The sequence below is a fragment of the Serratia sp. HNCC26DJ206 genome (assembly GCF_057180605.1).
The window spans coordinates 114,970-172,640 of the sequence record NZ_JBXUGP010000001.1; the positions used below are offsets into that span (position 1 = coordinate 114,970).

The 57,671-nt window shown below is 56.0% G+C and carries 52 protein-coding genes and 1 pseudogene (2 of these 53 only partly in view); 28 read left to right on the forward strand and 25 right to left on the reverse strand.

Annotated features, from left to right (window positions below):
- From AC2A1E_RS00510 to AC2A1E_RS00530, 5 genes are all read left to right on the forward strand, one after another.
- On the forward strand, positions 1-450 hold the end of the coding sequence (locus AC2A1E_RS00510; protein WP_484382075.1) for a nucleobase:cation symporter-2 family protein. 966 nt of this gene lie to the left of the window's left edge; the window shows 450 of its 1,416 coding nt (coding positions 967-1,416); the start codon falls outside the window, past its left edge; its stop codon occupies positions 448-450.
- Positions 451-477: 27 nt separating this feature from the next.
- Positions 478-1,794, forward strand: coding sequence for a guanine deaminase (gene guaD / locus AC2A1E_RS00515; RefSeq protein ID WP_484382076.1), 1,317 nt, complete (start codon positions 478-480; stop codon positions 1,792-1,794).
- 45 nt (positions 1,795-1,839) lie between these two features.
- Positions 1,840-3,204, forward strand: a complete 1,365-nt coding sequence (locus tag AC2A1E_RS00520; RefSeq protein WP_484382077.1) for an NCS2 family permease — start codon at positions 1,840-1,842, stop codon at positions 3,202-3,204.
- 584 nt (positions 3,205-3,788) lie between these two features.
- Positions 3,789-4,703: an Rpn family recombination-promoting nuclease/putative transposase gene (locus AC2A1E_RS00525; RefSeq protein ID WP_484382078.1), complete on the forward strand. Its 915-nt coding sequence runs from the start codon at positions 3,789-3,791 to the stop codon at positions 4,701-4,703.
- A gap of 213 nt (positions 4,704-4,916) precedes the next feature.
- Positions 4,917-5,855 (forward strand): Rpn family recombination-promoting nuclease/putative transposase, encoded by a 939-nt coding sequence (locus tag AC2A1E_RS00530; protein ID WP_484382079.1) that lies wholly within the window; start codon positions 4,917-4,919, stop codon positions 5,853-5,855.
- Positions 5,856-5,918: 63 nt separating this feature from the next.
- Here AC2A1E_RS00530 and xdhC read toward each other — a convergent pair whose 3' ends face one another.
- The 6 genes from xdhC to AC2A1E_RS00560 all read right to left on the reverse strand — a co-directional run bounded on the left by xdhC (position 5,919) and on the right by AC2A1E_RS00560 (position 13,685).
- On the reverse strand, positions 5,919-6,395 hold the full coding sequence (gene xdhC / locus AC2A1E_RS00535; RefSeq protein WP_484382080.1) for a xanthine dehydrogenase iron sulfur-binding subunit XdhC: 477 nt from the start codon (positions 6,393-6,395) through the stop codon (positions 5,919-5,921).
- Positions 6,389-7,270: a xanthine dehydrogenase FAD-binding subunit XdhB gene (gene xdhB / locus AC2A1E_RS00540; protein WP_484382081.1), complete on the reverse strand. Its 882-nt coding sequence runs from the start codon at positions 7,268-7,270 to the stop codon at positions 6,389-6,391. The genes xdhC and xdhB overlap by 7 nt, the downstream gene beginning before the upstream one ends.
- A gap of 12 nt (positions 7,271-7,282) precedes the next feature.
- The gene (gene xdhA, locus AC2A1E_RS00545; protein WP_484382082.1) at positions 7,283-9,568 is read right to left on the reverse strand and encodes a xanthine dehydrogenase molybdenum-binding subunit XdhA; all 2,286 of its coding nucleotides are present in this window, start codon (positions 9,566-9,568) and stop codon (positions 7,283-7,285) included.
- Positions 9,569-9,777: 209 nt separating this feature from the next.
- Positions 9,778-10,347: a nucleotidyltransferase family protein gene (locus AC2A1E_RS00550; RefSeq protein ID WP_484382083.1), complete on the reverse strand. Its 570-nt coding sequence runs from the start codon at positions 10,345-10,347 to the stop codon at positions 9,778-9,780.
- Between the two features lie 70 nt (positions 10,348-10,417).
- Positions 10,418-12,424 (reverse strand): heparinase II/III domain-containing protein, encoded by a 2,007-nt coding sequence (locus AC2A1E_RS00555; protein ID WP_484382084.1) that lies wholly within the window; start codon positions 12,422-12,424, stop codon positions 10,418-10,420.
- A gap of 25 nt (positions 12,425-12,449) precedes the next feature.
- The gene (locus tag AC2A1E_RS00560) at positions 12,450-13,685 is read right to left on the reverse strand and encodes an alginate lyase family protein (RefSeq protein ID WP_484382085.1); all 1,236 of its coding nucleotides are present in this window, start codon (positions 13,683-13,685) and stop codon (positions 12,450-12,452) included.
- Between the two features lie 525 nt (positions 13,686-14,210).
- Between AC2A1E_RS00560 and AC2A1E_RS00565 the strand changes: the two genes are divergently transcribed.
- The 6 genes from AC2A1E_RS00565 to AC2A1E_RS00590 all read left to right on the forward strand — a co-directional run bounded on the left by AC2A1E_RS00565 (position 14,211) and on the right by AC2A1E_RS00590 (position 20,291).
- Positions 14,211-15,503, forward strand: a complete 1,293-nt coding sequence (locus tag AC2A1E_RS00565) for an ABC transporter substrate-binding protein (protein WP_484382086.1) — start codon at positions 14,211-14,213, stop codon at positions 15,501-15,503.
- Between the two features lie 237 nt (positions 15,504-15,740).
- Positions 15,741-16,628 (forward strand): carbohydrate ABC transporter permease, encoded by an 888-nt coding sequence (locus tag AC2A1E_RS00570; RefSeq protein ID WP_484382087.1) that lies wholly within the window; start codon positions 15,741-15,743, stop codon positions 16,626-16,628.
- Positions 16,629-16,638: 10 nt separating this feature from the next.
- The gene (locus AC2A1E_RS00575; RefSeq protein ID WP_484382088.1) at positions 16,639-17,478 is read left to right on the forward strand and encodes a carbohydrate ABC transporter permease; all 840 of its coding nucleotides are present in this window, start codon (positions 16,639-16,641) and stop codon (positions 17,476-17,478) included.
- A 10-nt stretch (positions 17,479-17,488) separates the two neighbouring features.
- A complete protein-coding gene (locus tag AC2A1E_RS00580; protein WP_459398953.1) occupies positions 17,489-18,583 on the forward strand; it encodes an ABC transporter ATP-binding protein in 1,095 nt (364 codons plus the stop codon).
- Between the two features lie 13 nt (positions 18,584-18,596).
- Positions 18,597-19,730: an alginate lyase family protein gene (locus tag AC2A1E_RS00585; protein ID WP_484382089.1), complete on the forward strand. Its 1,134-nt coding sequence runs from the start codon at positions 18,597-18,599 to the stop codon at positions 19,728-19,730.
- A 135-nt stretch (positions 19,731-19,865) separates the two neighbouring features.
- Complete coding sequence (locus AC2A1E_RS00590; RefSeq protein ID WP_484382090.1) at positions 19,866-20,291, forward strand: GFA family protein; 426 nt, start codon at positions 19,866-19,868, stop codon at positions 20,289-20,291.
- Between the two features lie 115 nt (positions 20,292-20,406).
- Here the strand turns inward: AC2A1E_RS00590 and AC2A1E_RS00595 are convergent.
- The 8 genes and pseudogenes from AC2A1E_RS00595 to AC2A1E_RS00630 all read right to left on the reverse strand — a co-directional run.
- Positions 20,407-20,583, reverse strand: a pseudogene (locus AC2A1E_RS00595) (EamA/RhaT family transporter); the annotation flags it as partial.
- Between the two features lie 90 nt (positions 20,584-20,673).
- Positions 20,674-21,255: an adhesin gene (locus AC2A1E_RS00600; protein WP_484382091.1), complete on the reverse strand. Its 582-nt coding sequence runs from the start codon at positions 21,253-21,255 to the stop codon at positions 20,674-20,676.
- Positions 21,256-21,876: 621 nt separating this feature from the next.
- Complete coding sequence (locus AC2A1E_RS00605) at positions 21,877-24,468, reverse strand: fimbria/pilus outer membrane usher protein (RefSeq protein ID WP_484382092.1); 2,592 nt, start codon at positions 24,466-24,468, stop codon at positions 21,877-21,879.
- Positions 24,469-24,526: 58 nt separating this feature from the next.
- On the reverse strand, positions 24,527-25,288 hold the full coding sequence (locus tag AC2A1E_RS00610; protein ID WP_484382093.1) for a fimbrial biogenesis chaperone: 762 nt from the start codon (positions 25,286-25,288) through the stop codon (positions 24,527-24,529).
- 11 nt (positions 25,289-25,299) lie between these two features.
- Complete coding sequence (locus AC2A1E_RS00615) at positions 25,300-26,019, reverse strand: fimbrial biogenesis chaperone (RefSeq protein WP_484382094.1); 720 nt, start codon at positions 26,017-26,019, stop codon at positions 25,300-25,302.
- A gap of 7 nt (positions 26,020-26,026) precedes the next feature.
- The gene (locus AC2A1E_RS00620) at positions 26,027-26,593 is read right to left on the reverse strand and encodes a fimbrial protein (protein ID WP_484382095.1); all 567 of its coding nucleotides are present in this window, start codon (positions 26,591-26,593) and stop codon (positions 26,027-26,029) included.
- Positions 26,568-27,284, reverse strand: a complete 717-nt coding sequence (locus AC2A1E_RS00625) for a fimbrial biogenesis chaperone (RefSeq protein ID WP_484382096.1) — start codon at positions 27,282-27,284, stop codon at positions 26,568-26,570. Before AC2A1E_RS00625 ends, AC2A1E_RS00620 begins: the two co-directional genes overlap by 26 nt.
- A gap of 54 nt (positions 27,285-27,338) precedes the next feature.
- The gene (locus tag AC2A1E_RS00630) at positions 27,339-27,893 is read right to left on the reverse strand and encodes a fimbrial protein (protein ID WP_484382097.1); all 555 of its coding nucleotides are present in this window, start codon (positions 27,891-27,893) and stop codon (positions 27,339-27,341) included.
- A gap of 962 nt (positions 27,894-28,855) precedes the next feature.
- Here AC2A1E_RS00630 and AC2A1E_RS00635 point away from each other — a divergent pair.
- Positions 28,856-29,671, forward strand: a complete 816-nt coding sequence (locus AC2A1E_RS00635) for an FkbM family methyltransferase (protein WP_484382098.1) — start codon at positions 28,856-28,858, stop codon at positions 29,669-29,671.
- Between the two features lie 43 nt (positions 29,672-29,714).
- Here the strand turns inward: AC2A1E_RS00635 and ynfF are convergent, their stop codons facing one another.
- Positions 29,715-32,153 carry a selenate/tellurate reductase subunit YnfF gene (gene ynfF / locus AC2A1E_RS00640; protein WP_484382099.1) on the reverse strand — a complete coding sequence of 813 codons (2,439 nt, stop codon included), beginning with the start codon at positions 32,151-32,153 and terminating at the stop codon, positions 29,715-29,717.
- An 839-nt stretch (positions 32,154-32,992) separates the two neighbouring features.
- Between ynfF and hybO the strand changes: the two genes are divergently transcribed.
- The 16 genes from hybO to AC2A1E_RS00720 all read left to right on the forward strand — a co-directional run bounded on the left by hybO (position 32,993) and on the right by AC2A1E_RS00720 (position 49,569).
- Positions 32,993-34,126 (forward strand): hydrogenase 2 small subunit, encoded by a 1,134-nt coding sequence (hybO, locus tag AC2A1E_RS00645; RefSeq protein WP_484382100.1) that lies wholly within the window; start codon positions 32,993-32,995, stop codon positions 34,124-34,126.
- Between the two features lie 3 nt (positions 34,127-34,129).
- Positions 34,130-35,143 (forward strand): hydrogenase 2 operon protein HybA, encoded by a 1,014-nt coding sequence (hybA, locus tag AC2A1E_RS00650; protein WP_484382101.1) that lies wholly within the window; start codon positions 34,130-34,132, stop codon positions 35,141-35,143.
- The gene (hybB, locus tag AC2A1E_RS00655; RefSeq protein WP_484382102.1) at positions 35,130-36,329 is read left to right on the forward strand and encodes a Ni/Fe-hydrogenase cytochrome b subunit; all 1,200 of its coding nucleotides are present in this window, start codon (positions 35,130-35,132) and stop codon (positions 36,327-36,329) included. Before hybA ends, hybB begins: the two co-directional genes overlap by 14 nt.
- Complete coding sequence (gene hybC / locus AC2A1E_RS00660) at positions 36,307-38,001, forward strand: hydrogenase 2 large subunit (RefSeq protein WP_484382103.1); 1,695 nt, start codon at positions 36,307-36,309, stop codon at positions 37,999-38,001. The genes hybB and hybC overlap by 23 nt, the downstream gene beginning before the upstream one ends.
- Positions 38,001-38,501: a HyaD/HybD family hydrogenase maturation endopeptidase gene (locus AC2A1E_RS00665; RefSeq protein ID WP_484382104.1), complete on the forward strand. Its 501-nt coding sequence runs from the start codon at positions 38,001-38,003 to the stop codon at positions 38,499-38,501. Before hybC ends, AC2A1E_RS00665 begins: the two co-directional genes overlap by 1 nt.
- A complete protein-coding gene (hybE, locus tag AC2A1E_RS00670; protein ID WP_484382105.1) occupies positions 38,485-38,967 on the forward strand; it encodes a hydrogenase-2 assembly chaperone in 483 nt (160 codons plus the stop codon). Before AC2A1E_RS00665 ends, hybE begins: the two co-directional genes overlap by 17 nt.
- 3 nt (positions 38,968-38,970) lie before the next feature.
- Complete coding sequence (hypA, locus tag AC2A1E_RS00675; RefSeq protein ID WP_484382106.1) at positions 38,971-39,312, forward strand: hydrogenase maturation nickel metallochaperone HypA; 342 nt, start codon at positions 38,971-38,973, stop codon at positions 39,310-39,312.
- Positions 39,313-39,331: 19 nt separating this feature from the next.
- Positions 39,332-40,243 (forward strand): hydrogenase nickel incorporation protein HypB, encoded by a 912-nt coding sequence (gene hypB / locus AC2A1E_RS00680; protein ID WP_484382107.1) that lies wholly within the window; start codon positions 39,332-39,334, stop codon positions 40,241-40,243.
- Complete coding sequence (gene hybG, locus AC2A1E_RS00685) at positions 40,243-40,521, forward strand: hydrogenase maturation factor HybG (protein WP_337263748.1); 279 nt, start codon at positions 40,243-40,245, stop codon at positions 40,519-40,521. Before hypB ends, hybG begins: the two co-directional genes overlap by 1 nt.
- A complete protein-coding gene (gene hypD, locus AC2A1E_RS00690) occupies positions 40,508-41,623 on the forward strand; it encodes a hydrogenase formation protein HypD (RefSeq protein ID WP_484382108.1) in 1,116 nt (371 codons plus the stop codon). Before hybG ends, hypD begins: the two co-directional genes overlap by 14 nt.
- Complete coding sequence (gene hypE / locus AC2A1E_RS00695; RefSeq protein ID WP_484382109.1) at positions 41,623-42,651, forward strand: hydrogenase expression/formation protein HypE; 1,029 nt, start codon at positions 41,623-41,625, stop codon at positions 42,649-42,651. The genes hypD and hypE overlap by 1 nt, the downstream gene beginning before the upstream one ends.
- Positions 42,652-43,131: 480 nt before the next feature.
- Positions 43,132-45,429 (forward strand): carbamoyltransferase HypF, encoded by a 2,298-nt coding sequence (gene hypF, locus AC2A1E_RS00700; protein WP_484382110.1) that lies wholly within the window; start codon positions 43,132-43,134, stop codon positions 45,427-45,429.
- Positions 45,430-45,480: 51 nt separating this feature from the next.
- Entirely contained in the window at positions 45,481-46,071 is a 591-nt protein-coding gene (locus AC2A1E_RS00705; RefSeq protein WP_484382111.1) for a HupE/UreJ family protein, read from the forward strand.
- A gap of 152 nt (positions 46,072-46,223) precedes the next feature.
- Complete coding sequence (locus AC2A1E_RS00710) at positions 46,224-46,973, forward strand: PA3715 family protein (protein ID WP_484382112.1); 750 nt, start codon at positions 46,224-46,226, stop codon at positions 46,971-46,973.
- A 32-nt stretch (positions 46,974-47,005) separates the two neighbouring features.
- The gene (locus tag AC2A1E_RS00715) at positions 47,006-48,265 is read left to right on the forward strand and encodes a hypothetical protein (protein ID WP_484382113.1); all 1,260 of its coding nucleotides are present in this window, start codon (positions 47,006-47,008) and stop codon (positions 48,263-48,265) included.
- Complete coding sequence (locus AC2A1E_RS00720) at positions 48,265-49,569, forward strand: hypothetical protein (RefSeq protein ID WP_484382114.1); 1,305 nt, start codon at positions 48,265-48,267, stop codon at positions 49,567-49,569. The genes AC2A1E_RS00715 and AC2A1E_RS00720 overlap by 1 nt, the downstream gene beginning before the upstream one ends.
- 7 nt (positions 49,570-49,576) lie before the next feature.
- Here the strand turns inward: AC2A1E_RS00720 and AC2A1E_RS00725 are convergent, their stop codons facing one another.
- The 10 genes in view from AC2A1E_RS00725 to AC2A1E_RS00770 are tightly spaced (at most 19 nt apart) and all read right to left on the reverse strand, a layout consistent with a single transcriptional unit that may run on beyond the window.
- Positions 49,577-50,437, reverse strand: a complete 861-nt coding sequence (locus AC2A1E_RS00725) for a GHMP family kinase ATP-binding protein (protein ID WP_484382115.1) — start codon at positions 50,435-50,437, stop codon at positions 49,577-49,579.
- Positions 50,430-51,503 (reverse strand): threonine-phosphate decarboxylase CobD, encoded by a 1,074-nt coding sequence (gene cobD / locus AC2A1E_RS00730; RefSeq protein ID WP_484382116.1) that lies wholly within the window; start codon positions 51,501-51,503, stop codon positions 50,430-50,432. Before cobD ends, AC2A1E_RS00725 begins: the two co-directional genes overlap by 8 nt.
- Entirely contained in the window at positions 51,496-52,278 is a 783-nt protein-coding gene (cobA, locus tag AC2A1E_RS00735) for a uroporphyrinogen-III C-methyltransferase (RefSeq protein WP_484382117.1), read from the reverse strand. Before cobA ends, cobD begins: the two co-directional genes overlap by 8 nt.
- A gap of 19 nt (positions 52,279-52,297) precedes the next feature.
- Complete coding sequence (locus tag AC2A1E_RS00740; protein WP_484382118.1) at positions 52,298-53,506, reverse strand: acetate/propionate family kinase; 1,209 nt, start codon at positions 53,504-53,506, stop codon at positions 52,298-52,300.
- On the reverse strand, positions 53,499-53,948 hold the full coding sequence (locus AC2A1E_RS00745) for a EutP/PduV family microcompartment system protein (RefSeq protein ID WP_484382119.1): 450 nt from the start codon (positions 53,946-53,948) through the stop codon (positions 53,499-53,501). The genes AC2A1E_RS00740 and AC2A1E_RS00745 overlap by 8 nt, the downstream gene beginning before the upstream one ends.
- Positions 53,949-53,952: 4 nt before the next feature.
- On the reverse strand, positions 53,953-54,303 hold the full coding sequence (pduU, locus tag AC2A1E_RS00750; protein ID WP_459402814.1) for a propanediol utilization microcompartment protein PduU: 351 nt from the start codon (positions 54,301-54,303) through the stop codon (positions 53,953-53,955).
- The gene (locus AC2A1E_RS00755) at positions 54,303-54,860 is read right to left on the reverse strand and encodes a BMC domain-containing protein (RefSeq protein WP_484382120.1); all 558 of its coding nucleotides are present in this window, start codon (positions 54,858-54,860) and stop codon (positions 54,303-54,305) included. The genes pduU and AC2A1E_RS00755 overlap by 1 nt, the downstream gene beginning before the upstream one ends.
- A gap of 3 nt (positions 54,861-54,863) precedes the next feature.
- Positions 54,864-56,201: a 4Fe-4S dicluster domain-containing protein gene (locus AC2A1E_RS00760; RefSeq protein ID WP_484382121.1), complete on the reverse strand. Its 1,338-nt coding sequence runs from the start codon at positions 56,199-56,201 to the stop codon at positions 54,864-54,866.
- The gene (locus AC2A1E_RS00765) at positions 56,198-57,310 is read right to left on the reverse strand and encodes a 1-propanol dehydrogenase PduQ (protein WP_484382122.1); all 1,113 of its coding nucleotides are present in this window, start codon (positions 57,308-57,310) and stop codon (positions 56,198-56,200) included. The genes AC2A1E_RS00760 and AC2A1E_RS00765 overlap by 4 nt, the downstream gene beginning before the upstream one ends.
- Positions 57,311-57,320: 10 nt before the next feature.
- On the reverse strand, positions 57,321-57,671 hold the final stretch of the coding sequence (locus tag AC2A1E_RS00770) for an aldehyde dehydrogenase family protein (RefSeq protein WP_484382123.1). 1,041 nt of this gene lie beyond the right edge of the window; only the last 351 of its 1,392 coding nucleotides appear in the window; its start codon lies off the right edge, out of view; it ends in the stop codon at positions 57,321-57,323.

Here is a 57,671-nt window from a genome sequence, read left to right on the forward strand (position 1 = left end):
GCCCAGAATAACGGCGTGATTCAAATGACCGGCGTTGCTTCGCGCCACGTTGGCAAATTTATCGCGGTGATTCTGGTCGTTCTGGGGTTATTCCCGGTGATTGGCCGCTTCTTTACCACCATTCCGGCCCCGGTCTTGGGCGGCGCGATGACGCTGATGTTTTCCATGATCGCAATCGCTGGGATCCGCATCATTATTTCCAACGGATTAAACCGCCGAGAAACCATTATTGTCGCCACCTCTTTGGGGTTGGGCCTGGGTGTTTCTTACGATCCGGAAGTGTTCCGCGTACTACCCGCCTCAATTTACGTTCTGGTGGAAAACCCGATTTGTGCCGGTGGGCTGACGGCTATTTTCCTGAACTTGCTGATACCGCTGAATAATAACGAAGGCCGCCGCGTAGGCTCCGCCGAATTGGAAATCACCTCTGCGGAAAAAAATACGGATTAACGTCACCCGTTTATAAGGAATGTTGGTATGGAGTGTGAACCCTTAATCAAGGCTGTGCGTGGCAGCTTTTTGGATATTACCCGCACCGTGCAGTGCCCTGAAGAAATAGAAGGCCATCTGCGTTTTATCAAAGACGGTTTGTTGTTAATCCGTAATGGTCATGTGGACTGGTTTGGCACCTGGGCAGACGGGCATCACCGGATCCCCGCCAGCATCCGGGTGCGTGATTACAGTGGCAAAATGATCGTGCCGGGATTTGTCGATACCCATATTCATTATCCGCAATGTGAAATGGTGGGAGCCTATGGCGAACAGTTGCTGGACTGGCTGAACAAGCACACGTTCCCGGCAGAAAAACGCTACAACGACCTGGAATATGCCCGTGAAATGTCGGCCTTTTTCATCAAACAACTGCTGCGTAATGGCACCACCACCGCGCTGGTTTTTGGCACCGTGCATCCCGAATCGGTAGAGGCGCTGTTTGAGGCGGCGCATCACATCAATATGCGGTTGATCGCGGGCAAGGTGATGATGGATCGCAACGCACCGGACTATCTGTTGGACACCGCTGAAAGCAGCTATACCCAGAGCAAGGCGTTAATTGAGCGCTGGCACCGCAATGGCCGCCTGTTGTATGCCATCACTCCGCGCTTTGCGCCGACCTCGACGCCAGAACAACTGGCGATGGCCCAGCGCCTGCGGCAGGAGTACCCGGATACCTATCTGCACACCCACTTATCGGAAAATAAAGAAGAAATCGCCTGGGTGAAAGCCTTGTACCCGGAGCGTAAAAGCTATCTGGATGTTTACCATCATTACGGTTTGACCGGCAAAAACAGCGTGTTTGCCCACTGCATTCACCTGGAAGACGCCGAATGGGATTGCCTGCGCGATACCCATTCTTCCATTGCGTTTTGCCCGACCTCCAACCTGTATCTCGGCAGCGGCTTATTCAATCTGCAAAATGCCTGGCGGAAAAAAATCAAGGTGGGGATGGGCACTGACATCGGCGCGGGAACCACCTTCAATATGCTGCAAACGCTGAACGAAGCCTACAAGGTGATGCAGCTCCAGAACTATCGGCTGTCGGCCTATGAGGCGTTTTATCTGGCTACGCTGGGCGGTGCCGATGCGCTCGGGCTGGCAGAGACTATTGGTAATTTTAACGTCGGTAAAGAGGCCGATTTCGTAGTGCTGGAACCCACGGCCACGCCGCTGCAACAGCTGCGCTACGACAACTCAACAACCTTGATCGATAAGCTATTTGTCATGATGACGCTAGGGGATGACCGGTCGATTTATCGTACCTATGTGGATGGCCGGTTGGTGTATGAACGCACTTAAAGAAGCGTAGCTGATAACGAATGCAGACCTTCAGAGGGTATAGCAATGTCTAATCATTTTTCGCAGGTGACGTCAGAGAAAGCAACCCGTTCGATAGATGCCTATTTTAACATTACCGCGCGGGGCAGCAGTATACGGCAGGAGGTGCTGGCAGGGCTGACTACCTTTCTGGCGATGGTGTATTCGGTGATCGTGGTGCCCGGCATGTTGGGCAAGGCCGGTTTCCCGCCTGCGGCGGTGTTTGTGGCCACCTGCCTGGTGGCCGGTGTCGGCTCATTGGTGATGGGGCTGTGGGCCAATCTGCCAATGGCCATCGGTTGCGCCATTTCTTTGACGGCGTTTACCGCTTTCAGCCTGGTGCTGGGCCAGCATATCAGCGTTCCGGTAGCGTTGGGGGCGATCTTCCTGATGGGGCTGCTGTTTACCGCCATTTCGGTGACCGGCGTGCGTTCGTGGATTTTGCGTAACCTGCCGATGGGCATCGCCCATGGCACCGGGATTGGCATCGGTCTGTTCCTGCTGCTGATTGCCGCCAACGGTGTCGGTATGGTGATCAAAAACCCGCTGGAGGGGTTGCCAGTAGCGCTGGGATCATTTGCTTCTTTCCCGGTGATGATGTCGCTGCTTGGGCTGGCGGTGATCCTTGGTTTGGAGAAGCTGCGCGTGCCGGGTGGGATTTTATTGGTGATCGTCGGCATTTCCGTGGTCGGGCTGATCTTTGATCCGAATGTGAAATATCAGGGGCTATTTGCATTGCCGAGCCTGAGCGGGCCGGACGGCCAGTCGCTGATCTTCAGCCTGGATATCAAAGGTGCGCTGAGCCCGTTGGTGTTGCCGAGCGTGCTGGCGTTGGTGATGACGGCGGTGTTTGATGCCACCGGCACCATCCGCGCGGTAGCCGGGCAGGCCAATCTATTGGACGAAGATGGGCAGATCATCAACGGAGGCCGGGCGCTAACCGCTGACTCGATGAGCAGCATGTTCTCCGCGCTGGTCGGCGCCTCACCGGCGGCGGTTTACATTGAGTCCGCTGCGGGAACGGCGGCCGGGGGGAAAACCGGCATCACCGCAGCGGTGGTGGGCGTGTTGTTCTTGCTGATGCTGTTTTTGTCACCGCTATCTTACCTGGTGCCTGGCTACGCCACTGCGCCAGCGCTCATGTATGTTGGCCTGCTGATGCTGAGCAACGTTGCCAAGCTGGATTTCGATGACTTTGTGGATGCGATGTCCGGCTTGGTGTGCGCGGTGTTTATCGTGCTGACCTGTAATATTGTTACCGGCATTATGCTGGGTTTCAGCACGCTGGTGATTGGCCGCGTCTGCTCGAACGAGTGGCGTAAGTTGAATATCGGTACGGTGATTATCGCGGCGGCACTGGTGGCGTTTTATGCCGGGGGATGGGCGATTTGATTGAGTTTTTTCTCTGTGGTCGTTCTTGTTCACAACGGCTTGGTCTATGTATGCAAGGTGTTATGGGAATTGCCATAAACAGAGTGTCATTCTATGAAACGACAGTGATTGGCAATTGCAGGGCCCAAGGCGGGGCCCTGCACCCGCGCCCACGCTTAACATGACCTGCCCGCTACGCGGGTGCCTTCGCTGCGCTCCCATTGCCGGGCGGGTCGGCTCAATTCACGTCCATGTTCATATCGCCTCAACCGGCCCTCCATGGCCGGTTGCCCCTGGCAACGGTGTCTTGCTCAGCAGGCTATGATGCGCTCAACGTCAACCCCCGAATCTGTTATCACCGGGCAACCTTTACAATGATATTGATAACAACATCTCAAACCTCTTTTTGGTGAGGTGAGCACCGGTGTTGAAGCCATTGAAGTTCAGTCAGCAAATTAGCCAGGCATTTCCTCACCCTGTCACTGCGCTTGTTGCATTACTGCTCAAGAGACTTTGCGAGCCAGTACCGGAATCTTGGTGGTCACAATGTGAATATGTAACAGCCTGTCGTAAATTCAGGGCATGTTAAGTCCAGGATGACCGACATGAAAAAAACCACCACACCCTCTCTGCATGATGCGGTATTCAAACAGTTTCTTACCCACCCAGACACCGCCCGCGACTTTCTGGAATTGCATTTACCGCCAGCGCTGCGGCGATGTTGTGATCTCAACACGTTAAAGCTAGAGTCCGGCAGTTTTATCGAGCGCGATCTTCGTGCCTATTACTCTGATGTTCTCTACTCGCTGAAAGCGGGAGAAGGGGATGGCTATGTCTACGCCTTGATCGAGCATCAAAGCTCCCCCGACAGGCATATGGCATTCCGTTTGCTACGTTATGCCATTGCGGCAATGCAGCGCCATCTGGCGGCCGGTCACGACCAATTGCCGTTGGTTATTCCGATCCTGTTTTACCATGGGCGGGTCACGCCTTACCCTTATTCCATGAGTTGGCTGGAGGCGTTCAGTGACCCCGAGTTGGCCAGGCAGCTTTATGCTGGCCATTTTCCGCTGGTTGACGTTACCGTCATTCCAGATGATGACATCATGCAACATCGCCGCATGGCGATTCTGGAACTGCTACAAAAGCATGTACATCAACGTGACCTGGGCGAACTGCTGGAACAACTGGTCAGATTGTTGTTGGCCGGATACACTACCGACGATCAACTGGCATCGCTGATGAATTATGTGCTGCAAGTGGGAGACACGGCCGTACCAGGAGCCTTTATCCGTGAATTGGCAAAACGTGCACCACAGCATGAGGAGGTATTAATGACCATTGCACAGAAACTTGAACAACAAGGCATTGAGAAAGGCCGTATAGAGGGCCGGCAGGAGGGGGAGCGTGAAGCTACCTTGAAAATCGCCCGCTCCATGCTGGCTAACGGTCTTGATCGCACTCTGGTGATGGAACTGACCGGCCTTTCCACAGAAGATCTGGCGAAAATCCACCATTAACCGTAGTGGCAGCGTCAGCGGTATGAAACCGCGCAGACGCTGCTGATGAGTTCGGTCAGCAAATCAGCCAGGCATTTCCTCATCCAGTCACTGCGCTTGTTGCATTACTGCTCAAGAGACTTTGCGAGCCAGTACCGGAATCTTGGTGGTCACAATGTGAATATGTAACAGCCTGTCGTAAATTCAGGGCATGTTAAGTCCAGGATGACCGACATGAAAAAAACCACCACACCCTCTCTGCATGATGCGGTATTCAAACAGTTTCTTACCCACCCAGACACCGCCCGCGACTTTCTGGAATTGCATTTACCGCCAGCGCTGCGGCGATGTTGTGATCTCAACACGTTAAAGCTAGAGTCCGGCAGTTTTATCGAGCGCGATCTTCGTGCCTATTACTCTGACGTTCTCTACTCGCTGAAAGCGGGAGAAGGGGATGGCTATGTCTACGCCTTGATCGAGCATCAAAGCTCCCCCGACAGACATATGGCATTCCGTTTGCTACGTTATGCTATTGCGGCGATGCAGCGCCATCTGGCGGCCGGTCACGACCAACTGCCCCTGGTTATTCCGATCCTGTTTTACCATGGGCGGGTCACACCTTACCCTTATTCCATGAGTTGGCTGGAGGCGTTCAGTGACCCCGAGTTGGCCAGGCAGCTTTATGCTGGTCACTTCCCGCTGGTTGACGTTACCGTCATTCCAGATGATGACATCATGCAACACCGCCGCATGGCGATTTTGGAACTGCTACAAAAGCATGTACATCAACGTGACCTGGGCGAACTGCTGGAACAACTGGTCAGATTGTTGTTGGCCGGATACACTACCGACGATCAACTGGCATCACTGATGAATTATGTGCTGCAAGTGGGAGACACGGCCGTACCGGGAGCCTTTATCCGTGAATTGGCAAAACGTGCACCACAGCATGAGGAGGTATTAATGACCATTGCACAGAAACTCGAACAACAAGGCATTGAGAAAGGTCGGCAGGAAGGTCGTATTGAAGGCCGTATAGAGGGGCGGCAGGAGGGGGAGCGTGAAGCTACCTTGAAAATCGCCCGCTCCATGCTGGCTAACGGTCTTGATCGCACTCTGGTGATGGAACTGACCGGCCTTTCCGCAGAAGATTTGGTGAAAATCCACCATTAACCGTAGTGGCAGCGTCAGCGGTATGAAACTGCGCAGACGCTGCCGATGAGTTCAGTCAACAAATCAGCCAGGCATTTCTTCATCCAGTAACTGCGCCTGCTGAACCGCTTTCACGATCGCGGTGTAGCCGGTGCAGCGGCATAAATTCCCGGCTAGACCGCGGCGGATCTCCTGCTCGGTAAGGCGTTTGCCGCGAAAGCGTTCCACCATCGAAGTGCTCGTCATCACCAATCCCGGCGTACAAAACCCACATTGCACTGCCCCTGCATTCACATATGCCTGCTGCACGGCGGATAGTTCGCCATTTTTCACCTCACCTTCAGCAGTTCGAATCGTTTTGCCGTCGGCCCAAACCGCCAGATAAATACAGGTGTCGGTGGCGATATCATCGATCAGCACCGTACAGGCTCCGCACTCACCGACGCTGCACCCTTGCTTGACGCTGTTGAGCCCCTGTTGGCGCAGTAACTCCATCAGCGACCAGCGGGGATCCACCGTGAACTGATACCGGCGACCGTTGATCGTGCAGTTGATCACCATGATAACTCTCCTTCGGCGCGTTGAGCCGCCTGGGCCAGAACGCGTTCTGCCAATGTACGGATGATTTGCATGCGGAACTCTTTGCTGGCACGCCAGGACGAGCGCGGCAGCACGTCGTGCATCACCGCCTCACGCACGGCGGCGAGGGTTTGCGCATTAACCGGGCGGCCAATTGCGGCGGCTTCGGCATTGGGTGCGCGGATCGGCGTCGGGGCCGCAACGCCAAAGGCGATTTTCACCGCGCTGAAGTGACCATTTTCGACTTTGCAGGCGGCAGCGCAACCGATGGTGGCGATATCCATTGCGTCGCGCATGGCGTATTTGTAATAGCTGGCACCATAGTGTTGGTAATGCAGTGGCTGGAACAGAAACGCCACCACCACTTCACTGTGCTCCAGCGCCACCTTGCCGGGGCCGGTATGGAACCCGAGTAACGGCGTGCGGCGCAACCCTGTAACGGTAGCGATCTCCAAATCGGCCTCCATCACTACGCAAGGTGAAGCCGAGTCTGCACTGGTAGCTCCGTTGCAGATATTGCCGCCCAGCGTGGCTCGGTTGCGCACCTGCGGCCCGGCGATGGTCGCGGCGGCTTCGGCCAGCACGGGGACGTAACGCTGAACCAATGGGGAGTCGATAATCTGGCTGAAGGTAGTACCGCTGCCGACGCGTAGCGTGCCATCCGGCAGCAGGTTGATGCCGTTCAATTCTGCCAAATCATGAATATCCACCAGGTGGCTATATTTGTCGTTCATATGATGCAATTGGATTAACACATCGGTACCGCCAGCAATCAGCTTGGCCTGCGGATCGGCCGCCAATTGCCGCACAGCATCGCCTATGCTGACTGCCCGATAATAGTGCGCGATATCGTACATGCTGTTCTCCTGTTACTCGATCAGGCCCGCTTGCGCGAAATGCCGGTACAGCGTTTTTGGCGTTAGCGGTAGCTCATCTATCTTCACGCCGGTTGCCAGCCAGATGGCGTTACGAATCGCCGGGGCGGGTGAAATCAGCGGCGGTTCACCCAAGGCCTTATGCCCGTAGGCGGATTGCGGTTCATAGGTTTCAATAAATGCGCAGTCCAGATCGGGCAGATCGAGAATGGTCGGGAATTTGTAATCCAGCAGGTTAGGGTTGCGCACGATGCCGCTTTTCTCGTCAATAATCATCTCTTCGAACAGCGTCCAGCCAATCCCCATGCCCATTCCGCCATGCACCTGGCCCTCGGCCAGCAATGGGTTAAGGATCTGGCCGGAGTCATGCAGATTGATAATCTTGTTGATAGTGACTTTGCACAGCGGGATATCGACGGTGAGATCGACAAAGGTGCAGCCAAAAGCCGGTGGGTTGCTGCGGGTCTTACAGGAAACTTCGGCCATCAGTTGCCCGCCGATCTCCTGATCGTAATGAGCGCTCATGGAAACCTGTTGCACCGAGAACAGCACCTTTTCCGGCTGAGCTTTAAACACTACTTCGCCATTAACGACATCCAGTGCCCACTCGGGCTGGCCGCACATAGTGGCCGCATGCCGGATGATTTTGGCGCGCAGTTCACTAGCGGCTTGGCGAATGGCCGGGGCGGTAACGTAACTTTGCCGCGAAGCGAAGGCACCGGGATCGTAGGCGGTGATATCGGTGTCTTGCGTGGAGATAACATAAATGGACGAGAAGGGCACGCCGACGGTTTCTGCTGCCATTTGGGCGAACACCGTATCGGAGCCTTGGCCAATTTCCGTGGCACCAATCTGCATATTGATAGTGCCATCCTGATTCATCAGCAGGCGGGCGCTGGCGATCTCCACGCCCACCGGATAAGTGTTGGAAGCATAGCTCAGGCAAGCCACGCCAACGCCGCGGCGGATCGGCCCGGTTTGATTCAGGCAGGCGGCGCGGCGTGCATCCCATTCAAACAGTTCGCGGCCTTTCAGCAGGCATTCAATAATACCGGCGCTGTGGATTGGTTTATGATTCAGCGGATTGGTATCCCCTTGGCGGGCAACGTTTTTAATCCGCAACTCGAGAGGATCCATGCCTAACTGGGCGGCAGCCTCGTCGATCATGCACTCCAGGGCAAAGGTCACCTGTGGAGCGCCATAGCCGCGCATCGCCCCGGCGTTGGGTAGGTTGGAGTAATAGGTAGTGGCCTGGTAACCGAGGGCGATGCGCGGGTATAAATAAGCGATTTTATTGGCCCCGGCGGCGGCGATCGAATGGCCATGGGAAGCGTAAGCCCCGGTGTTGGACAGCACATCCAGGCTGTAGGCTTGTAGGATGCCATCGCGGCTCACGCCCAGCTTGCCGTTGACCGCAAACGAATGCCGGGTGCGGGAGGCTAAAAAGCACTCCTCGCGGCTTAGTTCGACTTTGACCGGTATGCCGCCGAGTTTCCAGGTCAGAAACGCGCACATCGGTTCTTCCAGCACATCCTGCTTGTTGCCAAAACCGCCGCCGATATAAGGTTTAATCACCCGGATGGCTGACCACGGCATGCTCAGCGCCTGGCCGACCACGCGGCGTACAATATGGGGGATTTGGGTGCTGGAGACGATCACTATCCGCTTCATCTGATCCATATAGGCGTAAGAGATCACCCCTTCCAGGTGGCAATGCTGCACCACCTGCGTTCGGTAATGACCAGCAACCAATACCTCTGCCGCAGCCAATACCGCATCAGGATCGCCACCTTTTAGCGCGTGCTGCTTCAGCAGGTTGCTGGTGCCACTGTGCAGCAACGGAGCATCGGCCGCCAGCGCAGTTGCGGCGGTGGTCATCACCGGCAGTTCCTGATATTCAACCTCGACCAGCAGGGCGGCTTTTTCTGCCGTCAGCGGATCGCAGGCGACCACAATTGCCACGCCATCACCGTGGTGGCGCACATGGCCGGTCAGCAGTTGCTTATCCGCAACGTCGAGCTTATTGGCATCCAGCGACCAGGCATGGCCTGCGGTCGGGAAGCACTGCTGCGGTACATCCTGATAGGTGAAGATGGCTTCTACGCCCGGCAATTGCAGAGCTTTCTGGGTATCAATACGTGTAACCAGGCCGTGTGCGATCGGGCTGCGGACATACTTGGCATAGCGCATGCCGGGCATGCTGAGATCGTCAGTGTAGCGGGCCCGACCGGTGACTTTAGCTTCTGCATCAACGCGTTTAAGCGACACTCCTAAAGCCATATTGGCCCCCTGATGATAGAAAAAATCGCTAGAGGGGTAACAGCAACTTACAGGCCATAATCGGTTGATTCGCGGGGATAATGTAAATTTCGTGAGTTGATACTGGTTTTTGGCAGAATCAGGGCGGTTCTGATGGGCAAAGGAGCAGGCTATACGGCGATAATTTATCAATCTGATAAGGGGATTATCAGGTTGATAACCGCATCAACTTACGAGCTAGGCGGTAACTGTGACGGCAGATCGATATCCTGCACGATGCCAGGCTGATCGATAGGCAGCAGGTAAACCGGTTCGCGGCTGAGGAGTTCACGGGCACCGCGATCGCCATTCAGGCAGCACAATGCGCTGCGCCAGGCGGCGGAAAAACCCACCGGATGGCCCGGCCGCTGTTGGCAGACAGGACGAACGATGCTGTGCTGCTGCAACGCGCTCGCCACTTGCAGAAATACCGCTGGCGTGACGAAGGGCATATCCGCCAGATGAATCAGCCAGCCATCCCAATCTGAGGTTGCGGCAACTCCCGCAGCGATAGATTCCCCCAGCCCACCGCTCGCCAGCAGCGTGACCGGCACCTGATGCGCGGCACAGGCGTGCTGTACCGGCAGGTTTTCTGGCCGGGTCACCACCTGCACCGGCAGGCCGGACGCCAGCGCCTGCCGCAGCGTCAGTTCAAACACCGTGCTGCCATGCAGAGCAGCGTTGAGTTTATTCCCAGTGCCACCGGCCTGGGTGAAGCGTTCACCTCGCCCGGCGGCGGCGATCACAATGCCCGTTGTCATGTTATTGATCCCCTTGCATACAATTTTGATTGTTACAGAGATACCGGCGTTATGTATAGCCAAAACAATCTTACCGTGTGTGCATCTGCGGTAGTTGTTCGGCATCGTCATTCACTTCGACGACCAGGGTGAACTCACCGCGCCGTATCTGAATGCGTAGGCCGCTGCCATCCCGCTTCACCTGCATGTCGGTTATCGGCTGTTTATTATCAAAATCCCACACGCAAATAAACTCTGCCCGTGGCTGATGGCTGCGCAGCGTCAGATAGCTTAAATCGGCCACTGCCGGGTTAGCGGGGGCAGCGCCTTGCCACAGCATGGCATCTCCATGCAGCCACAGTGCTTGCCCCTCACGCGAAACCGCAAAATGGCGTGGCTGGCTATTGATCAGCGGCGTCACCCGCGCATCGTGCATCACCGCCAGCGGCCCATGCTGGCTGAAAGTGGCCGCATTGCCGGTGGCGTCCAGCGCTTTACCCGGCAGATGCAGCGTCCAGTCCAACTGCTGCTGATGCGGGTTTTCTATGCTGCTGATATCGATTAACGCCCCCTCCAGCCACAGCAGGCGGCGGCGAAAACGGATATCGCGATAGGCCTGGCTATCCCATTCCACCCGGGTATGGCTGTCCAGCATCGGTGGGGCTTTTTGCCAGTCCACTTCCGCATCCAGCCAGCAAAACGCCGCATCTTGGTGATAATGGAGCACCTGCGGCACCGCCGGAGGTTGATTGGTTTGATTCACCGTCAGCGTGTTATGGGTGGCGCTGTTTTTGTAGTAGGCATAGTGCATTCGCGCGCCATAGCCGGTGGTGCCGAGATCGGGCAAGATCTCTTTACCCTGATTGAACAGAATCAGGCTCAGCCGATCGTAATGGTCATGCTCGCCGCCGTAGGGCGTGTGCTTCACCAGCAGCGCCCGGCGCTTGGCGGGGTTACGCCAGATGGTGATCCCGCAGCTCGGCGCATGCAGATGTTGCTGCGGGATCACCTCCAACGGTTGAGAAGGCAGATCGGTGCCGTACAGCAATGCATCGATATTGGCGCGTGGCGTATCACGATACATCGCCTGTAGCGCCGCCGCGTAAGCGTTATCCCGGTAGCAAGACCAGGCAAACTCGTAGACATCGCTGTGATCGAGCCTTTCCTGGCCATAAATACAGTCGTTAATACGCGGGAAGTTGCCGTCCGGCATCAGCAGTTGCAGCGGGAAGCTGAGCATTTTGCGGTAGAAAGGGGTATCCAGCAGGCTCCAGCGGCTGCCCTTGGCCAGCTTTTCAAACGCCAGAAAACCCTGTAGCGCGTAGAAGTGGTAGTGGATCGAACCTTCAAACCATAACCCTTCGTCAAACAGCCCATGTTCAAGCTGATAGCGCAGGCCATAGGGTTGATTGACGGCAAACTCCAGCAACGCTTCATCTTGCAGAATAAACCCCAGCACGCCGATAGCGCTGCCGATCTTCACTTCATGGTTGTGCAACTGCGGCGTGCGGTGGGCCATCAGAAACTCCGCTCCGCAGCGCAGCAGGCGGTTTGTGATGTCGTCGCGCTGCTGCGGCGTTAGCGCTTCGGCGATGTAGTCATAACCCAGCGCAAAATCGAGCAGGCAGTTGGCTTCGCACAGGGTTTGCGCGTTCATTTTGCCCGGCCCGTTGTAAGGAATATTGCCGTGTACCTGGTAATCGGGGTAGAACGTCGCGTAGGCGGTCAGGATTGCCGTGACTTTATCCCGATATTGCGCTTCGCCGGTCAGTTGCCACAGCAACCCCAACTGATGGCAGGCTTTGGCATTCAGGCCGTTCATCTCGCGCCACCAGGCGCCGTTATAGGGTTCACCGCTAAACAGGTGGTCATCCACCGGGCAGCGATGGCGGGTGGCGCAATCGCGTTCCCACACCAACCGCACGCCGTGATCCGGGCAAAAATAGTACAGATTCCAGGTGGCCACGGCGGTTTCCGGTACTTGAACCGGGCTATTGAGCACCACGGCGTTTTGCGCTTTCACGTGCTCAATCACCTGCGGCTGCTGGGCTGCTCGCTTCCTCAAGAGAATAAGTTGTTGCGTGGTGAACTGCTTCATCGCTGTTAATCCCTATTCCCGAGCATCAGTGTTTTAATGGGGTGATAAGCGTCGTGATTTCATCAGGATAAGTCGCCATCAGCCATTGGGCCTTTTCGCTGAACTGTTTGTCATCGGGCCAGGCGCGGGCAGCACTCACCATATTGACCAAGGCTTTTTTGCTATCCATTTTGTCGATGTCTTTCCACGGCCATGGCGTATCGCTGTTAACAAATCCGGCAATGTAGCCGTAGCCTTTACGCAGGCTATGATCGTCCAGGGCGAAATTCCACACGTCGACGCCAGCCACTTCGCCTAAGCGCCCCAGTTTGTTGTAGGCTTCCAGATGGAAGTTGCTGTAATGCCACGGACGAGTGCGCTCAAGTTCCGCCATCTGGCGGCCTTCGAGATCAAAATGGGAAGCAATACGCCGCAGTTGGGTGATTTGCAGGCGTTTTTTCGCCTCGGGAAGATTGCCGCTGAACAGGGCAAATGACGCGGCCTGTAAGTCGAAATAGGTACCGTGGTTGTTATGCCAGTTGTCCTCTTCAAAACCGTTCTGGCTGGTGGTCATCCACTGGTAGAAATCGCCGTACCACTGTTTGATTTTCTGGTAATCGTCCTCACTGAGCACCTTGGCCGGACGCAGCAGTTCGACCGCGTCGATCACGTCAACTAAGGCCCGGCTGTCGATCAACCCGATACCGCGCCCGTCGTTAATCCCAGGGATCGCCTGGGCATATTGCAGGTTCGGGTTCATGCGGGTTTGTGGGTTGATAAACCAGTTGACGAGCTGATCGCGCGCTTTTTCGGCGTAGGCCGGCTTTTGGCTGAACTGCCAGGCGAGCGCCAGCGTCCAGACGTCATCACTCATGCTGTTCAGGCGTTTTTTATCGGTGGCATCGCTGTTGGCGGCGGGGTTGGTTTCGCCGTCTTTGCGCACATAAGGCAGTCCGTCTTTCTTGCTCGGATCCGGCCACCAATAGGGCGGAAAGCTGTAGTAGTCATGCTTGTCGCCGCTGGCGGCGGTCAGGCTTTTATCCATGACCGAATACGCTGGTTTGCCAAGAGCTTTATCTGCTTTGACGATGAGTGCGTTATAGGCACCGACAAACGCTGGATTTTGCGCTGCCAGTTGTTGCTGGCTGTACTGTAAATCGTCCAGCTTGAGGATCAGCGGATGGGCATCTGCGGCGTGGGTGGCGTTAACGTGCAGCACAGCAGCAACGGCCAGTGCCAGCCAAGATCCGCGGGACAATAAAGCCATTTTTATTGGTCGCATAATTTTCTCCATTTACCAGAGGATATTTTTATTAATTTCTGGGCGATAAATACCCGCTAACCATGAGGTTAGAAAATATTAATTAATGCTTTTTTGACGTTATTTATTCCCGAATGAAATGAAAGTGAAATAATGTTTCATAGTGGTGATGGCGCAGTGTAAGAGATCGGGTGGCTTTTTTTGTGATGAACTTCAAATTTAATGCTGAGATTAAAAATAGCCCTAAAAAATGAGCTATCCATCACGGTAAATAAGGTTTATCAACATTCTTTTATTTTTTAACAGAAAGTGTGATTTTTATAATACATTGATTTTAAATAAATAATTAAATTTGTCACTTTTTTAGTCACTTCTTGATGTGATCAATGGCAAGTTTTTCAATTTTGAAACATGATTTCTATTTTATGGCATTGTGTTTCAAAATGGCATTCTATTTAATGGCTCAGTACTTCTTTAAAATATAATTAATCTGGTTCACTCCATTTTCGTGATAATCAAACCTCTTACAAAAGGATGTGAATAAAAATGTCTGCGACAAAAATTAAATCCTTATTATTGTTATCCGTACTCGGCTTGGGCACTGCTCAAGCTTATGCCGAAGAAACGCTCAATATCTGGATCCGGGCCAGCAACGACTCAAAAAACATCTACAAGAAAGAAGCGGAAACCTTTGAGAAAAAAACCGGCATAAAAATTGAGTACTTCAACGCCACCACCGACTTTGAACAGCGCTTGGCGCGAGCTGCGGCGGGGAATGCCTTGCCGGATCTGATTTTTAACGATGCGGTAGCGATTGGGCAGTTTATCCAACTTGGCATCGCCGATGAGATCGAACCAAAAAGCATTGCCGGGCACGACAATATTTATCCGCTCGCTTGGCAAAGCACCCGTTATACCGACGGCAAATACTACGGAGTACCGACCTCCGCTCAGACCTTTGCGCTGTTTGTGCGTAAAGACTGGCGCGAGAAACTGGGAATGCCGCAGCCCAAAACCTGGGAAGATGTGGCAAAACTGGCAAAAGCCTTCACCACGCAAGATCCCGATGGCAACGGTAAAGCCGATACCTACGGCTTCATTCTGCCCGCTTCCACCACCCGCGGTTACGCCAGTTGGTTTATGAGTGCGTTTCTCTGGCAGGCCGGTGGCGATTTCATTCGTGAATCAACGCCGGGCAAGTTTAAAGCCGCGCTGAGTGAACCGGCAGCGGTGGAAACATTGCAGTTTATGCGCGGCATGCTGTGCGACAAAGTGGTGCAGCCAGGGGCGATTAACGCCACCACGGCAGACGTGATCCCGTCTTTCCGCTCCAGCCAGAGCGGCATGTTCTTCAGCGGGCCTTATCATATTGCGCTGTTTGATAAAGATCCGGGCAAAGACACCTTCGAAGTGGTCACCTTACAAGGGCCGAAAAACCAGGCCACGCTGGCAGAAGGCACCACGGTGTTCCTGATGAAGAGCAGCCAAAAGAAAGAGGCGGCCCGCAAGTTCATCGAGTTTATGATCTCCCAGGAAGGGCAAGAGATCGGCATGGGTAAAGGCAGCAGCAATATCCCGGTGGTGCGTTTGCCGGTGAACAAGCTGGTGGATACCCAGGCAGTTTACAGCGATCCGCGCTGGGCCACCTTCGCCACTCTGTATGCCGAACAGGGCCGCTATGTGCCGCAGGTGCCAAACTGGACGCCAATCCGCCAGATCACCGCCGAAGGCTTTAACCGTATTCTGGCGGACTGCAACGGTGATATTGCCGCTGAATTGCAAGCCACCAACGGCAAAGTCAACGCCGAACTGGAAAAGCAGAGCGTGCTGGCGAAGTAATGCCCTAAACGGCGCCCAGAGGGGTAATGTTTGTCAGTTAAGGCTAACCAGTTCCCTCTCCTTCGGGGAGAGGGTTAGGGTGAGGGGAAGATCACTGTACTACAAGCCCCTCACCCCGGCCCTCTCCCACAGGGAGAGGGGGCTGCACCTTTAGCATCTGCTGCATGATTATGCGGTTTCTTGCTTAACTAACCTGCATTACGCCCAGTGCGGTGCCTTGTTAACTCCTTGAGAGCGATGATAACCATGCTGACTTCCCGCCAGAAACGGAATCTAGTGCCGTGGATCTTCCTGGCCCCGGCCCTGATCATTTTCACCTGGTTTAAATTTATCCCGATGCTGCAAGGCTTGGTGATGAGCTTTTACAAGGTGAACTTTAATCAAGCGAACGAGTGGGTAGGGTTTGCCAACTTTGCCCGCGCCTTTGCAGATACCGACCTGCATTCGGCGGTGTTCAATACCTTCCTGTATGTGATCGTGACCATGGTGGTCGCGGCGGTATTGGCCTTTTTCCTGGCAATGCTGCTGGAAGGCCCGGCGCGCCACCTGCGTTTTATCCGCACCGCCATTTTTCTGCCCGCGGTGACCAGCGCGGCGATCGTCGCCGAAATGTGGCGCATTTTGTTCAACCCGACGCCAAACGGCGTGATCAACCAGGTGCTGAGCTGGTTCGGCATTGCCGATCAGGGCTTCCTGGCGAGTTCCGATCAGGCACTGTGGGTGATCATGCTGCTGCACATCTGGAAAGCGGTGCCTTACAACATGGTGATTTTTATCGCCGGGTTGGCCGGGATCAGCCGTGACCTGTATGACGCGGCCAACGTTGACGGGGCCAGTTGGTGGAACCGCCTGCGCTATGTGACGCTGCCCGGTATGATCCCGGCGCTTTCCGTGGTGCTGATGCTGTCTTTCATCCGGGGTTTCCGCGTGTTTGCCGAGGTGTATGCCACCACCGGCGGCGGGCCTTCCAATTCCACCGAAATGATCATGACGCACATCTACAAGCTCGGTTTTGAGCAGTTTGACTACGGTTATGCTTCGGCGGTGTCGTTCCTGCTGTTTGCCTTCACCGTGCTGCTGACCCTGTGCCATCTCACGCTGAAAAAGCACATCACCCGCTATTAAGGAGCCCATTATGCTGAGTAAACGTTGGGATGCCATTGGCCGCTGGATGATCTATGCGCTGTTGTTGGTGGTGTTCGTTGGCCCGTTCTGGGGCATTGTCGCCACCGCGTTCAGCGCCGCGCCGGTCAAACCGGGTGAACTGTTGCCGTGGCCGAACGCCTTCTCGCTGCAAAACTTTATCTTTGCCTGGCAAGAGATCGGCGTTTGGCAATATCTGCTGAACTCGATGGTGGTGGTCTTTTTCGGCACCATTTTGCAGGTTTCCGTTAGCGCACTGGCAGCCTATGCGCTGGCCCGCAAAAAGTTTATCGGCGTATCCTTGGTCAGCCTGGTGATCCTCTCCACCATGATGCTGCCGGAAGAGGTGATCGCCATCCCGCTGTATATGATCATCAATTGGCGGCTGCCGGTGATCGATGCCTCGCTGTATAACAGCTACCTCGGGATGATTATGCCGGTGGTGGGGTGGGCCTTCTCTATTTTCGTGTTGAGCGAATTTATGGCTGCCATCCCGAAAGAGCTGGAGGAGGCGGCGCGCATCGACGGCGCCAACGAATGGCAGATTTTCTTCCACGTGATCCTGCCGCTGGTGAAACCGGCGTTAGGCACCGTGGTCACCTTCGGCTTTATCATGATTTGGGACCAGTATCTGTTGCCGCTGATTGTGGTGAATCAGGACAGCCTGAACACCATCCCGGTGATCCTCAGCACCCTGCGCACCGACGAAAGCATCACCCCGAACATCTTTATTGCCATCACGTTATTGGCGATGCTGCCCAGCATCATCGTTTATCTCGGCCTGCAAAAACATTTCAACCGCGGGATTATGTCCGGCGCAGTGAAAGGATAAGGAGCGACACATGGGATCCGTTGTATTGAGCAATGTCTGTAAATCGTATGGCGATACGCATGTCATTAAAGATGTCTCTCTGACCATCCCAGACGGTGAGTTCTGCGTACTGGTCGGCCCTAGCGGCTGCGGCAAATCGACGCTGCTGCGCATGATTGCCGGGCTGGAGGAGATCACCGGCGGGCAGGTGGCGATCAATGAAAAAGATGTCACCGACGTAGAACCTAAACTGCGCGACATTGCGATGGTGTTCCAGAGTTATGCGCTCTACCCGCAAATGTCGGTGCGGGAAAATATGGGCTTTGCGCTGAAGATGGCCAAGCTGCCGAAAGCGGAAATCAACCGCAAGGTGGATGCGGCGGCAGAGCTGCTCGGGCTTGGCGTGCTGCTCGATCGCCTGCCGAAAGATCTTTCCGGTGGCCAGCGTCAGCGGGTGGCGATGGGAAGAGCGATAGTACGTAACCCACAGGTATTTTTGTTCGACGAACCGCTTTCTAACCTGGATGCCAAACTGCGTACCCAGGTGCGCGGCGAAATTCGCGAGCTGCATCGCCGCCTGAAAACCACTTCAGTCTATGTGACCCACGATCAGATCGAGGCCATGACCATGGGGCAGATGATTGTGGTGCTGCGCGACGGGCGGATTGAACAGGTCGGCAGCCCGCTGGAGCTGTACGATCGCCCGGCTAATCTGTTCGTTGCCGGGTTTATCGGTTCGCCGGAAATCAACCAGTTGAAAGGGGAAATTGTGATACAGGGCGATGAAACCCTGCTGCGCTTGGCGGATGATTCGCGGCTGCGCCTGCCGGTTGGCCTACAGGTGCGGGCGGGGCAGCAAGTGGTTTACGCCATTCGCCCGGAACAGGTCAATGTGGTGAATGAAAACGAGCAAAGTGGCGCGCTGCAAGCCACCATTACCGCGATCGAAAATACCGGTTCGGATATGCAACTGTTCTGCAATACCGGCGGCGGAGCCTTTACCTCGGTGTTCAAACAGCGCCTTGAGGTGCAGGAAGGGGAAACGGTGTGGTTGCAGCCCAAACTGGCGGGTATTCATATTTTTGATGCCGAGAGTGGGCAACGCGTACCTTACCATGCAGCATAAGAGCGAGGGACGGATGAAGTTATATACGCTGGATGTCGCTTGCCTGGAAAATGCCCGGCACCGGTTACAGCAGCCTTTTTCACCGTTGCAGGTAGCGCTGACCCGGTTGGTCAGCGAAGCAGAAACGCTACGCCGCCAGCCGCTGGAAACGGTCGTCAATAAGAAGCTGCGGCCGGTGAGTGGCGATCCCCATGACTATTACAGCCTGGGAACCTACTGGTGGCCGAACCCGCGGCGGCCCAACGGCTTGCCCTATATCCGGCGCGACGGACATACCAATCCGCAGTGCCAGAATAATGATACCGATACCACGCGGGTGATCCGCATGTGCGAGCGCTGTCTGACGCTCGGGCTGGCCTGGTATTTCACCGATCAGCGCAAATATGCGCTGGCGGCGGCCGAACAGATCCGCTGCTGGTTTCTCCATGCCGATACTTTGATGAACCCGCACCTGAACTATGGTCAGGCGATACCGGGCATTGTCTCCGGGCGCGGCACCGGGCTGATCGACACTCGCCTGATGTGGATGGTGATCGACACCATTGGCCTGATAACTTCTGCGAACGTGCTGGATACCGACGATATTATCGGGCTGCACCAGTGGTTCCGTGATTTTAACCACTGGATGTATCACAGCGAGGTCGGCCACTCTGAATACGTATGGCACAACAACCACGGCACCTGGTACGACGCGCAGCGTGCGGTGAACGCGCTGTTTTATGGCGATAAAGGACTGGTGGCACGGATCATCCAGCAGGGTATCACCCAGCGCATGGCGGCGCAGATCGATCAGGATGGCAAACAGACCATGGAGTTGGAGCGCCCGGTGCCGTTCCACTACTCTTTGTTTAACCTGGAGGCGCATCTGCTGCTCAACCGCTATGCGGAACACGTCGAGTTTGATCGCTGGAACGAGATGCGCGATGGCAGAAGCGTCAAGTTAGGGATCGACTATCTGGTGCCATTTATCGCCGAACCGGACTTATGGCCGTACAGCGATTTGCAGGGGATCGTCTGGGACAGCGCGCTGCGCCTGCTGCTGCAAGCCATGCGCGGTTATCCCAATGAAGCACGCTATAAAACCGTGCTGGCAGGGTTGCCGGAAGAGACGCGCAGCCTGCGGGAGCAATTGATGTGGTGTGGTTAGTGGGGGATTCATTTTTCACCCTACTTTACTACTGTCAGAATCTGACAGTAAGGCAATGCAGAATACTGTGTGGCGGTTAATACACCTGCAACGGGAAGTATGACAGGTATAAATAAAACACATGGGAGGAAGGTTATGACAGAACGTACTGGTGGATGTGCTTGCGGGGCAATCAGGTTCAGGGTCACAGCGCCATTTGTGGGGGTGGGGGTATGTCATTGTACCGATTGTCAGAAAGCATCGGGTGGAACCCCGAATTACGTTGCACTTGCGCCTAAGGTTTCTTTTGAAATCATTCGAGGGGAAGCCAAAGTTTATTGCAGCAAAGGGGATAGTGGTAATGATGTGAGGCGTGCTTTTTGCCCTGAATGTGGCACGCCGTTATGGAGTAAGCTCACTCAGGCACCGCTTGTCGCGGTTAAACTCGGTGCTTTGGACGACAATGCGGATCTGAAGCCAGACTTGCATCTGTATGTGGCGTCTGCTGCGCCTTGGCACCTGATGCACGAAGGGGTGCCGACGTTCCCTAAAATGCCGCCGCCGCTAGCATTAGGTGAATAACGCGTTTTTATCCCTAAATAATTAGATTGACGGTGGACAACGGTTCGAATTATCGAGTGGTCTTCGAATAAACAGCGCCAGCGCCGTATTTCGCGCTGGCGCTCAACTCTGGCGATCAGGAAAACTTTTTCGCTCCAAAGACGCATACCAATACACCGGCCATAACGGCGATCATCGAAAGCTGAACGCTTTCATGTAATACCAACCCTGCCAGCGCGAGGCCAAAAAAGGGTTGCAGCAACTGCAACTGGCCAACTGCAGCAATGCCGCGGTACCAGAAAATAAAACCGATCCGTGGTTTAGAGAGATATGCGTGATACTGCAAGTTGCAGAATGAGAAAGGCGCTGCATGGCGGCAGCGCCTGAGTATTGACGTGTGGGTTTAGTTAAACGTGACCAGCATATCCGTTGAGGCATCAACAGGCCCCAGCGGCAGGCTGGCACCCCCTGAGCACAAACGCCAGGTAACCTGATTATTAATCACTTTTGTCGATTCGCTGCTGGCGATATTGCCCACTTTAAGCTGGGTATTATCAAACGGAATACCGGTGGTGCCGTTGCAATCACCGCTGCCAGTAACGCCATTGTTGATTTCCCCGGTGATATAGCCGCCACCCTGTGTCAGCGCCAACCGGGTTGGGGTGGCTGAATACAGGCCGCTGCCAGCACGGAACTGGACGTTGATATTGGCGTCAATCCGGTCCGAATCCTGCGAACAGGACACCATCATTGGATAAGTCAGGCGTGCCAGCTCACTCCCCGCTTGGCTATTACGCTGCACGCCACCAAAGTTGATATTGGTGGTGGTAGCCACGGTGCAGATCAGAGTAGAGATACGCAGAGTGATCGCGCTGGGTAAAATCTGTTGAGAACGATCTGCGGCAGCAGAGCCTGCTTGAAGACTTGCGGCATACATGGCTGGAATGGTGACTTGCTGGCTGCTTTGTCTGCCATTAGCCACCATTGCCCAAGAGCCTGTGATTTGCACAGTTCGTAGAGAGTTGACGGGATAAAAATTAGCCACATTGTCCGGCCGTGGAGGCAAACACCACTGCCTGGATCCAGAGGTAGAATTTATCGTTGGATTCGTGATGAAAGCCCCTGAACTGGTTCTCCCTTCTGTGCGGGGTAATCCTATCGTACCGGTTAGCGTTTCCCGAGTGCTGGAAGGGGCAACAAGGTAGCTCGCGCTTACGGTCGCCCTGGGGATCAGCCCGACCCCTGGAGCGATCGGGAATGCCATATAACCCCCAATTTCTTCAAGTTTCGCAACATCCATGCAGACGTTTGGGCTGTTAGATATTGCGCCCATGCCATATATATTGTTCAACCTGGCATTACCGATAGTACCTGACATATTTGCACTAAAGGGGTATCCCTCCCAAACAATGCCGCTTCCTTTGCCGATAGTGATGATATCGATGGCTTTGGACGAGGGGACAGACACCAATAATAATGTCAACGCCGTCAATAGGCGCAGAGTACCTCGGTGATGATTGCTCTTCTGAATTAATGGCAGTGTTTGCAGGTTTTTCATATTTGTCATATTCCTTTTTTTATCGTGATTCTGGCAGCCTTCGGGGGGTTATTGCCCCTGGCAGGCTACGGTCAGCATATGTATCGGATTATTGGCTGATGGCGCCGCAGCGTTTTTCAGGTTGAAAGAGGTTTGGCATTGTTGGTTTGCCTCTTTACCCCATGTCACCTTGAGTTTTCCTTGTTCCGGCAGGCCGCTCAGGTATACCTGGCCCGCTTCGCCGACAATGCCGGTATTCGGTTTGTTGGCCGCCGTGTTTTCTACGGCCACCAGCGCCCCGAACGGCACCGGGATGTTGCCAGCCAACTGCAGCGTCATCAGCACCTGATAACCTACCTGTGTGGCAAAGTTGGCCATTACTACTGCGCCCTTGGTTGGATACACGTTCAGGCTCGATTGCGTCACATCGACATCGTCCGGCAAGGTGGCCGGGTTCAGGCCGACGCTGTTGAGCTGATAACTCGACAGGTAGGGCACTACCGCATAGCCGCGGCTGTCGGTACGGATGTCGCCGTTCATCACGCTGGTGCCTTTGGCCCCCGGAGCGCTGACGACAGCAACGGAATTACCCAGCATCTGGCTGAATGTCACCCCTTCTGGATGCACAACGATCCCGCCGTTGCCGCTCATGTTCAGCGAGCGATCCCGGCTGTTGTAGCTATAGCCCATGCCGGCTGAGCCTTTGCTGCCTTGATAGCCGGTATTCAGCGTGCTGCTATTATTGCCTTGCCCGTTGGACCAGCCCTGCATCACGCTATAGGAGAGGCGGCTATCGAGCGCGCTGCCATTAATCCCGGTCTGCTGCTGGACCTGCCCATGATTGTCGTGGGTCATCTGGTAACTGGCATAGGCGTTACGCACGGCAGGTGATGCGGTGAACATATTCAATGGCACCTGCATGTTCAGCGACAGCTGCCGGTTCTCTGGCCAACTGCCATCCCCCTTCAACCGGTCAATGCTGTAGGCCAGGCCGTAGCTCACGCCACGGTAGCTGCCGTTGTAACCCGCCGACACCGTATTCAGCACTTTGTCATTGCCCCAGAAATCGTTACGAGAGGCGGACAAATACAGTGAGCCCCATGAATCCAGTTGTTGACTGAGTCGCACCTGGAAATTGGAGCGCTGACGTTCCAAGGCCCACGGCACCTGGCCGTCACTGAGTTGGAAACCCTGGTTGTTGAAGTCAGAGAAACTGTAATAGTTGCGGGTCGAGTAGCGGTAAGCGGTCAGATCCACGGCTGTACCGGTACTCAGCATACTTTTGGCATAACGCAGCCGGTAAGAATACCCTTGCTGATAATCGTCCTGTCCGTGCAACTTGGTGTTAGAGGCCGTGATGTCTGCCGACAATGCGCCAAAGTTGCCCAGGGAGAAGCCGCTGCCAGCCACGACGGAGGTGTAATCCTTGGCCAGCAGTGTGCCGCCATACAGGGTGATATCATGGGGCAGGCCGTAGATGGCGGTGCCCAGGACGAACTCCGCCTGTTGCGAGTCGAGGGTTATCCCTCCGTTATAACGGCCTGCCGTCACTTCATACTTCAGGCTGCCTTGCCGCCGCATCACCGGGAGCGACGAGAAGGCCAGCGTCTGGGTGCGGACGGTGCCATCGGATTCGTTAATGGTGAGGAGCAAGTCACCCGCTTGGCCGGTCTGGAACAGGTCATTGATACGGAATGGCCCTGGAGCCACATAGGTCTGATAGACGACGTTACCGTTCTGGCTCACCGTGACGCGTGCGTTGGTTTGCGCAATACCGCTGATGATCGGCGCAAAGCCACGCAGGCTGGTGGGCAGCATGTCGTCATTGGAATTAAGCTTGACCCCACGAAACGGGATGCTGTCAAACACGTCGCTTTCGGTGTTGTTTTCCCCCAGCAGAATTTCCGAGCGCCAAGGCTGGATATCGCGCTGCAGGTAAGTGCTGCTAAATTGCGTGCTCTGAGTCGTCGGCCCCGCCACGTTGCTCTGGCTATTGGTATTGCGTGAATAGGTCATGTTGCTGCGCAGGCGCCAGGCTTGCCAGTTGGCACCACCTTGCACGTTGGCAAACAGGTTGGTTTGGGTGTTGCTTCCCATACCTTCCTGTTCACTTTGCCAGTTGCGCCCGCCATTCAGGTTATAGTTGAATAACAGCGCAGGCACGCCATGCTCCCATAAGGCGGGATCAACCGATCCTTGCGCGTTGGGCTGCATCGCCACCTGCGGGATGCTGATGTCCAGGCGGAGTTGGGCTAAGTCAAACTGGATTTTTGCCTCAGGAATCAATGCCGCAAGATCATCGACAGGTTTTTCTGATGCTAACCCGGCAAAGGTCGGCAAAACCTGCGTGTTCACCCCCAGCTTGTGCAGGAAGTCTGGCGTGAGTTGTGGCTGAATATCACCATGGGCATTCGCTTCGAATACCAGGGTGTGTTGCCCCTGGTCTATCTGGTTGATAAACAAAGAGACGGTATAGGTGCCTGGCGGTGTTTTCCCCGATGTGCCAAAAGTGCTCAGATCCACAGCCGCAGCGTTAGTCCCCCCTAAGGAAAGTAGCCCTGGGTCAAAATAGTCTTGGGCCACGGCGGGGCTACCACTTACCAAGAGTGTCGCTCCTGCCAGCACGGGCAACAAGGTGAGATCAGTATGTCGTGTTGTCATTAATTATCGCGTCCATAACGAAAGTCAGGGTATTGTTCGTACGTCACTGCAAAAAAACTCATAGAGGGCGTTGTTCGACTGGGGTATTCCAACCGTCTTCATCAATCAGTTGCCACGTCACGTCGCCAGAGGCCGTGCTTGGCAGGGTGTAACGCTGTTGGCCCTTGGGGGGAACCATCAGGCGTAATTGCGCTTTGTCCAGCGCTGCTGTTCCTACCTTCAGGTGTGAGAATGTCAGCCAATAGGGGGTAGGGTTTTCAGCAACCAACTGGTTACCGTCACGACGGAACTTCAGCTTGGGGGCCATGTCGGCAACGGCGCGCTTAGCCAACCCTTCCGGGCGGTAAAACACCTTCATATTGTTGGTGACCGTCAATACCATTTGCTTATCTTCCGTGCGCTGCTCCGGTGCCGCTTGAGCGGGGATGGCCTTCATCGAGATAAAGAAGACGGATTCACGATCGGCCGGTAACGCCTCGCCATTACGGCGAATACGCAGCGTCAGATCGCTATTGGCTTCGAGGCGCGCAAGCGGTGGGGTGACAATAAACGGCATAGCCGGATGCTGTCCCTCGGCCACATTGCCGGTGGCGGTGTCGACAGGCTGGATCCAGGACTGCATCAGATAGGGGTAAGGGTTGCTGTTGCTAGCCGTCAGGGTGACCCCTTTCTTATCGCTCTCAAGATAAATCACGCGCAGCACCTGAAAGGAGATCCCTTGAGGCGTAGCAGAAGCAGCCTGGGCGTGTGCCGTGCCAGTAGCGATCGAGAGCAAGCACAAGGCCCAGCCGATAAAATGCCAACGAAGTAAAGCGTTCATTATGATGTTTCCTATAGCGAGGAGAGGGTCTGTTGGCACGGGGTGGATAAGCCACCATAATCAGTCACGGTCTGCCATTCGGCCTGTGTAACTTGCCCTTGAGCTGTGTAATTCTGTGTACTCATCGGAGCCAGCATTGATGGCTGGACGTCGAGATTGACCGGCTTACCGTTGAATTTCAGGTGACCCAACGTCTGGAAGTAGGGCGTCGGGTTCTCGATACGCACGCCGTTAACACCGGGGCTGAACCGCAGGCTGCAAGTGGTACTGGCCGGTGTCATTTTGAGATCGGCCGGGCGATAAAACAGCTTGATAACAAAACGCACCCCCATGGACACCCGTGCTGAGGGGATCTCTTTGCTGGAAGCGGGTATGGCGATCACGGTAAGGTAAAACAGCGACTCGCGATCGGCGGGCAGGGAAGCGCCCTGCGGAATAATCCGCAGCAATTGCTGGTTGTCGGGTTGCAGTGAAAACATCGGCGGCGTCACGATAAAAGGCGCGGCAGTGCTATCGTCAGGTGCCTGTTGTACCCGGCTTTGGATCAGATAGTTTTGCTTGGAGGTGTTCTTCACCGCCAAGGTCTGCGCTTTATCGGTGGATGAAAAGATCACCCGCGTCTGGTTCAGGCTGATCCCCCCGGCAGGATTCTGTGCTGCCAGAGTGGGGGCTGAGATCAACAGACATAAGCCGGTAATCGCGACCGGACGATAGAGATCAATCAGGAACATATCAGCCTCAGCGATAGGCCAGGTTAAACAGAATGCGTGCCGTCAAGGTGCCCGGCGTGACAGGGTCGCTGGTGCAGGCCAGGCTGCCGCAGGTGATCCCGGCATAAAACCTGATGCTCTGATCGGGGGGATTTACCCCTGCTGGTGCCAGCGGGATATTGTCTCCATTTTTGACTTCTGTACTGCTATAAGCCGGTGGGACATCCGTTTTCACCAGCATGACGCCAACACCGGACGCGCTGGAGTCGCTGCTACGGAATAACCATTTACCATCGCGTGTGATCCCGTCACCGCTGATGTCAACAACCGGAGCCAGGCTGGCATCGGTTCCGCTGCAATCCTGCACGCGGAGGGTAAAGGGCTGTGCGGCCTGCAAGGTTGCAGGTGCAAACTGTGACAGATGAACAGAATCCAGCGCCAGCGTACTTTTATCCAGGCTGAAAGTGCATGTTCCTGGGTTGAGTATAGCGGAAAAATTGAGCGTTACTGCCTGAGCAGGCTGGCCGATCAGGGCCGACAGCGCCCAGGTTGCTAGCAGAAGAGTTCTCTTATGGCAGGTTATGATTGAACGCACTGATTCCTCCTTCATCGTTAATGGTTTTCCACTGCACCGCGCCTTGTGTCTTGCTGGTCGCGTAGGTATGGCTACTGAACGGTGCCAGCATCAAGGCCGCAGGCGTATCCAGCTTGAGTGCCTGCCCACCGATGCTGATCTCGGCAAAGCTGACAAAATACGGTGAGTTATTACTGACCTGAATTCCCCCTTTAGCGCGGGAAAACTGCAGATTCTGCTGGGCTGCCAGGGATGAAGAAGGCAGATTGTTTGGGCGGTAGAACATTTTTATGATATTCCCAACGCCAAATTGCGCCGCGCCATGTACCCCAGACTGTTGATTATTCGCTTGGGGAGCCGTGCTGGCTGGAATAGCACTGGCATGAAAATAGAACACTGACTCACGATCGGTCGGCAAGGCTGCCCCTTGCGCTACAATGCGAACCTGATTGACGCTGTTGGGTTCTAGGCGAAACAGAGGTGGCCGGGTCTGAAACGGCGCGGGCTGAGTGCCGTCCTGTGAACCGCTGATTCTGGTCTGCACCAGGTAGGGTTGTGTGGCCATGGTATTACGCACTGTTACACTGATACTGTCAGCGCTCTGAGGATAAATCAGGCGGGTTGCGTTGATACCAAAGCCACCCGTTTGGGCCACGGCAAGCAGGGGAAACCACGCAAACAATATTGAGAACAATGAGAAGATACGGGACATATAACGATTCCTAAGTGCGAGAATGAGGGGGCATGAACTGCCCCCTGGGATAAATCAGTTGTAGGCAAAGCTGAACAGGATCGGGGCGTTGATAGCACCGATATTCACCCCGGTAGTGGTGGTGGAGGCCATACCTGCCTGCATGCTCAGAGTTTTGCCATTGAAATCGCTCTGCGCTGGAGTGGTGCCAGCTGTTGCCACCAACAGTTTGTCTCCGCTCTTGAGATAAGTCCCTGCTGGAGCAGAAGCCAGGCGCAGCATCACACCGGTGTTGGTACCCGTGCTGTTAAAGATATTCGGGTTACCACCCAGAGTTTGACCAGTCACTACCAAGCTAGCGGTATCGCCGCTAGCCCGAGGGGTCTGGCAGTTGTTGACACCGACGGTGAATGCCTTCTGGCTTGCCACGATTGGCGTTGCTACCGCAGTAAATTCGGCTGGCGTATGGTTACCCAGATCCAGGTTGTTGGTGGACAGGCTGACGTCACAGGTTGCAGCAACAACGGTACCTGTGATAGTGATTTGGGCGTTAGATGCAGCTTGAGCACCGCCAGCGGTAGCCAAAAGCAACAGAGCAACTGGGGTCATGGTTGATAAAATCTTACGCATCATATTTCCTTATAGAGATAATCATATTCCGGATATCCGGATGGGTTATGTGGCATATATCTATGCGCCACAGGGAACATGGTTTTATGTAAATAATAAATATTTACAATTAGTGTGGATATAGAGAAGAGTCGAGTGAGAACGTTAAACAATGAGTGATGGTTCTATCTTACGCAGGACTACATTGCGAATTTTAAGGTCACTATCTTGCTACGTATCTTTTTGTTTCATTCTTCTGAAATCAATCTCTGGAATAAATTCCTGAAAAATGATCTCTGGTGTGCGTATATCCTGATTTACTTTTATGGTGAATAATAAAACACCGTTTTATTAAGAAGGTTATCACTTTCTTAATGCGGCGGATTGTAAAGTGAGTTTTTGGATATAGGGAGATGATATTTTGTTTTATGTGATGCCTAGATTCTTATTTTCTCAATAAAATTAAGGACAATACATGACGCAGGTATCATTTTTTACCTCTAAATAGTTATGTTTTTGATGGGTGGAATATGTTTTTAACCGACTGGTGACAAGGTCCGTCTCAGGGAGAGAATACCGATGAACTGATAAAAGTCGCCACTAATTGAAGGGGTATTTAGCACGCCATATCGCGACAGAGAAATAAACCGCGTTGGCTCTCAATAGCAGGCGTTCAGGAAACCTGGATCAAACTCAAGCGCTGCTACACGCGTTGCGGGCAAAGAACCATTGAAAATCAGCATGGCTAAGAAACCATTAACGCAGCCCTGACTCGAGTTCTGGAGGCTCAGAGTAGTGATATTGGCAACAACAAAGCATTCAGGGTAAATGACGTCAATAGAGTTCCTCAAGTGAGGTTCCGAGTCGAGCACTTATCATCGGCTGACTCAGAGGCTCCACTATTTACTCTATAAAGTGGTATATTTAAATTTAATGCTTTTTTTCTACTAGCTCACAACATAATGGCATAGAGGTAATTGCTCATGAGTACAACACAAAGTCAAAAAATATCAGACTCAACGATTTCATTATACCGAGTAGGCGATGTGAACTTTATGCTGACTTCTGGGCCTGACATGATCAATACCCAGCTTCGTAAAGGAGAGGTGTGGGAACCCGCTACATTACAAATATCGCAGGTGTTAATTGAGGGCATTGAAGAACCCGTTATTGTTGATATTGGTGCCAATATCGGTGCTTATGCTGTCCCTATGGGAAAGAACATCCAGCCTCAAAACGGTAAGTTATATGCCTTTGAGCCACAGCGTCAGGTGTTCTATCAGCTCTGTGCCAGTTTGCTCAGTAACAATCTTAGTAATTGTTATGCCTACCCTATGGCAATAGGGGATATTGACGGCGAGATTGACGTCCCGGTTCTTGATATTTTAACTGAGCAAAATTTGGGGGCTTTATCGCTGGATGCAGATATTCGTGCACAGCAAAACCTTCTCAGTTCAACCATTAAAGAAACTGAACGGGTAAAAATATCGACTCTTGACACGCTATCGTTACCCAAAGCACATCTAGTTAAAATTGATGTGGAAGGATTAGAACTTGAAGTTTTAAAAGGCGGGCGTCGATGGTTAGAGCATTCTGGTCACCCAGCAATTCTGTTTGAGGTTTGGGGTGACTATATGAAAGGAATGATAGGGAAGCGTAACCGGCTAATGAATTTAGTAAAAAAAGCGTTAGGTTACGAGGTGGTATTATTTGGCGAGCTGTGTATTGCGCAACATCCCAGCAATAAACGCCTGGAAATTAGCCATACAAAAGAAGGTCTGCAATTACGTCGGCTATAAGCTAAAACAGGGGCCGAACCATCCAGCTCGGCCCCCAATCCCCTTACAATTTAGCGATTTCGACCAGATTGGTATGCTGCGGATTGCCCTTAGCCAGCGGTGAAGGGCGCTGATTGGTGAGGATATTCACGCTGCCGCCGTGATCGATCTTATCACCAAACATATCAGCCACCAGCCAGGCTCCTTGGCCCATGGCGGTGACGCCGGGCATAATCCGCGGGGTGACCTTGGCCTGGATCCGCGTTTCGCCCCGGCTGTTGAATACCCTGACTCTGTCGCCATGCTTAATACCGCGCGCTTGCGCATCCAGCGGGTTGATCCACACCTCCTGTGGGCAGGCTTGTTGCAGCACGTCAATATTACCGTAGCTGGAGTGGGTTCTGGCTTTGTAATGGTAGCCGAACAGTTGCAGCGGGAACTGGCTGCGGGCCGGATCTTCCCAGCCTTCAAAACCGGCGGCATACACCGGCAGCGGGTGGATCACGTCTTCAGCCGCCAACTCCCAGGTAGCGGCAATCTCCGCCAGTCGTTCGGAGTAGATTTCAATCTTGCCCGACGGCGTTTTCAGCGGATTGGCCTGCGGATCTTCGCGGAACTCGCGGAACGCCACCACATGTTCCTGTGGGCATTTGCGCTTATAAATCCCCACCGTTTTCAGCTGTTCGTAACTCGGCATGTCCGGGTTGCGTTCACGGGTTTTCTCGCAGAGATATTGGATCCACTCCTGCTGGTTGCGGCCTTCGGTGAACATGGCTTCGGCATCTTTCCCCAAGCGTTTAGCCACTTCCGACAGGATCTCGTAAATCGGGCGGCGTTCAAACTTGCGTGAAGTGGCAGGCTGGCCGAGGATCACATAGCCCATATTCCCGGCCGACTCATGGGGGATCAGATCTTCCTGCTCGGTTGGCATCAGGTCGGGTAGCAGAATGTCGCAATACTTGGCGGAGGAGGTCATAAAATGCTCGATGCCGACGATCATTTCGCACTTGCTGTCATCCTGTAGGATTTGGTGTGTACGGCTGATATCGCCATGCTGGTTGATCAGCGTATTGCTGGCGTAACACCAGATGAACTTGATCGGCACATCCAGCTTGTCTTTGCCGCGAATACCGTCGCGTTTGGCGGTCATTTGCGGGCCGCGTTCGATGGCATCGGTCCAGGTGTAAACAGAAATCTTGGTTTGTACCGGGTTGGTCAACATGTCAAACCACTCCACGCCAAGATCAAAAGAGCCTTCACGGCAGCCGGTGTTACCGCCGTTAATCCCGACGTTGCCGGTCAGGATCGGTAACATGGCGATCGCGCGCGCGGTTTGCTCCCCGTTGGCATGGCGCTGCGGCCCCCAGCCCTGGCAGATATACGCCGGTTTGGTCATGCCGATTTCACGCGCCAGTTGGATAATGCGCGCTGCCGGGATGCCGGTAATACGCGCGGCCCAGGCGGGGGTTTTAGCAATGCCATCCGTGCCCTGGCCAAGAATATAGGCTTTGTAATGGCCGTTTTTCGGTGCGCTGCTGGGCAGGGTTTTCTCATCATAGCCAATGCAGTATTTATCGAGGAATGCCTGGTCCACCAGGTTTTCGCTAATCAGCACATGGGCGATGCCGGAGACTAAAGCAGCATCGGTGCCTGGGCGGATCGGGATCCACTCGTCTTCCCGGCCTGCGGCGGTATCGGTATAGCGCGGGTCGACCACGATCATGCGCGCGTTGGAACGCTCTCTGGCCTGTTCCAGATAGTAGGTGACCCCTGCGCCGCTCATGCGGGTTTCCGCCGGGTTGTTGCCGAACAGCACTACCAGCTTGCTGTTGGCGATATCATCCGGGCTATTACCCTGTTGCGCCCCATACAGATAGGGCATGGCGGCGGTGATTTGCGCGGTGCTGTAGCTGCCGTAGCGGCTGAGGAAACCGCCGCAGGAGTTCATCAACCGGTAAGGCACGTTGGAGTTGGTGATATTGCCGCCGTCTACCCCGGTGCCGTACAGCACGTGTACCGCTTCATTACCGTATTCATCCAGCGTGTGCTTAAGCTTGCCGCTGATGGTATCCAGCGCCTCATCCCAGCTGATGCGAACGAATTTGCCTTCGCCGCGCTTCCCGACGCGCTTCATCGGGTATTTCAGGCGATCCGGGTGATTCATGCGGCGGCGGATCGAACGCCCGCGCAGGCAGGCGCGCAGTTGATGGTCGCCGTACTCATCGTTGCCGGTATTGTCGGTTTCTACCCAATACACCTCATCATCACGCACGTGCAGGCGCAGTGCGCAGCGGCTGCCGCAGTTAACGGTGCAAGAACTCCAGACCACTTTGTCTGCCTGGGGCTCGCTGTTGGGCAGGTTCTCGGCGGCGGCGGTTTTACGGAACGGTAAAACCAGCCCCGATGTGGCCGCCAGTAAGCAACCGGCAGCGGTGCCGGTTTTGAGCAGTTTTCGTCGGCTGATGGGGTTATTGAGAAGATCCGGATTCTGAATATCGTTCATAAATGCTTCCCTCTTAAAGCCTGCTTTAATCAAGCTGTTTTATTTGCCCGCGAGTGTTGGGCTTAGGGCAATCCTGGATTGATGCATTAATCTTATTTACGTAAGGGAGGTGAGTATTTTTTGCGGAATAATAAAGTTTGCTGGTGAATTTTGGGTGATTCAATGACTTCATCAGCGAGCATTATTTATCCTGATTTTCGGTGCTTCACCTTACTTTCCCCAACGTGATAACAAAATATCATTACCTATTTATAAGTATACCTTGATGCCATTATCAATGTTTGTTTGAAGTCAAACTTTAAGCGCTGAAAGCTATATTATTAAAGATGATGGGATTTAGATAAAAAATTAGTTTTTTCATCATATTAGGCAATGAATTTTGGTTGGTATTTTGCAGGAGGAAATGCCTGTTGTAGCCAAATATGCGTACACTAACCACCGAGGGCCAACAGAAAATAACCCAGTGATTTCACGCCTCTCTATAGAAAAGGGAAAGTCCAATAAAAAGTGAGAGTTTATGGTAATTTCCGGCTGACAACTTTGATAAGCTTATTGAGGCTATTACATCAGGTGATAGTTAACTATTTATAATTGTTGCAACCGGAGGAAATGTATTAAATCAATAATGAGATTTATTCTTGTTTATTTTAGGTTATTACTGACAACGGTGAAGATATGCAAGTTAAATATTTTTTGCTGAAGCGATTTTTCTCATGTTATGAAAATATTAATGGTTAACCCATTAAAGGTTGATGGAGATCAACACCGCTTACCCTGCATATAACAAAAAATTAACCGCCCGTTCATTTATCGGCGTTTTATACAGGGGACAAATAATAATGCTAAGGGAGAGTCAGTCATTTTTCCAAGATGGCGTTAATCGCCGTGATTTTATGAAACTTTGTGCGGCTCTGGCCGCCACCATGGGACTCAACAACAAGGCCGCTGCCGAGATAGCACAATCAGTAGGGGCACCACAGCGGCCACCGGTGATCTGGATCGGTGCTCAGGAATGTACCGGCTGTACGGAATCATTACTGCGTGCGACTCACCCAACGATCGAAAACCTGCTGCTCAGCGTGATCTCCATGGAGTATCACGAAGTACTCTCCGCCGCCTTTGGTGAGCAGGCGGAAGAGAACAAGCATCGCGCTATCGAGCAATATAAAGGCCAATATGTGTTGGTGGTTGATGGTTCGATCCCGATGAAAGATGGCGGCATCTACTGCATGGTGGCGGGCCAACCGATCGTCGAGCATATCCGCAAAGCGGCAGAACATGCTGCGGCGGTGATCGCCATCGGCTCCTGCGCGGCCTGGGGGGGCGTTGCTGCCAGCGGTGCCAACCCGACCGGTGCGGTCAGCCTACAGGACGTTCTGCCGGGCAAAACCGTGATCAATATTCCCGGCTGCCCGCCCAACCCGCATAACTTTCTGGCAACGGTCGCACACATCATCACCTACCAACGGCCACCGGCGCTGGACGCAAAAAACCGCCCCGAGTTTGCCTATGGCCGCCTGATCCACGAGAACTGCGAACGCCGCCCGCACTTTGACGCCGGGCGTTTTGCCAAAGAGTTCGGTGACGACGGGCACCGCCAAGGCTGGTGCCTCTATCATCTTGGCTGCAAAGGGCCGGAAACCTACGGCAACTGTTCAACGCTGGAGTTTTGCGACGTCGGCGGCGGCATCTGGCCGGTGGGCATCGGTCACCCTTGCTACGGCTGCAATGAACAGGGGATCGGTTTTACCAAAGGCATTGCTCAACTGGCGAACGTTGAAAATCCTACCCCGCGCTACGCCAAACCGGCGGTGCAGAATGCCGAAGGCGGTCATGTCAGCGCCTCGGCGATCGGCCTGCTGGGGGGCGTGGTCGGGCTGGTGGCAGGTGTCAGCCTGATGACGGTGCGAGAACTGGGGCGGCAGCAAAAGCAGCAGCGCAAAGATGACGATCAACCGCCGCGCAAGGAGTAAGCCGTGAACCGACGTAACTTTCTAAAACTGGCCTCCTGTAGCGCGATAATGGTGGGAGGCGTACCTCCGGCGGTGGCCGGTGCTGAGAATAAGCCACCGATCCCAGATTCGCTGGGAATGCTGTATGACTCAACCCTGTGTGTCGGCTGCCAGGCCTGCGTGAGCAAATGCCAGCAGATCAACCATACCGATTTCCAGGCGCATGGCGAAACTTATGCCTATGCGGGCAATGAGGCCACCTGGTCGAACAACGACAAGCTCAGCCCCTATACCAACAACATTATCCAGGTGTGGAGCAGCGGCAGTGGCCAGCATAAAGACCAGTTGGAAGATGGCTATGCCTATATCAAAAAGCAGTGCATGCACTGTGTTGATCCCAACTGCGTTTCGGTGTGCCCGGTGCAGGCGCTGACCAAACACCCGAAAACCGGCATTGTGCATTACAACCCCAATGTTTGTACCGGCTGCCGCTATTGCATGGTCGGCTGCCCGTTCAACGTGCCGAAATACGACTACGACAACCCGTTCGGCCAAATCCACAAGTGTGAACTGTGCAACCAGAAAGGCGTTGAGCGACTGGATCAGGGCGGGCTACCCGGCTGTGTAGAAGTATGCCCGACCGGCGCGGTGATCTTCGGCACCCGCGAGCAGCTGTTGGCTGAGGCGAAACAGCGTCTGGCGCGCAAACCGGGTGAAAGCTACCGCTTTCCACGGCAGACCGTGCAGGCCGATGACCACTATGAACACGCGATCCCACATTACCAGCCACATCTGTATGGCGAAGAAGAAGGGGGAGGGACGCAGGTGCTGGTGCTGACCGGGGTGCCGTTTGAGAAGCTGGGCCTGCCGCCGCTGGAGCATTTATCGACCGGCGCGCGCTCCGAGCATGTGCAGCATTCGCTGTACAGCGGCATGGTGCTGCCGCTGGCTGCTCTGACTGGCATCACGTTGCTGGCGCACCGCAACACGCGCAAAGAGCGTCAGGATGAGAAGGAAGACGAACATGACGACGCATAAAACGCGCGCGCTTGGCGGGCGGCTGGTGAGTTGGCCGGTGATGCTGCTGGCCCCTTTTGTGGTGCTCTGTACCTTGCTGATCCTGAAACGCCTGGTGTTCGGGCTAGGGTCGGTGACCGATCTGAACGGCGGCTACCCGTGGGGGATCTGGATTGCCTTCGATCTGCTGGTGGGCACCGGTCTGGCCTGCGGCGGTTGGGCGCTGGCCTGGGCGGTGTATGTGTTTAACCGGGGCGAATACCATCCGCTGGTGCGCCCGGCGCTGTTGGCCAGCCTGTTCGGCTATACGCTGGGGGGGCTGTCGATCACCATCGACGTCGGCCGCTACTGGAACCTGCCTTACTTTTACATTCCCGGCCATTTCAACACCTCTTCCGTGCTGTTTGAAACCGCGGTCTGTATGACGATCTACATCGGCGTGGTGGCGCTGGAATTTGCTCCGGCGCTGTTTGAACGCCTGGGCTGGAAGGTGTCGCTCAAATGGCTGAATAAGGCCATGTTCCTGATTATCGCGCTGGGCGCACTGCTACCCGCGATGCACCAGTCGTCGATGGGGTCGTTGATGATTGCCGCAGGCATCAAGGTGCATCCGCTGTGGCAAAGTTACGAAATGCTGCCGCTGTTCTCCTTGCTGACCGCCGGGATATTGGGGTTCTCGATTGTCATCTTCGAAGGTTCGCTGGTGCAGGCGGGGCTGTTGGGCAAAGGGGCGCGGGAAACGCCGCTGTTTACCCGCATGACCTACATCATTGATGCCATTTTGCTGCTGTTCATTGTGCTGCGCTTTGGCGAACTGATTTACCGCCATAAGACTGGCTACCTGTGGCATCTCGACCGGTTTGCCCTGTTTTTCTGGCTGGAAATCGGTCTGATGCTGTTGCCGCTGCTGCTGTTCCGCTGGAAACGGAATCGCCGAGATTCACGCCTGCTGTTTATCGGTGCGCTGAGCATGATCTGTGGGGCGGCCCTGTGGCGGCTGAACTACTCACTGCTGGCCTACGATCCCGGCAACGGTTACGGCTATTTTCCGACCGCCAGCGAACTGCTGATCTCCATCGGCTTCGTGGCGATAGAAGTGTGTGCGTACATCCTGTTGATCAGGTTGTTACCGGTGCTGCCTGCGCAGCAACACAAGCATGAAAACAACCAGATAGAGGTAGAGCATGAGCCAACGCATCACCATTGATCCCGTAACCCGCATTGAAGGGCATTTACGGATTGACTGCGAAATTGAAGATGGCAAGGTGGTCAAAGCCTGGTCTTCTGGCACCATGTGGCGCGGCATGGAAGAGATTGTGCAAGGTAACGATCCGCGCGACGCCTGGATGATCGTCCAGCGTATCTGTGGCGTCTGTACCACCACCCATGCCTTGGCCTCGGTGCGTGCGGTGGAAAATGCCTTGGGGATGGAAGTGCCGGTTAACGCGCAGTATATCCGCAACATCATTCTGGCGGCCCACAGCATTCACGATCACATCGTGCATTTTTATCAGCTCTCGGCGCTGGACTGGGTCGATATCACCTCAGCCTTGAAGGCCGACCCACAAAAAGCCGCCGAACTGCTGAGTGGCCTGTCGAATTGGCCGCTCAACAGCGCCGCCGAATTCAGCCGCGTGCAGCAAAAGATTAAAGATCTGGTAGCCAGCGGCCAACTGGGCATCTTTGCTAACGGCTACTGGGGGCACTCGGCGATGGCGCTGCCGCCGGAAGTCAACCTGATCGCCGTTGCTCACTACCTGCAAGCGCTGGAATGCCAGCGTGATGCTAACCGGGTGGTCGCTATTCTGGGGGGCAAAACGCCGCATATCCAGAACCTGGCGGTGGGCGGGGTGGCTAACCCGATCAACCTGGATGCCCCTAGCGTGCTGAACCTTGAACGCCTGATGTACCTGAAAACCTTTATCGATCGCCTCGGCGACTTTATCGAACAGGTTTATCTGGTGGATAGCGCGGTGATCGCGGCGCACTATCCGGGCTGGCTGGCGCTGGGCAAAGGGGCGGACTGCTATCTTTGCCTGCCGGAGCTGCCGACCGATCGCAAAGGTGACACTTACCTGCTGCCGGGCGGCTTCTTGGAAAACGGCAAGTTCCGCCCGATCGCCAATCAGCGCGACGCTTATCTGGTGAACGGTATTCAGGAGAGCGGTAAACATGCCTGGTATCAGGACGATCAGCCGCTAGCGCCGTGGGAAGGGTTGACGCGGCCGAATTACACCGGCTGGCAGGAAGACGGCAAATATTCCTGGGTGAAATCGCCAACTTTCTACGGCAAAGCGGTGGAAATGGGGCCGCTGGCCTGGCTGATGTGCAGCTTACAGGCCGAACATCAACCGACGCAGAAATACTTCGGCCGCGTCAACAGCGCCTATCAAACCTTGACCGGTCACGCGCTAACCGCCGAACAACTGCCGTCAACCTTGGGGCGGATCGTCGGTCGTACGGTGCATGCCTGCGTGCTGCATGAAACCCTCGGCCAGCAGTGGCAGGCGCTGGTAGAAAACATCGGCAAAGGCGATCACGAAACCTTTATTCGCCCCAATATCCCGTTGACTGGCGAAATTCGCGGCGTTGGGTTTATCGAGGCTCCACGCGGTTCGCTGTCCCATTGGGTGGTGATCAAAGACGGCAAGATCGCCAATTATCAGGCGGTGGTGCCTTCCACCTGGAATGCCGGGCCACGCAACCATAACGACGAGCCCGGCCCTTACGAGCGTTCACTGGTGGGCACGCCGGTGGCCGATCCAGCCAAGCCGCTGGAAGTAGTGAGAACCATTCACTCCTTCGATCCCTGCATGTCCTGTGCTGTGCATATCGTGGACACCACCGGCAATGAAGTGACCAGGGTCAAGGTGCTGTGATGCGTATTTTGGTACTAGGTATCGGTAATCTGTTATTGAGCGATGAAGCGGTGGGCGTGCGCATCATTGAAGCGCTGGAACAACGCTTTGTGTTACCGGCCAACGTTGAGGTGTTGGACGGCGGCACCTCCGGCATGGAACTGATGGAAGTGATGGCCGATCGCGATCATCTGATCGTGGCCGATGCGGTACTGACCGGCCACGCACCGGGTAGCGTAGTGGTGCTGCACGATGAAGAGATCCCTGCGCTGTTCACCCGCAAGATTTCACCGCATCAGTTGGGGTTGTCGGACGTGCTGATGGCGCTGCGGCTGACCGAGGAGTTCCCACGGCGCTTAACGCTGGTTGGCGTGGTGCCGGAATCGCTGGAGCCGGGAATCGGCCTCAGCCCGCGGGTCACTCAGGCGATTGAACCGGCCTTGGCGCAGGTGCTGGTGGCATTGCAATGCAGCGGTGTGTCAATCTCGCTCAAGGAGGCCGCCGATGCCCGATGCTGTTAGCGGCTTTCAAACCAGCCCGGCCCCGTTGCTGGAAGCGGCGTTTCATGCCGTCGCCACCGATGGCATGCGCGATTTGCCCTTTTTCCATTCGCAGATACCGATTCGCGCCTGCGGGTTTCAACTGTTTGAACAGCAGTGGGTCGGTTGCATGCTCACGCCCTGGATGCTGAGCCTGATGGTGCTCCCAGGCCCGCAGCAGCGGTGGGAGCCGCGCCAGATCGGCGAAAAACTGGCGCTGGCGCTGCCCTGCGGCAACGTCAGTTTTACCCTGGGCGAGATCGGTGGCTGTGGGCAATATCTGGCCTGCTCGCTGATGTCGCCGCTGGAGAGTTCGCTGGGGGCCGAGCAGGCGTTGGCACTGGCGGAAAACAGCGCGCGTATGGCGCTGTCGTTACCGGTGGTGGACCGTAGCATCCCGAGCAACCTGGGGCGGCGCGCGCTGTTTCGCCTGCCACGGGGGAGCTGACCGATGCATGAAATCAGCCTGTGTTTGAGCACCATGGAACTGATTGAGCAGCAGGCGTTGCAGCACGGTGCCCGGCGGGTAACGGCGGTCTGGCTGGAGATCGGCGCGCTGTCTTGTATTGAAGAGCACGCACTGCGCTTTAGCTTTGCCAGCGCCACTCGCCAGACGTTGGCAGAAGGCTGCCAACTGCATCTGAGCTATCAACCAGCGCATGCCTGGTGCTGGAGTTGCAGCACCAGCGTGACAATCGAACGGCATGACGCCGGTTGCCCGCAGTGCGGCGGCCACGCGTTGCGCATCGAGAGCGGCGAAAGCCTGCGATTAAAACAATTAGAAGTAGAATAATTTTAAGAGGTTACATTTTATGTGTACGACTTGCGGTTGCGCCAGTGGAGAAAAATTCATCGAAGGGGATGAGCATCATCACCACCATCATGATGACGACCATCATCACGCACATGCCCATCAGGCAGTTACGATCCATCACCACCACCATTATCACCATCAGGGTGACGTGCATCATCATTACGCCAGCGCTGAAGCGCAGCCGTTTGCGCCGGAGGTGCAACCGCATTCACAAGATCTGCACTATGGCCACGGCGAGGCTGGGAGCCATGCCCCAGGCATGGGCCAGCGGCGGTTATTGCAGATTGAACAGGACGTGTTGAGTAAAAATAACCATCTGGCGGCGCATAACCGTGAACACTTTGCCGCGCAGAATATCCTGGTGCTGAACCTGGTTTCCAGCCCCGGCTCCGGCAAAACCTCTCTGCTGACGGCCACCCTGCAATATCTGGCGGGCAAAGTACCTTGCGCGGTGATCGAAGGCGATCAGCAAACCAGCAACGATGCAGAACGCATCCGCGCGACGGGCGTACCGGCGATCCAGGTGAACACCGGTAAAGGCTGCCACTTGGATGCGCAGATGGTGCACGATGCGGCTCATCGCCTGCCGCTGCAAGACAACAGCCTGCTGTTTATTGAAAACGTTGGCAACCTGGTTTGCCCTGCCAGTTTTGACCTGGGGGAACGGCATAAAGTGGCGGTGCTGTCGGTCACCGAAGGGGAGGACAAACCGCTCAAATATCCGCATATGTTTGCCGCCGCCACGCTGATGGTGATCAATAAGATTGATCTGCTGCCCTACGTGAATTTCTCGGTTGATCAGTGCATTACTTATGCCCGCCAGGTTAATCCCGCCATTCAGGTGATTGTTCTGTCGGCCACCAGCGGTGAGGGGATGGATCTCTGGCTCGCTTGGCTGGAGGCGCAATAATGTGCCTTGGCGTACCCGGCAAAGTGATCGCGGTTGGCGAAGATCTGCACCAACTGGCAACGGTCGACGTGTGTGGTGTGTCGCTCGGGGTCAATATCGCGCTGGTGTGTGAGGATTCCCCGCAGGCGCTGATCGGTCAGTGGGTGCTGGTGCACGTGGGGTTTGCCATGAGCCTGCTCGATGAGCAGGAAGCACTGGACACGCTGGCGGCGCTGGAACATATGCGTGCTGTCGGGCTTGAATCCCCGATGCCGGGGGGCAGCGATGCGCTACGTTGATGAGTTCCGCGATCCGGCGCTAACCCAAGTTTTGTTGCAGCGCATCGCACAACTGATGCTTGCGATGCCTGAACAGCAACGCTTACCGCTGCAAATTATGGAAGTGTGCGGCGGCCATACTCATGCGATTTTCAAGTTTGGGCTCGATCGATTGCTGCCGGATAACCTGGAGTTTGTCCATGGGCCGGGTTGCCCGGTTTGTGTCTTACCAATGGGGCGCATTGATAGCTGCCTGGAGATTGCCGCGCACCCGGAAGTGATTTTTTGCACCTATGGCGACGCCATGCGCGTGCGTGGGCGCAACGGATCGCTGCTGGATGCCCGGCGGCACGGTGCCGATATTCGGGTGGTCTATTCACCGCTGGATGCCCTGCAACTGGCAGTGGACAATCCGCAACGTGAAGTGGTGTTTTTCGGGCTGGGTTTCGAAACCACCATGCCCGCCAGCGCCTTGACCTTGCAACAGGCGCGGCAGCGTAAGCTGAGCAACTTTAGCCTGTTCTGCCAGCATATTACCCTGATCCCCACCTTGCGCAGCCTGTTGCAGCAGCCCGACATACGGATTGACGGTTTTCTGGCCCCCGGCCACGTCAGCATGGTGATCGGCAATGCGCCTTACGGCTTTATCGCTGAGCAGTACCATAAACCGTTGGTGGTCACCGGGTTTGAACCGCTGGATATTCTGCAAGGGCTGGTGATGCTGCTGGAACAACTGCGCGCTGGCCATAGCGCGGTGGAAAATCAGTATCGGCGTATTGTGCCAGAGCAGGGTAACCGCCTGGCACAGCAGGTGCTGGCGGAAGTGTTTTGCCTGAAAGCGAGCAGCGAGTGGCGTGGCTTGGGGGAGATCGCCCATTCCGGCGTACAACTGACGCCGGACTATGCCGAGTTTGACGCCGAGCGGCGCTTTCAGCCCCAGGCGCAGCGCGTGGCGGACGATCCGCGTTCGCGCTGTGGTGAGGTGCTGACCGGGCGTTGCAAGCCGGACGCCTGCCCGCTGTTTGGCAAAGAGTGTACGCCAAGCAACGCCTTTGGTGCCCTGATGGTGTCATCGGAAGGGGCCTGTGCGGCTTATTATCAGTACCGCAGGGAGACGGCCTAATGCTTACATCGAACGATGAACGCGAGATCACGTTGGCGCACGGCAGCGGCGGGCGGGCGATGCAAAGCCTGATCGAAGAGCTGTTCTTGCAGGCCTTTGCCAATCCGGCGCTGAACGCGCGGGAAGATCAGGCGCGGATTGCGCTGAGTGAACTCTGTGCCGCAGGGGATCGGCTGGCGGTATCCACCGACAGCTATGTGATTGACCCGATTTTCTTTCCCGGTGGCGACATCGGCAAGCTGGCGGTGTGTGGCACCGCCAACGACGTGGCGGTCAGCGGTGCGCAGCCGCGCTACCTGAGCTGCGGCCTGATTCTAGAAGAAGGGCTGCCGTTTGCCACGCTGGCGCGCATTGTCCAGTCGATGGCGGCCACGGCGCAGCAGGCCGGGATGCAGATCGTCACTGGCGATACCAAAGTGGTGCCCCGTGGGGCGGCAGACAAGATTTTTATCAATACCACCGGCTTTGGTGCCATTCCGGCCAGCGTCGATTGGGGCGTTCATCAGATCCGCCGTGGCGACAGCATTATTGTCAGCGGTACGCTTGGCGATCATGGCGCAACCATTCTCAACCTGCGCGAAGGCTTGGGGCTGGAAAGCGAACTGGGCAGCGACTGTGCCCTGCTGGCCCCGCTGATTGCGCCGTTGTTAAACATCTCTGGCGTGCGGGCACTGCGTGATGCCACGCGCGGCGGCGTGACGGCGGTGCTGCATGAGTTTGCCGCTGCCAGCGGCTGCGGTATGGAGGTCATGGAAGCGGCATTGCCGTTGAAACCCGCAGTGCGCGGGATTTGCGAGTTATTGGGGTTGGATGCGCTGAACTTTGCCAATGAGGGCAAGTTGGTGCTGGTGGTGGCACCTGAAGCCGAAGCCGAGGTGTTGGCCGCACTGCATCAGCACCCGCTGGGGCGTGATGCGGCGGTGATTGGCCGCACGCTGGAGCGCCAACAGGTGAATGTGGTGGGGCTGTTTGGTGTTTCCCGCCGCTTGGATCTGCCGCTGGACGAGCCGCTGCCGCGGATTTGTTAGCTAACCAGTTCCCTGTCCCTGTAGGGAGAGGGTTAGGGTGAGGGGGATATCGCTTAATGCTTAACCCGTTCTCTTTGATAAAGGGCTCTATTTTGTTTGTTGGTTTGAATAAGCATGTTTTTCGGACGCTCAAGATTTGGCGTTTATCAGGTAGCACCGTGAAAGCGCCCGAGCAGGGGGCTCAAGAGCCAGCCCCCTGCACCCCGGCCCTTGCCATATCAGGCGGCCGCTGCGCGGCTAGTACTCGGCCCATCCCTGGGCCTTGCCCCTTCGGGGCCGCTGCAAGCAGCGTTCAAATCTGCTCCCGGCAGATTTGTCTTACTCCGCCGCCGCGCATTACGGCCGGCTACGACAGGCGTCCCTGCCTGTCTCGCCTGAACGCGCCGTCCATGGCGCGTTCGCCTATGCGCCGCGTCTGCGTTCAGCGCCTTCAATGGCGTCAACACCGGTGCCCACCTGTTGTAGTGGTAGTTAGATATCATGGCGCATATTGATACTACAGTCGCCAACAGCAATGGCCTCAGCCTGCGGGTGAAGGGCAAAGTGCAAGGGGTGGGGTTTCGCCCCTACGTCTGGCTGCTGGCACGGCGGTTCGATCTGCACGGTGACGTCAGCAACGACGGCGCGGGGGTGATCGTCCGTCTGTGGCAATCGCCCAAGGTGGCGGATTTTCTGCGCGCCTTGCCGCTGCAATGCCCGCCGCTGGCGCGGATCGACAGCGTCAGCCAGCAACCGCTGCACTGGCCGCAGGAACCACAGGATTTCACCATCGCCAGCAGCGGTGGGGGGCAGATTGATACCCATATTGTCGCCGATGCCGCCACCTGTGACGCCTGCCTGGCAGAACTGAATTCGCCGCACAACCGGCGTTACCGCTACCCGTTTATCAACTGCACCCACTGTGGCCCGCGTTTTACCATTATTCGGCAGATGCCTTACGATCGCCCCAACACCTCCATGCAGCCTTTCCCGCTGTGTGCTGCCTGCCAGACGGAATATGACGATCCGGCCGACCGCCGGTTCCACGCGCAACCCAATGCCTGCCCGGCTTGCGGCCCGCAGCTGTGGCTGAACGATGCCAACGGCAAGGCTACCGCCAGCGCGGAAGAGGCGTTGCAGCGAGCCGCTCAGGCGCTGCTGGCGGGGGAGATTTTGGCGATCAAAGGTATCGGCGGCTTTCATCTGGCTTGTGATGCCACTAATTCAGCGGCGGTGCAGCGCCTGCGCTTGCGTAAACGTCGCCCGGCCAAACCGCTGGCGGTGATGATGCCGGATGCTGACTGGCTGGCGGCGTGCGTGCAGAGGGCAGACCCTGCGCCGTTGCTCAAACTGCTGCGCAGCCCGGCGGCACCGGTGGTGCTGGTGCCTGCGCATCCCGGCAGCCCGTTGTGCCAGGACATTGCCCCAGGGCTGAGCGAAGTGGGGGTGATGCTGCCCGCCAATCCGCTGCAACATCTGTTGCTCCAGCAGGTTGCCCGCCCGCTGGTGATGACCTCCGGCAACCTGTCGGACAAACCCCCGGCGCTGACCAACCAGCAGGCGCTTGATGAATTGGCAGGCATTGCCGACGGCTGGTTGCTGCATAACCGCGAGATTGTCCAGCGTGCCGACGATACGGTGCTGCGGCTGAACCCGCAGGGCACTGAAATGCTGCGCCGGGCGCGCGGCTATGTGCCCGATGCGTTGCCATTGCCGCCCGGTTTTAGCGCGCAGTCACCGGTTCTGGCGCTGGGTGCCGATACTAAGAACACCTTCTGCCTGCTATGGGGCGAACGCGCCGTGGTCAGCCAGCATCTTGGCTCGTTGGCCGATGACGCTACCTACCAGCAGCAACAGCAACTGATCGCGCTGTTCGGGGATATCTACGGCGTGGTGCCGCAGGCGATCGCTATCGATGCCCACCCCGGTTATCTCAGCCATCAGCAGGGCCAAGCGCTGGCCGAGCGTTTAGCCATTCCCTGCGTGGAGACGCTTCACCACCATGCTCACTTGGCAAGCTGTTTAGCGGAACATGCCTGGCCGCGTAACGGCGGCAAGGTGATCGGCTTGGCGTTAGACGGCTTGGGTTACGGCATTAACGGGCAACTGTGGGGCGGAGAATGCCTGCTGGTGGATTATCAGCATTGTGAACATTTGGGCGGGTTGCCTGCGGTGGCGCTACCGGGGGGCGATTTGGCGGCGCAGCAGCCGTGGCGCAACCTGCTGGCGCACCTGTTGCGCTTTGTACCCGGCTGGCAGGCGCTGCCGGAGGCGGCAGGGATCCCGCAGCCACAGGCCAGCGTGCTGGCGCGGGCGATTGAGCGCCAGATCAATGCGCCGCTAGCCTCTTCCACCGGGCGCTTGTTCGATGCGGTAGCTGCCGCGCTGCAAATCGTCCCGCCGCAGATTTCCTGGGAAGGGGAAGCCGCCTGCCTGCTGGAGGCGCTGGCACAACAAAGCCCGCACCATCAGCCGCCGGTTTCTCTGCCGCTGTGCGGCCAGCAGCTGGATTTGGCCACCTTCTGGCAGCAGTGGCTGAACTATCGGGCTGCGCCAGCACGGCGGGCTTACGCGTTCCATTGGGCGCTGGCGCAGGGTTTTGCTGCTTTGGCCCGGCAGGCGGCGCAGCAACAGGGTATTCATACCGTCGTGCTGTCGGGCGGGGTCTTGCATAACCAGTTATTGCGCCAACTGCTGGTGCAACAACTGGAAGGTTTGCAGGTGTTGCTGCCGTCGCAATGGCCTGCCGGAGATGGCGGTTTGGCGCTGGGGCAGGCGTTGATCGCCGCAGCGCGTTAGGGCACGTTAATTTTTTTGGTTTTCTATAAGGATGATCAACAGGTGATAACTATGCGTATTAATGTCAAAACTGTGGCTGTATCCGTACTGGCGCTGTTCCCGATGCTGGCTTGCGCCCACGTTGGGAATGATGGTGGTACTCATCACGTTTTAAGCTTCGCCGAAGGCTTTATCCACCCGCTGACCGGGATGGATCACCTGGTGGCGATGATTCTGGTGGGCGTCTGGAGCGCCATGAACACTCGGAAATGGTGGCTTGCGCCGCTGGCGTTTGCCGGGTTGCTGCTGGCGGGTGCGCTGATCGGCATGGCGGGCGTGACGGTGGCGGCTACCGAATACCTTGTCGCCGCCTCATTGCTGGTGGTGGGCGTGATGGTGGCGTTGCGGCTGAAATTGCGTGCGGTAACCGGCGCGTTGATCATTGGCGCTTTTGCCATTTTCCACGGCTTGGCGCACGGTGCTGAGCTCTCTCATTCGGCGGCGGCACTTTCCGGTATGGTCATCGCAACGGCAGGGCTTCATCTGGTGGGCTTGGGGATCGGCTATCTGCTGACCCTTTCCAGCACTAACCGCTGGTGGGCGGGGGTGATTGGCGGCGGCTCATCCCTATTGGGGATTGGCTTGCTCAGCGGCTTGTTCTGATGCCATAACAGCCTGTTGCTGGCACTGGTTTGCGATGGGTGTCAGCAATATTGTTTATTAATCTCCAAAAGCGGTTGGATTGACGAATACTTTTTGGTTAGATTCCCAGTCACTAGCTTGAGCTAATTCAAGCACTAACAGGGAATGTCGTAATGAGAAGAGTGATGGGGGTGCTGGCGCTGAGCCTGGTGTCTTGTTCCTCCCTGGCGGATTGCCAGGCAATTTTGCAGGATTTGGCCAAGGCCTTTGAGGCCAAATTGACCAGCAACCCCGAGTTATCTACCTGCAAGGTCTGGCCTTATGCTCCTGATAAAACCATTGCGGTGCTGATGCTGGAGCCGAAGGTTAAAGAAGACCCGGATTTTACCGACTATGACGTTGCCGTTTACGTTGTTGACAGCCAATCGGGGAAGGTCCTAGCCAGCAAGTACCATCCCAAAGCCATTATGGACGATGCGATTTTTACTGACCGCGTAACCATCGATACCGCGCGCTATCAGCTTGCCTCCGAGGTGCGTGCTTTCGGCGTGCGTTTTAGCCACCGGGGTTCCTCTTCAGTCAATCCGTTCAGCATAGAAAGGCTTAACCTGTATACGCTGAAAAACCATCAACTCGCGTTAGTCCTCAATAATCTCACGATGGACGAATTCCGCGGTGAATGGGATGGTCAATGCACCGGAGAGTTCGATAAAACCCGGCGCGTACTGGCGCTGGGGCCACTCTCGCACCGTGGCTATCGGGATCTGGAATTGCAGGAAACGGCGAACCACACCGAGTCGGTTAAAAAAGGGGAGAACTGTGTGGACAGCAAAAAAACGTCCGTCAAGACACAGTCTACCCTGATGTTTGATGGTGAGCGCTATCCGCTAGGCCAGGATAAGCTGCTCGATCATCGTTTCTAATTGCCGCTGCCAAGGTTAAGCCGTTATCAAGCATGAAAAAAATCTTCTTTTTCGATTTGCCGTTTGTCCGGCACGATCTCAATGCACCCAGTGAAAGTAAGTATCGGCGCATTTTGGCCGGGGATAAGGTTTTCTATACCTATAGCAGACAGTTTCTTGAGGCCAATGTCTTGAACCGGTTGGTCGAGGGGGATCGCGTTTATATCGGCGCACATCAACTGGCCGACGGTCGCTATTGGCTGCATTGGCTGGCCAGTGAGGAAAAGGGGGTGTTGCAGCCGAAGGTAGCAGACATCAGTAAACTGAGGGCGACGCTGAAGCTGATGGGCGGATTAGGCGTGATAGGGGCGTCGATCTATGCGGCTTTTCAATGGGTGAGCGTCTGGCTGATTGTGCTGCTTCTGTTTGTTTTCTGCTTTGGCTGTTGGTTGTTCGCCTCTTCTTTTCAGGCGCTACTAGTGGGTACCAGCAGCAAGATGCGCCGTTTGTTGCAACGGTTGGAGCAGGTCAAAACCGGCGATGTTTCAATTTGTCACTCGCCCGCGTTGCTGTTGCCGGGGCCGTTAAACAGCCCGCCAACGCAACAGACCAGTGATGAACAGGATAACGATCTGGATACGCTTCAGGCCGCCGATCTGTTGCTTTCTGATCGGGTAATGCTCGCCAGCGTGAGTGGGGTAGCTACCGAGGTGAGCGCTCGCCGCGATTTTACCGGCAGTGGCAAAAGCCGGCGGGATTTTATTGACTATCAATTTACCTGCAATGGCTCAGAGTTCTCTTTTCGTAGTGGTTTTAATACCCTGACGGAAGATCTTAATCCGCTGTTCTTCCGCCAACATCCGTTCTTTCTGGCAGAGAGCGATCCGCTGACGTTAGTGGTGAATCAACAGGACAATAGTGTTCTTGGGGTTTGCAATGAAAGGGACGGTTGCGCTTATCTGAAAGTGGGCGGCATAGCGGTATCATTCCAGCAAATGAAACTGATGTATAAACTGATGACCGGTATCTGCTTGTTCTCAATGATGATATCGGTGTTATACATCGCCAATAAGTGGTGGGAACAGGGCGGTATGCCGGATAAATGGGACTGGCTGGACGCTGCTGACTTTTTTTATGACATTGGCCTGATGAACCTCATGATGTTCTGCATTTTTATGCTGTTGATAGAGTTGAGTAGCTGGTTGGTGCGTAAATATTCGTTGAGCGCGGCGCGCTTTGCCTTTGCCCGCCAGATGCTGACGCTATTTAAACGCCGTCGTGGGGAAAAAGCCCACATTCAGGAAGTGAACTAATGTTCAGCCAGAGCAAAACGCGCATCAGGCTGTTAGCCGTGGTGGGCTTTGTGACCGGGATACTGTTCTATATCGAAGGTTTTGCCGGATTTGCTACCGACTGGTCATGGCAGCGGAGCTATCGGGCCGATCAGCCAGCCGTGGTGATGAGTGAGCAACGTCTGAGCAGCTTTCAACAAGGCGTGTTATTAACCGGGGTCAGTGACGCAATTGATATGAAATTGCTTCATATTGATCGTACAACCTGGAAACACAGCTACCAAAAAACCATTCAGATCGATTTACTGGCTAGTGATGCCCCTCCGCTGTTAAACCTACAGATATCACCAGACCAAGAGGCGGTTCGTTCCGCACTAGAACGCCAGACGGGTAATGAAAACAGCCGCTCGCTGTATCTGGATGAAACCATTGTGCCAGTGACTCAGATCATCACCGAGCAGGAGGGCGATCTGCGTATCAGCGCCCGTTTTCTCGGAACCGTGGTGGGTCAAAAATGCAATGCTCAAGGCCTGTGTCTGATCCTTTTCAATAGTTACCTTGATAGGACGGATGCGGTATTTTACTCGGCCGACGGCGGGCGACATTGGCAGTGGCAGCCGCAGTGGCAAGCGCCGGAAAAGGACTCCCCCTATCGGCTATTGGGTATTCCTGGCCCCGATCGGGTTCTGGTCTCGCAGAACGGCAAGCTCTATCAGTCCGACGATCTTGGTCAGCATTGGCAAATGCTGATCGATTTAGCGCAGCAGGGCGTTAATACCGCGCTCAACCCCACCTACTGGCGTTATAACGATGACCAGTACGTTACCGTCTGGAGTGGAACGAGTGAAAGTGGCGACGATGAATCGGGCCATCTCTTGCTCAATTTCAATCTCAAAACCTTACGCATCGAATCAAACTGGTGGATGCAGGGTACCGTTATTGACGGCGAAAGTACCACGCAAGGGGATTTCTACTTTATTCTGGAAAGCCAGCCACGCGTTCGTTACAGCCTGCACAAGTTACAGGCTGATGGAACCTTTTCTCCGGTCTTGGAAACCGGCATGAAAACCTTGTCTGTTCTGTATGCAGGCAACAATCTGCTGATGATGGAAAAACAATTCAATGACCCCAGGCATATGACAGTGTCCACCGACGGTGGTCAACACTGGTTTAGAATGAAAAAGTTCCCAAGCAGTTATGATGAGACGGTGTTGTTTGATCGCTGGCGTAACCGCCTGTTTCGTTTCCCAACCAAATCCTACAGCTACCCGAGGTTGGGTAATCGTGAGGGTTTGGTGTATGAAACGGCAACCTTGCCGCATTAGCCGTGTTCTAACGCACCCCGCCAGCAATCAACCTAAGCCGATGCTGCTTGGGATATTCCCGGCCAATCTGCCGCTGTTGCAGTTGCCAGCACAGTTTTTCACTATCGTGCCGCTCGGCATCAAACAGCAACCCCACCACGCTGCCGCTGTGCGCCACGTTCAGGCCGTAAATCCCGCAGTTTTCGCTGATCCCTAATAACTCATCGAACAGCGGCTTGGGCAGCAGCCGCTGGCTGGCGCGGGCGCTGAGGGTGGCGGCTTCACCCAGTTTGCCGCAGTCATGGGTTTTGATCGCCAAGGAAAACAGCGCCCAAGCCTGTTCGAGCATGGCGGCATTTTCCAGCAGCGCCTGCTGGCGATCGCGGCGGTGATAATCGGCGGTGTTCAGGGTGTGCGGGCTTTCCAGCAGCAGAATATCCAGCGCTGGTAGCCAATCACAGGGGATCTGGGTGGCGGCCGTTTGGTGATCGAACAACGTCAGTTGGCGGAACAGCGTGCTGTCGGTGGGTTCCAGTTGCACGCACAGCTTGGCGAGCGTGGGTTCATCCAGCGAATGGCCAAGATGGCGGGCGGTAGCCTGCGCGGTGGCAGCGATATCGGCGGTGCTGCTGGCCAACCCTTTTGCCACCGGGATGCTGGAGCTGAAATCAATGCGCAAACCGCGTGCAGCGCTGCCGGGGTGGCCAAAGTGTTCCAGCACGTTTATCAACATTTGGCGCATCAGCGGGCGCTCATGAGTGCCCGGTTGCCCGTCGTTTACCGTAACGTGGCTGAACCAGTTGATTGGGCAGGAAACCAGCTTTTCACCGCCGAGGATCCAGCCTTGAAGCAGTTCACCGCAAGAGGCGGGGCAGCGCGCCTCAGCCATCGGCAAAAACCTGCCGTAATGCCGCAATCAACCGATGGTTAGCCGCTGTGCTCTTTATCGCCACCCGATAGTAATCGGCAGAAAGGCCGGGATAATTGGCACAGTGGCGGATCAGAATCTGCTGTTGCAACAGCGCCTGTTGCAGATCGATTTCTGGGCGCAGGCAGCGCAGGAAGAGATAGTTTGCCGCGCCGGGCCAGACGCGCAACTGCGGGATGGCCGCCAACGCATCAAATAGCCACGCCCGCTGCTGCGCCAGCCATTGATGGGTTTGCTGAATATAGTGATGGTCGTTGAGAATGATCTCCCCCGCCAGCGCGGCAAAGGTGTTAATGGTCCAAGGCTCCCGCGCCTGCTTCAGCTGCCGGATGCCCGCCAGATCGCTGCTGACCAAATAGCCGAGCCGCAGCCCCGGAATAGCAAAAAACTTGGTCAGCGAGCGCAGGATATACAGCTGTGGGTAATCGGCGATCTGTGGAATAAAGCCCGGCGTATCCGGCAGAAAATCGATAAAGGCTTCATCGACGATCAGCGCGATATCATGTTGTTGGCAACAGGCGAGAATGGCTTGCAACAGGGCGGGATCGGGCATCAGCCCCGTCGGGTTATTGGGGGTGGCGATGAACAGGCAATCGGGGCGCTGCTCGGCTAGCACCTTCAGCAGGCGTTCGTCGGGCTGAAACCCGCTCTCTTCCTCTAACGGATAATGCTGAATACGGCATTTTGCCCGCCGCAATGCCCGGCGATATTCGGCAAAACCCGGCGTCAGCAGCAGCGCGGTGCGCGGGCGCAAGCGGTTCACTATGGCGTAAATCAGCTCGGTTGCGCCGTTGCCCGCGATGATATTGTCCGGCTGGCAATGGTGCGCCCGCGCCAAGGCGGCATGCAAACGGCGGTATTCAACGTCGGGATAGCATTCGGCGCTGTCGAGTTGCGCAATAATCGCCGCTTTCAGGCTGGCAGGCATGCCCAGCGGATTAATGTTAGCGCTGAAATCGAGAATATCCGCCGGATTTAGGCCGGTTTTCAGCGCCATTGCCAGCACGTTACCGCCATGTTCACTCATGGGGTGTTAAAACCACAGAGGGAAGGGCGATCTGCTCAGGCATAAACGCCAGCACCTCACGCAGATTAACCACTTGGCCGACCACGATCAGCGCCGGTGCGGTTAAGCCTTGCGCGGCGACCTGATCGACCAGCGTGGCCAGCGTACCGGCGGCGATTCGCTGCCGCTGGTGGCTGGCATACATCACCACCGCTGCCGGAGTCGTAGCCGCTTTGCCCCCGGCGATCAACTGCTGGCAGATACTGGCCAACTGTGTCATGCCCATCAGGATCACCAGCGTGCCCTCCAATTTGGCCAGCGTGGCCCAATCCTGCGGCTGATTCCCCTGGCGCAGGTGGCCGGTAATCACATGAAAGCCCGAAGCATAATCGCGGTGGGTGACCGGGATACCGGCATAGGCCAGCCCGCCGATGGCCGAACTGATACCGGGGATCACTTCAAACGGGATCTGCGCTTGCGCCAGCGCTTCGGCCTCTTCGGCACCGCGCCCGAACACATAAGGATCGCCGCCTTTCAGGCGCACCACGTTCAGGCCGCGCCGCGCACAGTCAATCAGCAGTTGATTGATCTGCGGTTGCGGCACCGGGTGGTGATCGGGGTTTTTGCCGACGTTAATCATTTCACAATTACTGGGGGCTTCTTGTAACAGCTCAGCGCTCACCAGACGATCGTAAACCAGCGCCTGCGCCTGCCGGATGCAATGCAGGCCTTTGACGGTGATCAGCGCAGCATCCCCAGGCCCGGCACCGACCAGCCAAACTTTTCCACTTTTCATCGTCGCTCTCATCGGGTTATCAGGCGGGTTGCGGCTGCGGGTTGTTGAGCGCCACGCGCACCACGTCGCGGGCGATCATCAACTCTTCGTTGGTGTTCACAATCGCAATCTGCACCGGTGAACCCTCGCGCTGGATAAACGGCTGATTGGCGAGGTTCTTCTCCTCATCCAGTTCGATGCCGAGAAAGCCCAGTTGATGGCAGATCTGCTGGCGCGCATTACGGGCGTTCTCGCCGATGCCGCCGGTGAAGATCAGCGCGTCGATGCCGCCCAATTGCACGATATAGCTGCCAATCACCGCGCGGATGCGTTCAGCAAACAGCTTGAGCGCCAGTTGTGCTCTGGGGTTGCCGGTAGCGGCGGCCTGTTCGACATCGCGGTAATCGTGAGAGACGCCGGATACGCCCAGCAAGCCGGACTGATTGTTGATCAACAGATTGATCTCCTGCGCATTTTTCCCTTCCGCCTGCTGGATAAACGGCAGGATGGAAGGATCGATATCGCCGCTGCGGGTGCCCATCATCACCCCGGCCTGCGGGGTAAAGCCCATGGAGGTATTGACCGAATGGCCATCGCGAATGGCGCAAATGCTGGAGCCATTGCCCAAATGGCAGGAAATAATGCGTAGCTGATCCAGCGGGCGGCCGAGCCGTTGCGCACACACCGTGCTGACATATTTGTGGCTGGTGCCGTGAAAGCCATAGCGGCGGATGCCGAGTTCCGCGTAATAGCGCCAAGGCAGCGGGTAGAGGTAATGGATATCGCTCAGCGTTTGGTGGAAGGCGGTATCAAATACCGCAACGGAACGGGCGTGGGGCAGCGCCTGCTGGAAAACGCGGATCGCCTGGGCGTTTACCGGGTTGTGCAGCGGGGCCAGCGCGCCGAGTTGTTCAATCTTTTCCAGCACCTCCGGCGTAATCACTACCGAATCACAGAAGGCCTCACCGCCGTGTGCCACCCGGTGGCCAACGCCGCAGATTTCCGTGAGCGAAGCGATAATCTGATGCTCGATCAGCGCATTGAGCAGGTGCACGGCGGCCTGATGGCAATCCATGATCGGCAGGGTGTTGCACCATTTTTGCTCCCCGGCGCGCAGCGTCACAACGGCGTCCTGCATGCCAATGCGCTCGATCAGCCCCTGGCAGATCACCTGCTCGCCGGGCTGGGAAAATAGTTGAAACTTCAGTGAAGAACTGCCGGCGTTAATCGCCATAATTTTACTAGGCATACGACTCTCCATCAGGATTTAAAAACTGGATCAAATCTGCCATCCCGGCACCGGTTTGCGCCGAGGTATGAAACACCTTCTGCACACCAGCCTGATGCAGACGGTCTGTCGCCCAGGCCAGTTGATTCGAATGGGTGAGGGTGTCAGCCTTGCTGATAATGCCGATCACCGGCTGGGTGAAAACCTGTGCAAACATCGGGGCAAACCAGCTCTGTTCCGCATCCAGGTTCTGCACCAGCCCGATGACATCTGCCTCGCAGGCGCTGGCGAGCAGGGCGCTGTACAGGCAGCGGTTTTCCAGATATTCACCGGGGGTGTCGATCGCGCAGTCCTGCCAGATAATGGCCTGGGTCTTTTGGTAGTTCAGCGTTTCCCCCTGCAAACGTTGGATCAGCGAGGTTTTGCCGCACTGGCTGGGGCCGATCAGCATGATGCGTTTCATGGCGTCAGGTCCGCGTCAGGTTACAAGCGGTGAACTTCATCATGTCGCCGAGGGTGTAGATCACCTGCTTCAACGCGTACTCCACCGCCGACACATCGCCGGTGAACACCACTGCGCCAGTGAAACGATCGATAAAACCAATCTCTACCGCGCCGGATTTGGTGGCGATATCGCTGGCGATGATCGACGCCTCGCTGGGGGTGATGGTCAGAATGCCGATGGCATTGCTGGCGTCGCTCAGGCCGAGTTTTTTGTAGAGTGCCTTGTTAGGGTTGGCGATCAGGTGGGCCAGGGTGATCTGTTTCCCCGGCACGTATTCCTGAATCACCCGTTCGGTTGCGGTTGGTTTTTCCATCATGCCCCCTGAATCAGTTGGCGCCACAGCGCCTCATGTGGGCGCGGGATCACGGTGCTGTAAATCAGCAGGCCGTTTTCGCCCGCGCTCTGGCTGGCGACGTCTACCGCGTTTTTGACGTCGGCAATATCGCCGCTCATCACCTGATAGCACTTACCACCGATGCCAAACGCCATATGGATGCGCACCAGCGTGATATGCGCCGCCTTTACCGCCCGATCGGCGGCGGTGATGCAGGCCACGGCGCTCCAGGTTTCCACCACGCCAACGGCCTGGCGATTTTCCACCGGGTTCAACCCGTTCAATGCGGGCAGAACCGACGGGTGGAGATTGGGCAGCACGATGCTGTCGACCAGCAGATGGCCGCTGTGCTGGGTGCCGTTTTGCACCGACTGCGTTACCGCCCCTACATCGCCCCCCACCATCAGCAGGTACTTGCCGGGGCAGAGCGTTTTACTCACCAACAGCTCAACGTTGGCGCCTTTCAGCATCAGGTCACAGACCTCTATGCCCTTGGCGATACTGCTTAGTTCAACAATTCCAATGGCTTGTGACATAACTTATCCTTTGGCAAGGGTGATGGCGGTGGCGCTGACTTCAACCACGGTGCCGTTGATGCTGGCGTGGATCGGTGCGCCGAGCGCGCCGTCGGCAATATTGGCAATGCATTGGCCGTGTGCCACTTTTTCCCCAATAACAACCGTCGGGATCGCCGCCGCGCCGATATGCTGGCGTAACGGCAGCAGCACCTGTTCTGGTTGATAATCTTGCGCACTGAACGGCGCGGCGTGTGCCCACGGGGTGAGCTCCAGGCGGGTGACCAGCCGGGCCGTTGGCACCATGCGGTATTGCGCCATCGGATCGGCATCACGCAGTTCGCCGCTGTAGCGTGCGCCCTGCTGGCGCAATTGCTCCTTCAGCAGCCGGTTGATGCGCATCGGCGAGATATCCACCGGGCAGGCGTAGCTTTCGCACAGGCTGCACTCCGAGCAGGTCAGGGCGCTTAACAGGATCTCAGGCGTTGCCACCTGCTGATAATTCACCGCCCGCACCAGCAGATGCGGGGGTAATTCATGGCCGATCAGGTGGCGCGGGCACAGTTCGGTACACAGGCGGCATTGCTCGCACACGGTGCGGGCGATGGCCATGATTTCCCGATCGCTGCGGGTACGCCGGGCGATCAGCAGGTGATCGGCGGGCAGTACCAACAGGCCGCCGCTGGTTTTGGTTACCGGTTCGTTCAAATTGGTCAACAAGCGCCCCATCATCGGGCCGCCGTTGATAAAGCCGGGGTTAGCCACGGTAGCGCCCCCCGCCAGTGCCAGCACTTCGCGGAAACTGATCCCCAGTGGCACCGTCAGCGTGATCGGTTTGGCAACGGCACCGTTGACCGTGAGAGTGCGGCGGGTCACCGGCCACTGTTGTTCCACGGCGCGCGCGATATTCAGCACCGTCTGCACATTATTCACCACCACGCCAATGCTGATCGGCAGCGCAGCCGGTGGCACCCGGCGGCCAGTCGCCAGCCAGATGGTGATCACTTCATCCCCGGCAGGGTAAACATCGGGGAGAATGTGCAGCCGGATGTGTGGCGGCAGCAACGGCGTCAGTGCTTCGATCGCCTCAGCGTATTTGGCCTTCAGCGCGATAATCCCTTCCCGCGCCCCGGTGGCGGTCATGGCATATTGCAGGCCGCGCAGCAACCGTTCGGCTTGGTGAGGGATCAGTTGCTGGTCCACCTTCAGCATCGGTTCGCATTCGGCGGCGTTGATCAGAAAGATTTCCGCTTGCGCTTGCAGTTTGATCGCCGTAGGGAAACCGGCACCGCCTGCGCCAACCACGCCTGCTTCACGCACCCGCTGGCGGATAGTGTCGGCATCGCATACCTGAACGTTCATAGCAGTGCCTCAAGAATGTCGCGAATGTCCTCTGCCGCCGCCGGGCGTGGTGTGGTTTTGATCGTGGCGTCGGCCAGCGCAGCAGCAACCATTGCCGGAATGCGCTGTTCAAGCTGACTCTCACTGAGTTTGAGATCGGCAAGGTAGCGCGGTATGGCGCACTGGGCTTTTAGCTGCTCAATGCGCTGAATAAGCTGATTCACCGCTTGGCGATCGTCGCTTTCTGCCGGGCTGATACCGCAAACGCGCGCTAAACGGGCGTAGCGCTTGCGTGCGCGGGTTTCGGCGGCGTTGAACTGAATCACCGGGATCAGCAGCAGCGCATTTGCCAGCCCGTGGGCGATATGGAACTGACCGCCCAGTTGGTGGGCGATGGCGTGGTTAATCCCCAAACCAGCCTGGCTGAAGGCGATCCCCGCCAAAGTTGAGGCGTTGTGCATTTTGCCACGGGTGATCAGGCAATCGCCTTTCCGGCAGGCGGTGGGCAGATGGCGAAACACCAACTGCGCGGCTTTTTCTGCCAGCGCGTCGGTAAAATCGCTGGCGCGCGGCGAAACATAGGCTTCCAGCGCGTGCGTCAGCACATCCATCCCGGTGTTGGCGGTGATCGCCGGCGGCACGCTGGCTACCAGCGCCGGATCGAGAATGGCGATATCCGGGTAGATCTCATCGCTGAACAGCGGGTACTTGATGTTCTTTTCCGGATCGCTAATCACAAAGGCGCTGGTCACTTCCGAGCCGGTGCCGCTGGTGGTTGGTATGGCAATGCAGGTATCGATATTGATACCCTGCTGGCGGCTGAACCAGACAATCGCCTTGGCCGCATCCAGCGCCGAACCGCCGCCAAAGCCGATCACCACATCGGGGCGTAGGGTCTGCATCTGCTCGATCCCTTTGACCACGGTGGCGATGGTCGGGTCGGGCGTAATATCGCTGAACAGCGCGATCTGGTTATCTTCGTTCAACGCCTGTTTCAGCCGCTCCAGCAGCGGCGACGTGGCCAGAAAGCCGTCACAGATGATCCAGATTTTACGCTGGCGGAAACGCCGCAACGCTTTGAGGCTGTCTTCACCGCTGTAGATCCGCGTTCGTACGGAAAAAGTTTTCATACACCCTCGCTCAACGAATGGAAAACGCGTCGGTCAACACGCAACGACGCTGCCGGGCAAAGGTGCGGGCAGAGGTAGTGCCTTCCCCCGTCGGCGTGGCGATGGTGAAGGTGGTAAAGCCCTCACCACCGACGCCGATCCCAGCATACGAAGGGCCGTTTTTAACGAAAATTGAGGTCTGTAACCGGCGGGCAGCCAGATTAAGCCGCGTGACGTTCTGCGAGTGCATGATCGCGGTGTGATGCAGACCATCTTCTACCTTCAACGCCAGTGCCAGCCCGGCGTCGAAATCCTTGACGCGCACTACCGGCAGCAGTGGCATTAACTGTTCGGTGGTGACCAATGGATCGTCCCCGGCGAC

Coding starts and splice junctions, on each gene's coding strand:
- guaD (WP_484382076.1), top strand. CDS start 478: ATGGAGTGTGAACCCTTAATCAAGGCTGTGCGTGGCAGCTTTTTGGAT.
- AC2A1E_RS00520 (WP_484382077.1), top strand. CDS start 1,840: ATGTCTAATCATTTTTCGCAGGTGACGTCAGAGAAAGCAACCCGTTCG.
- AC2A1E_RS00525 (WP_484382078.1), top strand. CDS start 3,789: ATGAAAAAAACCACCACACCCTCTCTGCATGATGCGGTATTCAAACAG.
- AC2A1E_RS00530 (WP_484382079.1), top strand. CDS start 4,917: ATGAAAAAAACCACCACACCCTCTCTGCATGATGCGGTATTCAAACAG.
- xdhC (WP_484382080.1), bottom strand. CDS start 6,395: ATGGTGATCAACTGCACGATCAACGGTCGCCGGTATCAGTTCACGGTG.
- xdhB (WP_484382081.1), bottom strand. CDS start 7,270: ATGTACGATATCGCGCACTATTATCGGGCAGTCAGCATAGGCGATGCT.
- xdhA (WP_484382082.1), bottom strand. CDS start 9,568: ATGGCTTTAGGAGTGTCGCTTAAACGCGTTGATGCAGAAGCTAAAGTC.
- AC2A1E_RS00550 (WP_484382083.1), bottom strand. CDS start 10,347: ATGACAACGGGCATTGTGATCGCCGCCGCCGGGCGAGGTGAACGCTTC.
- AC2A1E_RS00555 (WP_484382084.1), bottom strand. CDS start 12,424: ATGAAGCAGTTCACCACGCAACAACTTATTCTCTTGAGGAAGCGAGCA.
- AC2A1E_RS00560 (WP_484382085.1), bottom strand. CDS start 13,685: ATGCGACCAATAAAAATGGCTTTATTGTCCCGCGGATCTTGGCTGGCA.
- AC2A1E_RS00565 (WP_484382086.1), top strand. CDS start 14,211: ATGTCTGCGACAAAAATTAAATCCTTATTATTGTTATCCGTACTCGGC.
- AC2A1E_RS00570 (WP_484382087.1), top strand. CDS start 15,741: ATGATAACCATGCTGACTTCCCGCCAGAAACGGAATCTAGTGCCGTGG.
- AC2A1E_RS00575 (WP_484382088.1), top strand. CDS start 16,639: ATGCTGAGTAAACGTTGGGATGCCATTGGCCGCTGGATGATCTATGCG.
- AC2A1E_RS00580 (WP_459398953.1), top strand. CDS start 17,489: ATGGGATCCGTTGTATTGAGCAATGTCTGTAAATCGTATGGCGATACG.
- AC2A1E_RS00585 (WP_484382089.1), top strand. CDS start 18,597: ATGAAGTTATATACGCTGGATGTCGCTTGCCTGGAAAATGCCCGGCAC.
- AC2A1E_RS00590 (WP_484382090.1), top strand. CDS start 19,866: ATGACAGAACGTACTGGTGGATGTGCTTGCGGGGCAATCAGGTTCAGG.
- AC2A1E_RS00600 (WP_484382091.1), bottom strand. CDS start 21,255: ATGGTGGCTAATGGCAGACAAAGCAGCCAGCAAGTCACCATTCCAGCC.
- AC2A1E_RS00605 (WP_484382092.1), bottom strand. CDS start 24,468: ATGACAACACGACATACTGATCTCACCTTGTTGCCCGTGCTGGCAGGA.
- AC2A1E_RS00610 (WP_484382093.1), bottom strand. CDS start 25,288: ATGAACGCTTTACTTCGTTGGCATTTTATCGGCTGGGCCTTGTGCTTG.
- AC2A1E_RS00615 (WP_484382094.1), bottom strand. CDS start 26,019: ATGTTCCTGATTGATCTCTATCGTCCGGTCGCGATTACCGGCTTATGT.
- AC2A1E_RS00625 (WP_484382096.1), bottom strand. CDS start 27,284: ATGTCCCGTATCTTCTCATTGTTCTCAATATTGTTTGCGTGGTTTCCC.
- AC2A1E_RS00630 (WP_484382097.1), bottom strand. CDS start 27,893: ATGCGTAAGATTTTATCAACCATGACCCCAGTTGCTCTGTTGCTTTTG.
- AC2A1E_RS00635 (WP_484382098.1), top strand. CDS start 28,856: ATGAGTACAACACAAAGTCAAAAAATATCAGACTCAACGATTTCATTA.
- ynfF (WP_484382099.1), bottom strand. CDS start 32,153: ATGAACGATATTCAGAATCCGGATCTTCTCAATAACCCCATCAGCCGA.
- hybO (WP_484382100.1), top strand. CDS start 32,993: ATGCTAAGGGAGAGTCAGTCATTTTTCCAAGATGGCGTTAATCGCCGT.
- hybB (WP_484382102.1), top strand. CDS start 35,130: ATGACGACGCATAAAACGCGCGCGCTTGGCGGGCGGCTGGTGAGTTGG.
- hybC (WP_484382103.1), top strand. CDS start 36,307: ATGAGCCAACGCATCACCATTGATCCCGTAACCCGCATTGAAGGGCAT.
- AC2A1E_RS00665 (WP_484382104.1), top strand. CDS start 38,001: ATGCGTATTTTGGTACTAGGTATCGGTAATCTGTTATTGAGCGATGAA.
- hybE (WP_484382105.1), top strand. CDS start 38,485: ATGCCCGATGCTGTTAGCGGCTTTCAAACCAGCCCGGCCCCGTTGCTG.
- hypA (WP_484382106.1), top strand. CDS start 38,971: ATGCATGAAATCAGCCTGTGTTTGAGCACCATGGAACTGATTGAGCAG.
- hypB (WP_484382107.1), top strand. CDS start 39,332: ATGTGTACGACTTGCGGTTGCGCCAGTGGAGAAAAATTCATCGAAGGG.
- hybG (WP_337263748.1), top strand. CDS start 40,243: ATGTGCCTTGGCGTACCCGGCAAAGTGATCGCGGTTGGCGAAGATCTG.
- hypD (WP_484382108.1), top strand. CDS start 40,508: ATGCGCTACGTTGATGAGTTCCGCGATCCGGCGCTAACCCAAGTTTTG.
- hypE (WP_484382109.1), top strand. CDS start 41,623: ATGCTTACATCGAACGATGAACGCGAGATCACGTTGGCGCACGGCAGC.
- hypF (WP_484382110.1), top strand. CDS start 43,132: ATGGCGCATATTGATACTACAGTCGCCAACAGCAATGGCCTCAGCCTG.
- AC2A1E_RS00705 (WP_484382111.1), top strand. CDS start 45,481: ATGCGTATTAATGTCAAAACTGTGGCTGTATCCGTACTGGCGCTGTTC.
- AC2A1E_RS00710 (WP_484382112.1), top strand. CDS start 46,224: ATGAGAAGAGTGATGGGGGTGCTGGCGCTGAGCCTGGTGTCTTGTTCC.
- AC2A1E_RS00715 (WP_484382113.1), top strand. CDS start 47,006: ATGAAAAAAATCTTCTTTTTCGATTTGCCGTTTGTCCGGCACGATCTC.
- AC2A1E_RS00720 (WP_484382114.1), top strand. CDS start 48,265: ATGTTCAGCCAGAGCAAAACGCGCATCAGGCTGTTAGCCGTGGTGGGC.
- AC2A1E_RS00725 (WP_484382115.1), bottom strand. CDS start 50,437: ATGGCTGAGGCGCGCTGCCCCGCCTCTTGCGGTGAACTGCTTCAAGGC.
- cobD (WP_484382116.1), bottom strand. CDS start 51,503: ATGAGTGAACATGGCGGTAACGTGCTGGCAATGGCGCTGAAAACCGGC.
- cobA (WP_484382117.1), bottom strand. CDS start 52,278: ATGAAAAGTGGAAAAGTTTGGCTGGTCGGTGCCGGGCCTGGGGATGCT.
- AC2A1E_RS00740 (WP_484382118.1), bottom strand. CDS start 53,506: ATGCCTAGTAAAATTATGGCGATTAACGCCGGCAGTTCTTCACTGAAG.
- AC2A1E_RS00745 (WP_484382119.1), bottom strand. CDS start 53,948: ATGAAACGCATCATGCTGATCGGCCCCAGCCAGTGCGGCAAAACCTCG.
- pduU (WP_459402814.1), bottom strand. CDS start 54,303: ATGGAAAAACCAACCGCAACCGAACGGGTGATTCAGGAATACGTGCCG.
- AC2A1E_RS00755 (WP_484382120.1), bottom strand. CDS start 54,860: ATGTCACAAGCCATTGGAATTGTTGAACTAAGCAGTATCGCCAAGGGC.
- AC2A1E_RS00760 (WP_484382121.1), bottom strand. CDS start 56,201: ATGAACGTTCAGGTATGCGATGCCGACACTATCCGCCAGCGGGTGCGT.
- AC2A1E_RS00765 (WP_484382122.1), bottom strand. CDS start 57,310: ATGAAAACTTTTTCCGTACGAACGCGGATCTACAGCGGTGAAGACAGC.